46 protein-coding genes and 6 tRNA genes (2 of these 52 running past the window's edge) are annotated in these 57,671 nt (G+C 43.4%); 43 read left to right on the top strand and 9 right to left on the bottom strand.

Annotated elements, in window-relative coordinates; translation table 11 throughout:
* A protein-coding gene (locus H595_RS0104680; RefSeq protein ID WP_027670154.1) for a Bax inhibitor-1/YccA family protein crosses the window boundary here: on the bottom strand, window positions 1-246 show its 5' end (the start). It extends 423 nt beyond the left edge of the window; only the first 246 of its 669 coding nucleotides appear in the window; its start codon is at window positions 244-246; the stop codon falls past the left edge of the window.
* 162 nt (window positions 247-408) lie between these two features.
* Here H595_RS0104680 and H595_RS0104675 point away from each other — a divergent pair.
* The 9 genes from H595_RS0104675 to H595_RS0104635 all read left to right on the top strand — a co-directional run bounded on the left by H595_RS0104675 (window position 409) and on the right by H595_RS0104635 (window position 4,582).
* A tRNA-Ser gene (locus H595_RS0104675) sits at window positions 409-499 on the top strand.
* Window positions 500-683: 184 nt separating this feature from the next.
* Window positions 684-774, top strand: a tRNA-Ser gene (locus H595_RS0104670).
* Between the two features lie 208 nt (window positions 775-982).
* On the top strand, window positions 983-1,627 hold the full coding sequence (gene uvrY / locus H595_RS0104665; protein ID WP_027670153.1) for a UvrY/SirA/GacA family response regulator transcription factor: 645 nt from the start codon (window positions 983-985) through the stop codon (window positions 1,625-1,627).
* Window positions 1,627-3,444, top strand: a complete 1,818-nt coding sequence (gene uvrC, locus H595_RS0104660; RefSeq protein WP_027670152.1) for an excinuclease ABC subunit UvrC — start codon at window positions 1,627-1,629, stop codon at window positions 3,442-3,444. Before uvrY ends, uvrC begins: the two co-directional genes overlap by 1 nt.
* A 33-nt stretch (window positions 3,445-3,477) precedes the next feature.
* Window positions 3,478-4,032, top strand: coding sequence for a CDP-diacylglycerol--glycerol-3-phosphate 3-phosphatidyltransferase (gene pgsA, locus H595_RS0104655; RefSeq protein ID WP_027670151.1), 555 nt, complete (start codon window positions 3,478-3,480; stop codon window positions 4,030-4,032).
* A gap of 135 nt (window positions 4,033-4,167) precedes the next feature.
* Window positions 4,168-4,243, top strand: a tRNA-Gly gene (locus tag H595_RS0104650).
* 29 nt (window positions 4,244-4,272) lie between these two features.
* Window positions 4,273-4,346, top strand: a tRNA-Cys gene (locus tag H595_RS0104645).
* Between the two features lie 42 nt (window positions 4,347-4,388).
* Window positions 4,389-4,475 (top strand) — tRNA-Leu (locus H595_RS0104640).
* A gap of 31 nt (window positions 4,476-4,506) precedes the next feature.
* A tRNA-Gly gene (locus H595_RS0104635) sits at window positions 4,507-4,582 on the top strand.
* A 121-nt stretch (window positions 4,583-4,703) separates the two neighbouring features.
* Here H595_RS0104635 and H595_RS0104630 read toward each other — a convergent pair.
* The 3 genes from H595_RS0104630 to H595_RS0104620 all read right to left on the bottom strand — a co-directional run bounded on the left by H595_RS0104630 (window position 4,704) and on the right by H595_RS0104620 (window position 9,615).
* Window positions 4,704-5,462: a pseudouridine synthase gene (locus H595_RS0104630; RefSeq protein ID WP_027670150.1), complete on the bottom strand. Its 759-nt coding sequence runs from the start codon at window positions 5,460-5,462 to the stop codon at window positions 4,704-4,706.
* Between the two features lie 127 nt (window positions 5,463-5,589).
* On the bottom strand, window positions 5,590-7,641 hold the full coding sequence (locus H595_RS0104625; RefSeq protein WP_240474829.1) for a hypothetical protein: 2,052 nt from the start codon (window positions 7,639-7,641) through the stop codon (window positions 5,590-5,592).
* A 339-nt stretch (window positions 7,642-7,980) separates the two neighbouring features.
* Window positions 7,981-9,615, bottom strand: coding sequence for an electron transfer flavoprotein-ubiquinone oxidoreductase (locus H595_RS0104620; protein WP_205623170.1), 1,635 nt, complete (start codon window positions 9,613-9,615; stop codon window positions 7,981-7,983).
* Window positions 9,616-9,816: 201 nt separating this feature from the next.
* Between H595_RS0104620 and H595_RS0104615 the strand changes: the two genes are divergently transcribed.
* The 3 genes from H595_RS0104615 to H595_RS0104605 all read left to right on the top strand — a co-directional run bounded on the left by H595_RS0104615 (window position 9,817) and on the right by H595_RS0104605 (window position 12,106).
* Window positions 9,817-10,566 carry an electron transfer flavoprotein subunit beta/FixA family protein gene (locus H595_RS0104615; protein ID WP_027670147.1) on the top strand — a complete coding sequence of 250 codons (750 nt, stop codon included), beginning with the start codon at window positions 9,817-9,819 and terminating at the stop codon, window positions 10,564-10,566.
* On the top strand, window positions 10,566-11,495 hold the full coding sequence (locus tag H595_RS0104610) for an electron transfer flavoprotein subunit alpha/FixB family protein (RefSeq protein WP_027670146.1): 930 nt from the start codon (window positions 10,566-10,568) through the stop codon (window positions 11,493-11,495). The genes H595_RS0104615 and H595_RS0104610 overlap by 1 nt, the downstream gene beginning before the upstream one ends.
* A gap of 113 nt (window positions 11,496-11,608) precedes the next feature.
* Entirely contained in the window at window positions 11,609-12,106 is a 498-nt protein-coding gene (locus H595_RS0104605) for a GNAT family N-acetyltransferase (protein WP_027670145.1), read from the top strand.
* A gap of 46 nt (window positions 12,107-12,152) precedes the next feature.
* Here the strand turns inward: H595_RS0104605 and fur are convergent, their stop codons facing one another.
* Window positions 12,153-12,593, bottom strand: a complete 441-nt coding sequence (fur, locus tag H595_RS0104600) for a ferric iron uptake transcriptional regulator (RefSeq protein ID WP_027670144.1) — start codon at window positions 12,591-12,593, stop codon at window positions 12,153-12,155.
* Between the two features lie 154 nt (window positions 12,594-12,747).
* Between fur and H595_RS0104595 the strand changes: the two genes are divergently transcribed.
* Window positions 12,748-13,218, top strand: a complete 471-nt coding sequence (locus tag H595_RS0104595) for a DUF4442 domain-containing protein (RefSeq protein WP_027670143.1) — start codon at window positions 12,748-12,750, stop codon at window positions 13,216-13,218.
* 59 nt (window positions 13,219-13,277) lie between these two features.
* Here H595_RS0104595 and fldA read toward each other — a convergent pair whose 3' ends face one another.
* The 4 genes from fldA to H595_RS0104575 form a co-directional block, all read right to left on the bottom strand.
* The gene (fldA, locus tag H595_RS0104590; RefSeq protein WP_027670142.1) at window positions 13,278-13,808 is read right to left on the bottom strand and encodes a flavodoxin FldA; all 531 of its coding nucleotides are present in this window, start codon (window positions 13,806-13,808) and stop codon (window positions 13,278-13,280) included.
* Window positions 13,809-13,821: 13 nt separating this feature from the next.
* Window positions 13,822-14,094 carry a LexA regulated protein gene (ybfE, locus tag H595_RS0104585; RefSeq protein WP_027670141.1) on the bottom strand — a complete coding sequence of 91 codons (273 nt, stop codon included), beginning with the start codon at window positions 14,092-14,094 and terminating at the stop codon, window positions 13,822-13,824.
* Window positions 14,095-14,108: 14 nt separating this feature from the next.
* Complete coding sequence (locus H595_RS0104580; protein WP_027670140.1) at window positions 14,109-14,306, bottom strand: DUF2788 domain-containing protein; 198 nt, start codon at window positions 14,304-14,306, stop codon at window positions 14,109-14,111.
* A 65-nt stretch (window positions 14,307-14,371) separates the two neighbouring features.
* Complete coding sequence (locus H595_RS0104575) at window positions 14,372-15,184, bottom strand: alpha/beta fold hydrolase (protein ID WP_240474824.1); 813 nt, start codon at window positions 15,182-15,184, stop codon at window positions 14,372-14,374.
* A gap of 70 nt (window positions 15,185-15,254) precedes the next feature.
* On the opposite strand from H595_RS0104575, the gene seqA reads away from it, so the two are divergent.
* From seqA to H595_RS0104420, 30 genes are all read left to right on the top strand, one after another.
* Window positions 15,255-15,761, top strand: a complete 507-nt coding sequence (seqA, locus tag H595_RS0104570) for a replication initiation negative regulator SeqA (protein WP_027670138.1) — start codon at window positions 15,255-15,257, stop codon at window positions 15,759-15,761.
* Window positions 15,762-15,773: 12 nt separating this feature from the next.
* Entirely contained in the window at window positions 15,774-17,423 is a 1,650-nt protein-coding gene (gene pgm, locus H595_RS0104565; protein ID WP_027670137.1) for a phosphoglucomutase (alpha-D-glucose-1,6-bisphosphate-dependent), read from the top strand.
* A 153-nt stretch (window positions 17,424-17,576) separates the two neighbouring features.
* Entirely contained in the window at window positions 17,577-20,063 is a 2,487-nt protein-coding gene (locus H595_RS0104560; RefSeq protein ID WP_027670136.1) for a glycogen/starch/alpha-glucan phosphorylase, read from the top strand.
* A 103-nt stretch (window positions 20,064-20,166) separates the two neighbouring features.
* Entirely contained in the window at window positions 20,167-20,958 is a 792-nt protein-coding gene (locus H595_RS0104555; RefSeq protein ID WP_027670135.1) for an SAM-dependent methyltransferase, read from the top strand.
* Window positions 20,959-20,963: 5 nt separating this feature from the next.
* Complete coding sequence (locus H595_RS0104550) at window positions 20,964-21,488, top strand: GNAT family N-acetyltransferase (RefSeq protein WP_027670134.1); 525 nt, start codon at window positions 20,964-20,966, stop codon at window positions 21,486-21,488.
* A 126-nt stretch (window positions 21,489-21,614) separates the two neighbouring features.
* A complete protein-coding gene (locus tag H595_RS0104545) occupies window positions 21,615-21,887 on the top strand; it encodes a hypothetical protein (protein WP_156885921.1) in 273 nt (90 codons plus the stop codon).
* 290 nt (window positions 21,888-22,177) lie between these two features.
* Window positions 22,178-23,644 carry a GGDEF domain-containing protein gene (locus H595_RS23410; RefSeq protein ID WP_169338537.1) on the top strand — a complete coding sequence of 489 codons (1,467 nt, stop codon included), beginning with the start codon at window positions 22,178-22,180 and terminating at the stop codon, window positions 23,642-23,644.
* Window positions 23,645-23,708: 64 nt separating this feature from the next.
* The gene (gene astE / locus H595_RS0104535; protein ID WP_027670132.1) at window positions 23,709-24,770 is read left to right on the top strand and encodes a succinylglutamate desuccinylase; all 1,062 of its coding nucleotides are present in this window, start codon (window positions 23,709-23,711) and stop codon (window positions 24,768-24,770) included.
* Between the two features lie 280 nt (window positions 24,771-25,050).
* Window positions 25,051-26,235: a thiamine pyrophosphate-dependent dehydrogenase E1 component subunit alpha gene (locus H595_RS0104530; protein WP_027670131.1), complete on the top strand. Its 1,185-nt coding sequence runs from the start codon at window positions 25,051-25,053 to the stop codon at window positions 26,233-26,235.
* The gene (locus H595_RS0104525) at window positions 26,235-27,212 is read left to right on the top strand and encodes an alpha-ketoacid dehydrogenase subunit beta (RefSeq protein WP_027670130.1); all 978 of its coding nucleotides are present in this window, start codon (window positions 26,235-26,237) and stop codon (window positions 27,210-27,212) included. The genes H595_RS0104530 and H595_RS0104525 overlap by 1 nt, the downstream gene beginning before the upstream one ends.
* 11 nt (window positions 27,213-27,223) lie before the next feature.
* Window positions 27,224-28,819 carry a dihydrolipoyllysine-residue acetyltransferase gene (locus H595_RS0104520; protein ID WP_027670129.1) on the top strand — a complete coding sequence of 532 codons (1,596 nt, stop codon included), beginning with the start codon at window positions 27,224-27,226 and terminating at the stop codon, window positions 28,817-28,819.
* Window positions 28,820-28,903: 84 nt separating this feature from the next.
* Window positions 28,904-30,364 (top strand): AAA family ATPase, encoded by a 1,461-nt coding sequence (locus H595_RS0104515; RefSeq protein WP_027670128.1) that lies wholly within the window; start codon window positions 28,904-28,906, stop codon window positions 30,362-30,364.
* A gap of 15 nt (window positions 30,365-30,379) precedes the next feature.
* Window positions 30,380-32,206 (top strand): protein kinase domain-containing protein, encoded by a 1,827-nt coding sequence (locus H595_RS0104510; protein ID WP_027670127.1) that lies wholly within the window; start codon window positions 30,380-30,382, stop codon window positions 32,204-32,206.
* 145 nt (window positions 32,207-32,351) lie between these two features.
* Entirely contained in the window at window positions 32,352-32,825 is a 474-nt protein-coding gene (locus H595_RS0104505) for a GAF domain-containing protein (protein ID WP_027670126.1), read from the top strand.
* A complete protein-coding gene (locus tag H595_RS0104500; protein ID WP_027670125.1) occupies window positions 32,822-33,130 on the top strand; it encodes a hypothetical protein in 309 nt (102 codons plus the stop codon). The genes H595_RS0104505 and H595_RS0104500 overlap by 4 nt, the downstream gene beginning before the upstream one ends.
* Window positions 33,117-33,827 (top strand): RNA chaperone ProQ, encoded by a 711-nt coding sequence (gene proQ, locus H595_RS0104495; protein ID WP_240474823.1) that lies wholly within the window; start codon window positions 33,117-33,119, stop codon window positions 33,825-33,827. The genes H595_RS0104500 and proQ overlap by 14 nt, the downstream gene beginning before the upstream one ends.
* A gap of 17 nt (window positions 33,828-33,844) precedes the next feature.
* Window positions 33,845-35,869 (top strand): carboxy terminal-processing peptidase, encoded by a 2,025-nt coding sequence (gene prc, locus H595_RS0104490; protein WP_027670123.1) that lies wholly within the window; start codon window positions 33,845-33,847, stop codon window positions 35,867-35,869.
* Window positions 35,870-35,956: 87 nt separating this feature from the next.
* Window positions 35,957-37,288: a sodium-dependent transporter gene (locus tag H595_RS0104485; protein WP_027670122.1), complete on the top strand. Its 1,332-nt coding sequence runs from the start codon at window positions 35,957-35,959 to the stop codon at window positions 37,286-37,288.
* Between the two features lie 76 nt (window positions 37,289-37,364).
* Window positions 37,365-38,834: a Na+/H+ antiporter NhaC gene (gene nhaC / locus H595_RS0104480; RefSeq protein ID WP_027670121.1), complete on the top strand. Its 1,470-nt coding sequence runs from the start codon at window positions 37,365-37,367 to the stop codon at window positions 38,832-38,834.
* Between the two features lie 86 nt (window positions 38,835-38,920).
* Window positions 38,921-41,506 carry an aminopeptidase N gene (gene pepN / locus H595_RS0104475; protein WP_027670120.1) on the top strand — a complete coding sequence of 862 codons (2,586 nt, stop codon included), beginning with the start codon at window positions 38,921-38,923 and terminating at the stop codon, window positions 41,504-41,506.
* Window positions 41,506-41,727: a DUF2835 family protein gene (locus H595_RS0104470; protein WP_027670119.1), complete on the top strand. Its 222-nt coding sequence runs from the start codon at window positions 41,506-41,508 to the stop codon at window positions 41,725-41,727. The genes pepN and H595_RS0104470 overlap by 1 nt, the downstream gene beginning before the upstream one ends.
* A 320-nt stretch (window positions 41,728-42,047) precedes the next feature.
* A complete protein-coding gene (locus tag H595_RS0104465) occupies window positions 42,048-44,138 on the top strand; it encodes a DUF1302 domain-containing protein (protein ID WP_027670118.1) in 2,091 nt (696 codons plus the stop codon).
* 16 nt (window positions 44,139-44,154) lie between these two features.
* Window positions 44,155-45,516, top strand: coding sequence for a DUF1329 domain-containing protein (locus H595_RS0104460; protein ID WP_037053671.1), 1,362 nt, complete (start codon window positions 44,155-44,157; stop codon window positions 45,514-45,516).
* Window positions 45,517-45,595: 79 nt separating this feature from the next.
* A complete protein-coding gene (locus H595_RS0104455) occupies window positions 45,596-46,630 on the top strand; it encodes a WD40/YVTN/BNR-like repeat-containing protein (protein WP_027670116.1) in 1,035 nt (344 codons plus the stop codon).
* A gap of 1 nt (window position 46,631) precedes the next feature.
* Window positions 46,632-48,947, top strand: a complete 2,316-nt coding sequence (locus H595_RS0104450) for an efflux RND transporter permease subunit (protein ID WP_027670115.1) — start codon at window positions 46,632-46,634, stop codon at window positions 48,945-48,947.
* Between the two features lie 228 nt (window positions 48,948-49,175).
* Window positions 49,176-54,014: an NAD-glutamate dehydrogenase gene (locus tag H595_RS0104440; RefSeq protein WP_027670114.1), complete on the top strand. Its 4,839-nt coding sequence runs from the start codon at window positions 49,176-49,178 to the stop codon at window positions 54,012-54,014.
* A 64-nt stretch (window positions 54,015-54,078) separates the two neighbouring features.
* Window positions 54,079-55,089: a quinone-dependent dihydroorotate dehydrogenase gene (gene pyrD / locus H595_RS0104435; RefSeq protein ID WP_027670113.1), complete on the top strand. Its 1,011-nt coding sequence runs from the start codon at window positions 54,079-54,081 to the stop codon at window positions 55,087-55,089.
* A gap of 116 nt (window positions 55,090-55,205) precedes the next feature.
* Window positions 55,206-55,721, top strand: coding sequence for a cell division protein ZapC domain-containing protein (locus tag H595_RS0104430; RefSeq protein WP_027670112.1), 516 nt, complete (start codon window positions 55,206-55,208; stop codon window positions 55,719-55,721).
* 75 nt (window positions 55,722-55,796) lie between these two features.
* Window positions 55,797-56,999 carry a class I SAM-dependent methyltransferase gene (locus H595_RS0104425; protein ID WP_027670111.1) on the top strand — a complete coding sequence of 401 codons (1,203 nt, stop codon included), beginning with the start codon at window positions 55,797-55,799 and terminating at the stop codon, window positions 56,997-56,999.
* Between the two features lie 30 nt (window positions 57,000-57,029).
* Window positions 57,030-57,671 carry the 5' end (the start) of a mannose-1-phosphate guanylyltransferase/mannose-6-phosphate isomerase gene (locus H595_RS0104420; RefSeq protein WP_027670110.1) on the top strand. The gene runs 765 nt beyond the window's last position, so the window shows 642 of its 1,407 coding nt (coding positions 1-642); it begins with the start codon at window positions 57,030-57,032; its stop codon lies off the right edge, out of view.

Below are 57,671 nucleotides of genomic sequence, written 5' to 3'. Positions count from 1 at the left end.
GGCGAAAACCCAAAAAATACCACTGGCTGAATCCGCTTTTTTGTTAACAACAAAGAGCATGATAAAGCCTGCAACAAAAAAGACGATAGACATCATTGGCGACATATTTAGCGCCATTGCAACGCCGGCTGTAACTGCGCTGAAAGCCAATGTCATTGCCAATAAAAAATAGGTGTTACGAAGTACTTTATTAATTTCAACACTGCGTCCGGCAGTACTGATCGTTGTTGTTTCTCTGTATGACATTAATTGTTCTCCTAATACAAAGGTTTATTAATATAACTGACATTATAATACGCAGATAGTTCACACTAGACCAGTGGTTGAAGTAAGAATTTGGTGACGGTGAGATTTTTTTGCATTTAATGCTTTCTTTTCTCAACCTAAGTGATTAATATACGCGTCGCCGGAGGGATGGCAGAGCGGTTTAATGCACCGGTCTTGAAAACCGGCGTGGGTTAATAGCCCACCGAGAGTTCGAATCTCTCTCCCTCCGCCATTAAAGCCACCCTAGGGTGGTTTTTTTGTGCCTGTAAAAAATTGACTAGCTTATAGCCTGTTGGATCCATACTTTAATTGTTTAAATTATGGCTTTGTTGTTGATTTACTAAGCAAACACTCAAAAATAACAAAAAAGCGCTTTACAAAGCAGGCTGCAGTTTTTAATATGCGCCCTGTAACGCGGAGGGATGGCAGAGCGGTTTAATGCACCGGTCTTGAAAACCGGCGTGGGTTAATAGCCCACCGAGAGTTCGAATCTCTCTCCCTCCGCCACTTACACCTCACCTTCAAATAATTTACTTGTCATTTCCGAAGCAAAAAATAAATCCATTTGTTTAAAATTATTAACTTTTCTGGCACACTTTGCATGAACTGGTCAAAACCACTAGTTCCGACTCAAATTGTTTAGCAAAAGTGTTTCTGCTCAGCTATGCTAACCAATTATAATAATTCTAATATCCAGTGAAGCGGAGAGGCTAAATTGATTAACGTCTTGTTAGTTGATGATCATGAGCTTGTACGTACTGGGATCAGTCGCATTCTAATGGATGAGCGCGGTATCAAGGTGATTGGCGAAGCTGGCTCAGGTGAAGAAGCACTACAATTTTGCCGTCAACACGAACCTGATGTTGTGTTGATGGATATGAATATGCCAGGTATGGGAGGCATGACAGCGACGAAGCGTATACTGCATTATTGTCCAGACATTAAAGTTTTGGCTTTATCAGTGTCGTGTGAAGAGCCTGTGCCAACCAAAGTTATGCAGTTAGGCGCTGCAGGTTTTATTTCTAAAAACTCACCGCCACGTGAAATGGTGTCAGCCATTCGCAAAGTTTACACCGGTGTGAGACATATTTCTGACGAAGTTGCGCAAAAAATGGCCTTGAGTAAGGTAAATAACCTTAGTCAAAACCCTTTTGATGATTTATCTGACCGTGAACTGCAAATTATGATGATGATTACGCAGGGACAAAAAGTTACGGATATCGCGGATCAATTAAATGTTAGTGCGAAAACGGTTAATTCATATCGTTATCGTATGTTTGAGAAGCTTGCTATTAGTGGTGATGTCGAACTAACGCATTTGGCATTGCGACACGGTATGATTGACATCGCAAAAGCCTGATGTTCGATTCCAAAACCTTTTTAACCACTGTACCGCATCAGCCTGGTGTTTACCGCATGGTAAATGCCGCTGAGCAGGTTATTTATGTTGGCAAGGCTAAAGACCTACGCAACAGGTTAAGTAGTTATTTTCGTCGTACCGTCGACAGTGTTAAAACCCGATCCTTGGTTAGCCAGATAGCGCAAGTTGAATACACCTTGACTCACAGCGAAACAGAAGCACTTATCCTCGAAAATAACCTTATCAAACAATTTATGCCACGTTACAACGTGTTGCTTCGGGATGATAAATCCTATCCTTATATTTTAATAACTGATCATAAACATCCAAGAATTAGCTCACACCGTGGGCCACGTAAAGCAGCGGGGCAGTACTTTGGTCCCTATCCAAACGCTGGGGCTGTTTGGCAAAGTTTAAAAACGCTACAGAAGATTTTTCCAATCCGCCAGTGTGAAGACGGGTTTTATCGCGCCAGAACACGTCCTTGCCTGCAGTATCAATTGAAGCTGTGTTCGGCGCCCTGTGTTGGCAAAATTACTGATGAGGCCTATCAGCAGCAAGTAAAACTAGCAAGCTTATTTCTACTTGGGAAAGATCAGCAGGTGATAGATAACCTGGTGCAGGATATGAATCGGGCTAGTGAAGAATTGCAGTTTGAACAAGCAGCGCAATTACGGGATAAAATCATTGCGCTGCGAAAAGTTCAGGAGCAGCAAAGCGTCAGTGGCGATCATGACGAAATGGATGTTATAGGCTTTGTGTTTTCACATGGAGTCGCTGCGGTACATGCACTTTTTGTCCGTGATAAAAAAATCCTTGGCAGTAAGGCGTATTTTCCTAAAGTGCCTGCTGATACTGAAGAAGATGAAATTCTTACTGCGTTTATATTGCAGTTTTATCTAGATGGTTATGGTACTCAGCAAATGCCACGCGAAATTGTATTGTCGCATCCATTATCCGATGGAGATGTTGTTGCTGCAGCGATTAGCGAAATTGCTGGCCGTAAAGTTCGTATTACCTATGCCCAGCGAGGTGAAAAGGCAAAATATCTTAGCCTTGCACTGAAAAATGCCCAGCTATCTTGTGATAATAAGCAATCGCAGGCACAAAAAACAGCATTGCGGTATCAGCAATTGCAGCAGGTGCTACAGCTTGATCACGCTATTAATCGTATGGAATGCTTCGACATAAGCCATACCATGGGGCAGGCAACAATTGCTTCTTGTGTCGTGTTTGACGGCCAGGGACCGTTTAAAGCAGAATATCGGCGTTATAACGTTACCGGTATTACTGGAGGTGACGACTATGCAGCTATGGCGTTTGCCCTGAATAAACGCTACGGCAAAGTGCAGGATACCGACAAAATACCTGATATTATTTTTATTGATGGTGGACAAGGGCAGCTGAACATTGCCATTGAGCAATTTTTAGACTGGCCACACGAGAAACATCCCATTTTGGTTGGAGTCGCTAAAGGCACGAGCAGAAAGCCAGGTTTGGAGACGTTGATTTTAGCCAAAAGCGGACGCAGTATTCACTTAGCTGAAGATGCACCAGCACTACATTTAATTCAACAAATTCGTGACGAAGCACATCGCTTTGCGATAACCGGTCATCGAAACAAGCGTGGTAAGGCGTTCGTTATTAGCCCACTTGAGCAAGTGAAAGGTATTGGTGAAAAACGCCGGCAAGCATTATTACAATATTTGGGTGGGCTGCAAGGCGTAATGAGAGCATCCATTACAGAACTTAGCTCTGTACCGGGTATTTCAAAGGCTCAGGCGGAAAAGATTTACCAAGCCTGCCATAACAAGTAGCATAGCGACATGGATGCTGTAGAGAATAATAAGATGTGGAATATTCCCAATCTGTTAACCCTGTTCCGACTGTTTTTAATCCCGGTTTTTATAGTGTGTTTTTACTCAGGTGTTGAGAATGCACGATTTTGGGCCGCTTTTGTCTTCTGGCTTGCAGCAATTACAGATGCATTAGATGGTTATCTGGCGCGTAAGCTGCAGCAGTCTACGCCTTTTGGTGCTTTTTTAGATCCTGTGGCTGATAAAGTCATGGTGGCGGTAGCCCTAGTATTAATTGCCGTTGATAGTTTATCGTTATGGGTAACGGTACCTGCCATTATTATGATAAGTCGCGAAATTGTCATTTCGGCGCTGCGTGAATGGATGGCAGAGCTAGGGAAACGCGCGAATGTGGCAGTATCAAATCTGGGTAAATATAAGACTATTGCACAAATGCTGGCATTAATTGGACTAATTTGGCGGCCCGAACATTGGTTTGTAAGCTGGTTTACCCCTGCAGGTATGCTGTTGTTATACATTGCAACCGTGCTAACACTATGGTCAATGTACAGTTATTTGCGTGCCGCCTGGCGAGATTTGGTGCACTAGGCGATGTTTTTGTTGATTATTAGCGCAACTCAGTCAAATTTTAATCAGTCAGTCATAAAAGCAAAAATTTATTATTGACTGGCTGAATTAAAACAGTAGAATGCGTCACGTGTTAAGGCACATGGCCATAACAACGCGAGTATAGCTCAGCTGGTAGAGCGCGACCTTGCCAAGGTCGAGGTCACGAGTTCGAACCTCGTTACTCGCTCCAACTCTTTCAAAGAGTAAAATTGTTTGAATGGCGGGTTGGCAGAGTGGCCATGCAGCGGATTGCAAATCCGTCCACCTCGGTTCGACTCCGGGACCCGCCTCCATCACACAATGCGTTGTTAGGTTAAAGTAGTAAAAAGTTGTCTGCCCGGGTGGTGAAATCGGTAGACACAAGGGATTTAAAATCCCTCGCTCGAAAGGGCGTGCCGGTTCAAGTCCGGCCCCGGGCACCATTACTCTTAATGAGTAAATTACCAGATTTATGCGAGTATAGCTCAGCTGGTAGAGCGCGACCTTGCCAAGGTCGAGGTCACGAGTTCGAACCTCGTTACTCGCTCCAAATTAGAAAACTCAGCCTTATGGCTGCGTTTTTCGTTTAGCATTAGTGCGATTTATAATATTTAGCCCGACACAGTAACGGTATTCACCGCAGACTGTGTCGATTAGTCCTTTAAACCACGCTAGTCTTCAAAGCTGTTAATTTCATCTCCACTATCAGCGGTTTTAGTTGAAGTGAGTAATTGTTGCTCCAGCATGCGTATTTCAATTGGATCTAACAAACGCCAGCTACCAGGTTTCAACCCGGCTACACGAATATGCATAATGCGCGTACGTTTTAAGCTTTGTACTTCATACCCAAGATGCTCACACATCCGTCGGATTTGACGGTTAAGCCCTTGGGTTAGCGTAATCGTAAAACTTTGTTTAGAACGCTGCAGTACTGTGCAGGGCAGGGTGACAGTATCAAGAATAGGCACGCCACGGCTCATTTGTTGTATAAAACGCTCTGTAATGGGTTTATTTACCGTAACAACGTATTCTTTCTCATGTGCGTTGCCAGCACGCAAAATTTTATTGACGATATCGCCGTCGTTGGTTAGAAAAATCAAACCTTCTGAGGGCTTGTCTAACCGGCCAATGGGAAAAATCCGTTCAGGATAACGAACCGCATCAATAATGTTGCCATGAATATGGCGCTCTGTGGTGCAGGTAATACCGACTGGTTTGTTATAGGCCAAATATACCCGGGTGGGTTTAGCTTTTAACGGTTTTCCGTCAATTAATACCTGATCTTGTTCCGTCACTTTCAACCCAACCGGTGCAATAACACCGTTGACGGTTACTTGACCCTTCTCAATAAATTTGTCGGCCTCACGGCGCGAGCAAAAGCCTGTATCACTGATAAACTTATTTAACCGGTACAAGGTCGCATCAGACATAACGTGGATCTATTCCCTTCAGTGTCAATAATGGCGATAGTGTAGGGCTTCGAGGGCTTTTTCGCTACCAGATAAAGCAATTGGCTTAGAACAGCTAAGCCAATTGTGCTGTCAAAAATACATATATTTAGTCTTTTGATGAAGTGCTGGTGCTTCCTGCCGGATTCAGCGAAATGACTTTAGTTTTGCTGATTTTATGCCGGTATATTTCACGCAGATACTTAATGGCCTTTTTGACACTATCCCGGCTTAAACGAATATCGTTTATAGAGACAAACTTGTCTTTGTTATGGATAAGTTCACGGTATTTTTTTTCATACATGGGTTTGATAGCGTACCAGTTGGTATCGAGAATTTTCGCTGGATTTTCAAACTCATTTAACATGGTGTCTACAGCGGCTTCGTCAAAGTCGTCAGAGCGGATAAACTCTAACATAGCTTTATCTAGCTGCTCATCAAAGCGGTAGTTGTCTTTGGCAAAGCAGCGTTTAATAAAGGCGACAATGAGTGTTAGAAAATCATCGCTTAAACATGGGCTTTTAACAATTAACGTGGTTAAAGAAATATTCGCAGAAGCGCCAATTACCAAGGCATAACGTTTTAATGTCGTATTGGGAAACAGTGAATTAAGATGCGATTTTAGACGGTTTAAATCCATGTAAGACAATTTATAGTCTTTGGGCAGCGAAACAATAGACACGACGGAAGAACAGTTTTTAAAAAAATGCAGATCCTTTAATTCTGTTGCGTTATAGCCGTTCTTAACATAGCTGGCTAGGGTTTCACGATATCGCCCCGATTCTATCGGCAGTAAACTAATGCCTTCTATGGCTTGAGTAACCTTGTTAAAGTGAGGCAAATCTATTGAGCGAAAAAATAAATCATCAATATTTAATGATGTACCGGCTTTTTTATCTGCCAGACTACTATCCGCGGGAATCACCGATTCAGCGTACGCAACTGCAACCGGGCCTGCGAGGCTCATAAACAAGTCGTTAGCATCAAGCCTGATAGTCTCGCCAATATCAATACCTGCACGGCGAAAGTAGTTTTCGTCATAATCGGTGGTAACGGCTTGCGCAGTTAAAATATTAAATATTTGCTGTGAAATATACTGGTTAGCGTACTTCTCCATCGCATTGACATCAATATGCTGAATGCCACCGTCATCGGTTTCTTCTGCATAACGCATAATGTCGTTGGATATCAGCATCATGGCATTCCAGGGCCGGATGCGATGCATCACGCTGGATTCACTGCTATCTTCATTATCAAAGTTGTAAGAAAAGTCCCATTCTTCGGCCAGGTATTTGCACAGTAACCGTCCTGCGTTGATATGCAGCGCCTCGGACATCTCAACACCATGGTCGGATATATTAGGCAAAATACAAATACCACTGGTAAATATGGGTTCAAAAACAAAGGAATGACCGCGGTTTTCTTCATCTTCAGCCAGCATGCGAGTATCAAAAGTTTTACTCATATACGCATACTGTTGCGCTAAGCCAAACTCTGATGCCATGCCGGAGCCCGTGCCGCCACCGGCACTAAAAATGTAAAAGTATAGTCTGGACTGATTAGCTTTTATGCCACAGGAATCAATCAAATAAGAGTGTATAAATTTCCAATCGGGGTTAGCAAAGCGCTGTGTATCTTTGTTCAAAATGATTTTGGCCAGATATTGACCCAGAATCGGCGCATTACCGGCGCCACCTGCATGCACTTCAGATAAATCCATGATTTTCATTTTTGTGTAATCATGCAAAAAGCCACTTTTCTCACCCTTGTGTGAAAAACGAATGCGGCCCTCAATGTCTTTGTCCAGGTCGCCTAGCATAACTAATGGTTCAATCAAAAAAACAGGTTTTACAGCTTGTGAGTTCGACAAATGCAAACTGCGTTTTATCCATCGCATTGGACGATATTCTTGCTCACGGGTTTGTTTTTCTTCGTTATTAAATTCACTGAGATAAAAATTACGTGCGCTATAAACCAGCGATGCGACATCCAGTGCAATGTTAGACCCGCAGCGACCCAAACCAATTAGGCATACAGAGGGGAAGTTCTGTTGTTTACGACTTTGAATTTCATTATCGGGGTTCGACACAGGAAAGACACTTGCCCTTAGTGCGTCCAGATTCGTCAGTATTTTATTCAGATCTCGTTCGGTAAAATACATATAGCGATCACTGGCGAACAAGGGTGTTGTTGCTGAAGGTGTAGCTGTGCTTTTTTTTAACACCGCCTTTACGGAGACAACCTCATCTTGCGGGTTATGATCAGGTTTAATTCTATTATTCATTAGCTACTTCCTGTTTCAGACAACGCATTTTGGCAACGATTAAAAACAAACAGTCTGCGTTAAAGGTAGTAGTTGTTTATCATTAAGCCAAAAAAGAGTATGAAAAATAGCTGGAAAATTTTTAATAAAGTATTTTAGCAACGCAAGTAATAACAATAATCTATGATATAAACGTGCGTTAACGACATGGTAGCGTTAACGCACATAAGAGGAGGGTTACATATTGGGGTAGTTAGGGCCACCTGCACCTTCGGGGGTTACCCAGGTGATATTTTGTGCCGGATCTTTAATGTCGCATGTTTTACAATGAATACAGTTTTGTGCGTTTATTTGAAATTTGGGTGCATTGTTTTCATCTTGCACAATCTCATATACGCCAGCTGGGCAATAGCGCTGTGCTGGTTCGTTATATTTAGGCAAATTAATACTAATAGGAATACTGCTATCAGCCAGTTTTAAATGACAAGGTTGCTCTTCTTCATGATTAGTATTGGATAAATAAACAGACGTTAAGCGGTCAAAACTAACAATATTGTCAGGTTTAGGGTAATTAATTACCGGAGCCTCATTCGCTAATTTAAGCTGAGCATGGTCTAAGCTATTATCTTTTAATGTAAAAGGAAATTTACCACCAAACCAGTTTTGCTCCAGCGTATTAAATGCACCGCCCCAAAAGGTACCAAATTTATGCAAAGCAGGGCCAAAATTGCGAGAGCGATAGAGCTCGTCGTATAGCCAACTTTGCTCAATAGCATCAGCAAATGCGGTTAAGTCTTTACCGCCGTTATCATCTTGCGATAATGCGTTAAACAGGGTTTCGGCTGCCAACATACCTGATTTCATCGCTGTATGGTTGCCTTTAATTTTGGCAAAGTTCAACGTACCTGCATCACAGCCTACCAACAAACCGCCATTGAAACTCATTTTGGGCAGGCTATTCAGGCCACCTTTAGTAATGGCTCTTGCGCCATAACTTACCCTTTTTCCTTCTTTTAGGTACTGCTTAACCACAGGATGCTGTTTATACCGCTGGAACTCTTCAAACGGGCTTAAATGTGGGTTGCTGTAGTTAAGATCGACAATAAGCCCAACAACCACTTGCTGCGATTCGGCGTGATATAAATAACCACCACCAGAGGTATCATTGGTCAGCGGCCAACCTGCAGAGTGCATGACTAAACCCGGTTGGTGTTGCTCCGACGAAATATCCCAAATTTCTTTGAAACCTAAGGCGTAGTGTTGCGGTGATTTATCTTTATCCAGTTCAAAATGCGCAATAAGCTGTTTACCGAGGTGGCCACGGCAACCTTCAGCAAAAACGGTGTACTTGGCATGCAATTCCATGCCTGGCACGAAACTGTCTTTAGGTTGCCCATCTTTATCTAAGCCCATATCACCAATGACGATGCCTTTGACAACGTTATCGTCAATTAGAACTTCGCTAGCGGCAAAGCCTGGAAAAATTTCAACGCCAAGCTGTTCGGCTTGTTGAGCCAGCCAACGACACAAGTTGGCAATTGAGACAATATAGTTACCACTATTATGCATGGTCTTGGGGACGGCAAAACCGGGTAATTTGGTTGCGTCGTCGGCATTTTTAAACAGATAGATATCGTCATGCGTAACGGCAGTGGTGACAGGGGCACCTTGTTCTTGCCAGTTGGGTAGTAACTCATTTAAAGCGCGGGGCTCAAACACCGCACCAGACAAGATATGAGCGCCAACTTCTGAGCCTTTTTCTACCACACAAACCGTTAGCTCTTTGGCCGCGGCCTTCGCTTGTTGCATTAATCTTATCGCAGTTGACAAACCCGCTGGGCCAGCGCCTACAATTAATACATCGAATTCCATTGATTCTCTTTCCACGGCATGTACCTCTTGGAGTTTATTATTTACAGCTTACGCCGCTTTTATCATGTTGTTTAGGGTATTGCAGGTTGACGTTAACGTCAACAGTAAGTAGATTGTTGCAATCTAAATCAGAGCGGCTTTACCTTAACGTAAACCTGTAGCCAAATCGTATAATGTGGCGCAGGAAATAATGAGGAATATATGAAAATATTGGTGCCGGTAAAACGGGTAATAGATTATAACGTAAAAGTGCGGGTAAAAGCGGATCAATCAGGTGTCGATCTGGCCAACGTTAAAATGGCTTTAAACCCGTTTTGTGAAATTGCTATCGAAGAAGCGGTACGATTAAAAGAAGCCGGTAGTGCAACCGAAGTGGTTGCCGTATCTATCGGCCCGGTTGCTGTTCAGGAACAACTTCGTACTGCACTGGCGTTAGGCGCTGATCGCGCCGTTCACATTGAAACAACACTAAACCTAGATTCGTTGCAAGTAGCCAAATTACTGGCAAAAGTGGTTGGCGAAGAGCAACCAGGGTTGGTGATATTAGGTAAACAAGCGATAGATTCTGATAATAATCAGACCGGTCAAATGTTAGCTGCGCTAACTGGTATGGGGCAGGGCACTTTCGCATCTAAAGTTGCACTACAAGATGGTAAAGTTGCGGTAACCCGTGAAATAGATGGTGGCTTGCAAACCGTTGAACTTAGCCTGCCTGCTGTTGTGACCACAGATTTACGTTTAAATGAACCACGTTACGCTTCATTACCTAACATAATGAAAGCGAAGAAAAAACCATTAGATGTAAAAGCAGCAGATAGCTTTGGTGTTAGTCTTACATCTAACGTTACCGTGGTGAAAGTATCAGCACCTGCAGTACGTCAGGGTGGCGTTAAAGTGGAATCAGTCGCCGAGCTGGTAGACAAGTTAAAGCATGAAGCGAAGGTGATTTAATGGCTATTTTACTTATTGCAGAACATAACAATCAGCATCTTAAAGGTGAAACGCATAAAGTCGTACAGGCAGCGAGCGCTATTGGTGGTGACATTACTGTACTTGTTGCCGGTGCCAATTGTGCTGGTGTTGCTGCGGAAGCCGCAGGTATCGTAGGCGTGAGTAAAGTGTTAGTGGCCGATGATGCTATTTATCAACATCAATTAGCGGAAAATATTGCTGCACTGGTTACCGAGCTGGGTAAAAACTACAGTCATATTCTGGCTGCTGCGACCACCACAGGTAAAAACTTCCTACCTCGCGTGGCAGCATTGTTAGATGTGGCGCAAATATCTGATGTTATTGCCATTGACAGTGCCGACACCTTTGTCAGGCCGATTTATGCTGGCAATGCAATTGCGACGGTAACGTCAACAGATAGCATTAAAGTATTAACGGTTCGCCCAGCTGCGTTTCGTGCGGCTGAAACTGGCAATAACGCGGCGATAGAAAATATTGCAGCAGCAGCCGATGCTGGTATGTCTCGCTATGTTAGCGAAGAGCTTACTAAATCTGAACGCCCTGAGTTAACCGCTGCCCGTGTAGTTATTTCCGGCGGACGTGGTATGCAAAATGGTGAGAATTTCGCACTATTAAATGGTATCGCCGATAAGTTAGGCGCTGCTATTGGTGCTTCTCGAGCTGCAGTTGACGCTGGTTTTGTTCCAAATGACATGCAAGTGGGTCAAACGGGAAAAATTGTTGCCCCCGATTTATATATTGCGGTAGGGATCTCCGGCGCAATACAACACCTGGCCGGCATGAAAGACTCAAAAGTTATTGTGGCAATTAATAAAGATGCAGAAGCACCGATTTTTCAAATCGCAGATTATGGTTTAGTCGCTGATTTATTTACTGTGTTACCTGAGCTAGAACAGCAGTTAGGCTAGCGTTAACTGGGCCTAATAAAAGCCAGCAATTTTGCTGGCTTTTGTCATTTTAGAGCTTGTTGAAAATGGCATAAGCCTTCTATTATAGTAGCCAAATCTCTAAGGATACTATTATGCCAACAGTGATCCGCCATGCTGAACCCTCTGATATTGATGCGATTAAAGCGATTTATGACCAACCATCTGTCTATGCGAATACCTTGCAATTGCCTTATCAACCCGTGTCTAACTGGCAGCGACTTTATAGTGCCGGTTCTGGTTTTTATAATTTGGTTGCCGAGGTAGAAGGTAGTGTAATTGGTCAGCTTGGATTACAAGTATGCCAGAATACGCGTCGGCGTCATGTTGCAGAGTTGGGCATGGGCGTGTCGGAAGCGTTTCAGGGGCAAGGCGTAGGTTCGGCATTATTACGTGCAGCTTTAGATATGGCAGATAACTGGCTTAATATTCGTCGCGTGGAGCTTACCGTCTATAGCAGTAATGAAGCGGCGATAGCGTTATATGAGCGTTTTGGCTTTGAAGTCGAAGCGGAGTTAACTGATTATGCCTTTCAATATGGTAATTATGTCAACGCGTTGCTGATGGCACGTATTACAACTCGCGCGGTTTAGCGCGTAAAAAAGGCACCCTAAGGTGCCTAAATAATGAAACAACTGCTTAATTCATTTCACTGTTTTTCTTACATTGTACGGTGTCTTTACACTCACCGTATAAATACAGACTGTGATGCGTTAGCTTAATACCATTTTTCTCGGCAATTTCTAATTGTTTAGCCTCTATAACGTCATCTTCAAACTCGATAACCTTACCGCACTTTAAGCAAACCAAGTGATCATGATGACTGCCGCCGGTAAGTTCAAATACTGACTTGCCGCCTTCAAAATGGTGGCGGGTTAAAATGCCTGCATCGTCAAATTGGTTTAGTACCCGATACACCGTCGCCAGACCGATATCTTCGCCTATTTCTAATAGCAGCTTGTATACGTCTTCTGCACTAATGTGCTGGTGTTTTGGATCTTGCAGTATCTCTAAAATTTTTACCCGCGGTAGGGTTACCTTTAGGCCTGCTTTACGTAATTCGCTGTTATGATCTGACATAAAAAATCTAACTCTGGCTTATATATACAAAAGATTATAAAGACATTAGTGGCAGAATGAAATGGCAAAATGCCGTTGTTGTTGTAAAGCAAATCTTGTATTAACTCATTGGCAAAGTACAATAGCCTCCAAGAGGTCATACCAGGGGTGTTTTATGAAATGGGCATTTAACCCAGCAGTAATGCGACATTTACTCAACTTTTGGCCACCATTTTTCTTTCCAGGCATTAAGGTAGCTGAGCTACGTAACGACTACCGGTACTGCAGGGTAGAGCTTAAAGGTATGAGCTGGACGCAAAATATTAATAGTAGTCAGTTTGGCGGTTCTATTTTTGCGATGACAGATCCTATCTATCCCCTTATGTTAATGGGCGTTTTAGGCAAGGAATATTTGGTGTGGGATAAACAAGCTGATATTAATTTTATTACACCAGGTAAGGGCAAGTTGACCGCTGAATTTTGGTTATCCGATGACACGGTAGAATGCATTAGAACTGCTACGCAAGATGGCAACAAACATTTTCCACAGTTTATTGTCCACATTAAAGACAATGATAATCAGCTAGTTGCAGAAGTAAACCGTACTGTTTATGTACGAAAGAAAGCAAAGTATCGGGCGGGCTAACTTTCTAGATGTAAAAAAACCGGCGATACAAATGCCGGTTTTTCTCTTAAGCCTCTCTATTACAGGCCTTCAAACTCTTTTAAACTCATCTCGTCATAAACTTGCTTGCACCAGTTTTTAACGCGCTGCTCAGTGAGTTCTGGCTGTCGGTCTTCGTCGATACCCAAGCCGATAAAGTGGTTATCGTCTACTAAGGCTTTAGAGGCAACAAAATTGTAGCCGGAGGTGGACCAGTTACCTACAATAATGGCACCTTTGGGTTCAATAATGTCTCTTAACGTACCCATTGCGTCGAGGAAGTATTCCGCATAATCCTCCTGATCGCCACAACCAAATATAGCGACTAGCTTATTGTTAAAGTCGATATTTTCCAGCTCAGGGAAAAAGTCGTCCCAGTCACACTGTGCTTCACCGTAGTACCAGGTGGGAATACCTAGCAGCAGTAAATCATAGCCAGCAATATCTTCTTTGCTGCTTTTTGCTATATCGCGAATATCGAATAAATGTTTACCCAATTCTTTTTGGATCATCTTGGCGATATGTTCAGTGTTACCGGTATCACTACCGAAAAAAATGCCTACTGTTGCCATTAATCTAACCTTCTTACCTGGTTAAAACTTGTGTCAAAATATGTTCTATATACGCACTGCGTGTCATTTCGGCTTTGTCGGCCTGTTGGCTCAACTCAGCATAAAGGTGATCTGACACTTTAAACTCAATGCGCTTTAACCCTTTACTACGATCACGTTTAATTTGATTACGTTTGTTCAGTTTAAGTTGTTCTTCCCGTGGCAGCGGATTGGTTTTCGGCCTGCCGGGGCGCTTTTCCTGGGCAAACAAATCAATCGTGGTGTGATCAGTGGCAATCTTCGCCATTAATCCAAACCTTACTATTCTAAGAAAAAAGGTACTAAGCTTTTTATAATAAATACTGCTGGCGATAAAAATAGTACCAGCCAGACAAAAAACTGACCAAACTTTGGTGCATTGCTTTTTTTCAGCACGTCACGTATTGCCATGACAATAAACAAGTACAGGATACCCAGCCCAAGCCACAAGCCTAAAGACTCAAACTGCTCTATCGACATTGCACATTACCTAACCTGCAAAAAAGAGCGCGCACTATAGCATAACTTGGCAAGATTTTAGTGTTTTAGCTCAATAAAAACGCTTGTACCAGTCGGGTAAAAGCAGCTGGTTTTTCAGCATGCAGCCAGTGACCGGTACCTTGGATAATTTTTGCTTGTGCATTGGGGAATAGTTTAGCAATTATCGGCCGGTGTTCTGCCTGTATGTAGTCAGATTCGCCACCTTTTATAAATAACGTGGGGCCATCGTATTGGCCGTCAGTTTGTGGTCCATCAATCAGTGCCGAATAATTTTGCTTTAATGCGGTTAGGTTAAAGCGCCAATGAAATGCATTATCGTCTTTTATAAGGCTTTTTAACAAAAACTGCCTTACACCCGGTTCATTTATGTGCGGAGTTAACAGCTTATCAGCCTCTGCGCGGCTGGTTAACTTATTTAAGTCTACCGCCATTAAACCTTCGAAAATACTGGCATGTCTAGGGGGATAACTCACCGGTGCTATGTCAGCCAAAATTAGCTTTGTAACACGCTCAGGGTATTTAAGCGCAAAAGCCATTGCCAATTTACCGCCCATTGAATGGCCTAATAACACGGCTTGTGGTATTTCTAATGCATCCAAAGTTTGTGCTAAATCTGTTGCCATTAATGGATAGCTCATCTGGTCACTGTGGCCAGAGCGACCATGGTTACGTACATCAACGTTAATGACGTGATAATGCTCGCTTAAACTACGCTCAATGACACCAAGGTTTTCATAACTGCCAAACAGGCCGTGGATCAGTACTATTGGAGTGGCTCGGCTATCGAACTTGCCACTGCTATGGGTATGTAAAATCATAAACAACGTCTCATCAAGGTTAGAATAGTATTCTAACAAATCATGTTGCTGGCGTCAGTCGACAAGGCTTTATATAATGAGGCCACTTTTTAGCGCGCGGAATAAATATATGAAATCCATCGAAATAGATGACGAGCTTTATCAATACATCGCCGGCCAGACAAAGAAAATAGGTGAAAGTGCATCCGAGATTTTGCGCCGTTTACTATTAGGTGATGCAGAAGCACAGGTGCCAGAGGTATCTGAGGTTGCAGCGGTTGAAACCCCGGTAGCAGTAAACAGTAATATTTTTGACTTAATAAACAAGCAAGATTTACAGGCAGAGTCGAGTGTGGTGGGGCGGTTTTTATTTATTTTATCAACATTAGCCCGGGTGCATAAAAAGCAATTTAATAAGGTATTGGATATTAAAGGCCGTAATAGATTATATTTCGGCCGTAGCGCAGAAGAATTGTCCGAAGCGGGCAGCAGTACTAATCCTAAGCAAATCCCTAACACTGAGTTTTGGGTGATAACTAACTCCAATACCACTCGCAAGAAGATGATGTTAACCGAGACAGCAATAAAACTCGGCTATAGTGAGCAGGATGCTGAACGTATTCGCGATTTGTTATAACAAGGAAACTCTATGTCTTTACATCCGTTAGCCGGGCAACCGGTGCCTAATTCAATGGTGCCTAATATCAGTCGCTTAATGACAGCCTATTATGTGCTTGAACCTGATGTGCATACTCACCCTCAACACAAAGTGAGTTTTGGTACCTCTGGTCATCGTGGCAGTGCGCTACATTGCTCATTTAATGAGCCTCATGTGTTAGCTATTTGTCAGGCGATAGCGGATTATCGGAAAAAAAATACCATTACCGGACCATTATTCTTAGGTAAAGATACGCATGCATTGTCTGAAGCGGCATTTGCAACGGCATTAGAAGTACTTATTGCTAACAAAATTCAGGTCTGCATCCAAAAAGATTTGGGCTATACACCTACCCCTGTAATTTCGCACGCTATTTTAACGCAAAATGCCGGTGCTGAGGCACAATTGGCTGATGGTATCGTCATCACGCCATCGCATAACCCACCAGAGGATGGTGGTATTAAATATAATCCGCCACATGGCGGGCCTGCAGATACGGATGTGACTAACTGGATAGAACAGCGCGCTAATGAGTTACTAGCAAAAGATCTCGACGGTGTGAAAATGATGCCGTACGCTTTAGCGCTCCAATCGGGTTACTGTCAACATATTGATTATATTCAACACTATGTTGATGATTTAAAAAATGTAATTGATATGGATGCAATAGCTAAAGCTGGGATCCGCATTGGGGTAGACCCTATGGGCGGTTCAGGTTTAGCGTATTGGCCACGTATAGCCAAGCAGTATGGCCTTAATATTACGGTTGTTAACGACAAAGTTGATCCCGCTTTTGCTTTTATGCCGCTGGATAAAGACGGTCAAATCCGTATGGATTGTTCATCGGCTTATTCAATGGCAAATCTTATTCAGTTAAAAGATCAGTTCGACATTAGCATTGGCAACGATCCTGATTTTGACCGTCACGGAATCGTTACCCGCAGTGGTGGTTTAATGAATCCTAATCATTACCTTGCCGTTGCCATAAATTACTTGCTTGCCAATCGCCCCGATTGGGACCCTGAACTGGCTATTGGTAAAACACTGGTATCCAGTGCACTCATTGACAGGGTAGTCGCTGCTCGCGGGCGTAAATTACTTGAAGTGCCGGTTGGCTTTAAATGGTTTGTCGAGGGTTTACATCAAGGCACTATAGCCTTTGGTGGCGAAGAAAGTGCGGGTGCCAGTTTTTTACGCTTCGATGGCACTGTCTGGTCAACTGATAAAGATGGTTTTATCCTTGGTTTACTTGCTGCAGAGATGTTGGCTAAAACCGGTGTTGACCCATATCAACAATATCAAGCACTAACCAAAGAACTGGGTTCGCCTTTATACCGCCGCTTAGATGCTCCAGCCAGCAGTGAACAAAAAGCGGCTCTAAAAAAACTAGATGTAAGCAGTGTCAGCCAAACCACACTAGCCGGTGATGACATTTTAGCTGTATTAACTAAAGCGCCGGGAAATTCCGCAGATATTGGCGGTGTTAAGGTGGTAACGCGAAATGGTTGGTTCGCGGCAAGACCTTCAGGTACCGAAAACGCTTATAAAATATATTTAGAAAGCTTTGTTGATCAAGCTCATCTGCTACAGTTAGAAGCAGACGCCAAGACTTTCGTTGAATACGTATTCAGTAAAATCTAACATGTTGAAATGTATAAAAATATAAATGTAATCTACTTTCAGCAGTCGTTGTTTATTTTGCTATAACGCAGGACATAGGGTATTTTTTTGTAATAATTCTACAATTGCCGCTACATTGTTGAAAAAACAGGCATTAACTTATCGGGATTTGTAATGAAAAAACACTCAGCACCTGCCGCTACCGGTGCGGTACAAATTAGCACTGAGCAGCTTAAAGATCAGATTGTTCGTCATTTACATGCAACATTGGGTACAGATGTAAACAAGGCAAGCCCTAAAGCATGGTGGCGTGCGACATGCGCAGCGATTAATGAACAAGTCTACGACGGACTTCGCAATACTCAGCGAACCCATTATGAGAATAATACCCGGGCGTTGCATTATTTTAGCCTTGAGTATTTGATGGGGCGATTATTTAGCAACAATCTGCATAACCTGGGGTTATACGATCAAGCTAAGCAAGCGCTTGGCGAACTGGGAATGAACATTGCTGATCTGGAAGATCAAGAAGAAGACATGGCGCTGGGTAATGGCGGTCTTGGCCGACTGGCTGCCTGTTTTATTGACTCTTTGGCCACATTAAATTACCCAGCCATTGGTTATGGTATTCATTATGAGCATGGTTTGTTTCAACAAAGCTTTCAAGACGGTAAGCAAATAGAGCGTCCGGACAGTTGGCGTGAATATGGCAACCCATGGGAGATTTGCCGGCCTGAATCAGTTCAGGAAATTTCGGTGTATGGTTATGTAGAAACCGTTTATGACCTGCAAGGGCGGATGAAAAAAGTATGGCACCCTGGCCGTATTATTAAAGGCGTGCCTTGGGACATTCCTGTTGTTGGTTATAACGGCAGTTCAGTCAATGTTTTACGATTATGGGAAAGCCGTGCCAGTGACTTTTTTAACTGGGACGTATTTAATTCTGGTGGCTATATTGATGCTGCACGCGAAAATATAGAAGCAGAAACGATATCTAAGGTGTTGTATCCAAACGATGAGACCGATGCAGGTAAAGAACTACGGCTGATCCAGCAATACTTTTTTGTCTCGTGTTCGTTAAAAGATATTATTCGTCGTTATAAGCGCGCGCATGCTGATGACTGGAGTGAATTTGCCAAACAAGTGGTTATTCAGTTAAACGATACTCACCCAGCGGTTTCTATTCCTGAACTGATGCGTATTTTGGTTGACCGGGCAGAAATGCAATGGGACCAGGCCTGGAGCATTTGTCAGCAGGTATTTGCCTATACTAACCATACATTACTGCCTGAAGCATTAGAGAAATGGCCGGTGCGATTATTTGAAAAGGTATTGCCACGACACTTGGAAATCATTTACGAAATTAACCGTCGCTTTTTACTAGAGCAAGTTGATGTTTTATGGCCGGGAGACGATGAGAAAAAACGCAAATTGTCCATTATTGAAGAAAACCATGAGCCAATGGTTAGAATGGGCCATTTGTCTGTCGTTGGTTCATTTCGCGTCAATGGCGTTGCAGAAATTCACTCAAAATTGGTGAAATCTGATCTGTTCCCGGAAATGGTTGCGTTATGGCCAGATAAATTTACTAACGTTACTAACGGTGTTACACCACGACGTTGGTTAAAAGCCTGTAACCCTAAGCTATCGAAGCTGCTTGATAATCATATTGGAACAGCCTGGCCGACAGATTTAAAGCAATTGTCTAAGTTTGCAGCGTTTGCTGATGATGCTGCCGTGCAAGATGCTTTTATGGCCATAAAGCAGCAAAACAAAGCTGAATTGGCAACGGTGGTGAAAAAATTAACCAATATTGATATTGATCCGCACGCCATATTTGATATTCAAATTAAACGCTTACATGAATACAAGCGTCAGCATTTGAATTTGTTACATATTCTCGCTTTGTATCGTCGTATTTTACAAGATCCAAACTACGATATGGCGCCACGGGTATTCTTATTTGGTGCCAAAGCAGCGCCAGGCTATAAGCTGGCGAAAGACATTATTTATGCCATTAATAAAGTAGCAGAGAAAATCAACCACGATAAGCGAGTTAAAAACCGCCTTAAAGTGGTGTTTATGCCAAATTACCGTGTGACATTAGCGGAAAAGATGATCCCTGCAGCCGACGTGTCAGAGCAAATTTCTACTGCTGGTAAAGAGGCTTCTGGTACCGGAAATATGAAGCTAGCATTAAATGGCGCTATTACCGTTGGTACGCTAGATGGTGCAAATATTGAAATTGCCGAAGAAGTTGGTGATGAAAACATTGCTATTTTCGGCTTAACGGTTGATGAAGTAAAAGCTTTGCATGTTAAAGGCTATAATAGCGCCGATTATTACTACAATAATCCTGAAATTAAGGCGATTCTCGATTGGCTTGAAACTGATTATTTCACGCCGGGTAAACCCGGTGAGTTGGCAGCAATTAAACGCAGCTTACTAGAAGGTGGCGACCCTTATCTGGTGTTGGCTGACTTTGAAAGCTACAGCAAGGCTCATGAGAAAGTTGATCACTGGTATCGAGATAAAGCATTGTGGGCGAAAAAGGCTATTCTAAATACCGCGTCGGTGGGTAAATTTACTTCAGACAGGTCGATAGAAGATTACGTCAGCCGGGTATGGCATTTGGAAAAGTGCAAAATAACAAAGAATTAAAGCTAAAGGCCTGTGTAAAACAGGCCTTTTTTTTGCTTGTATTCTTTATTGCCTGTAATGTTCTTACCGCATTATAGTAAACAAAAAATTAAGGATAAACGGTTTGCAGATAGGAAGCTTAGTGTGTGTTGGCACGGGTATGACGTTGGGGGCACATATCAGCCCATTATCGCGCAGTTATATAGAACAGGCAGACGTGGTGTTTGTGTTAGTTGCCGACGGTATTACTGAAAAATGGATAGAGCAAATGAATGCTGATGTGCGTTCGTTGCAGCCGTATTATCTTGAAGGTAAATCACGGATGATCACTTACCGCGAAATGGTTGCGGCCATACTGGCTGAAGTAAAAGCCGGTAAAAAAGTCGTCGGCGCTTTTTATGGCCACCCCGGTGTTTTTGCTTGGGTGCCACACAATGCCATAAAACAAGCGCGTGAGTTGGGTTTCAACGCGCATATGGAGCCAGGTATTTCTGCAGAAGACTGTTTGTACGCCGATTTAGCCATAGACCCAGGTACATCGGGTTGTCAGCATTTTGAAACCAGCCAGTTTATGTTTTATAAACGTACTATAGATACCGCGGCTTTATTGGTGCTGTGGCAGGTAGGTGTAGCGGGGGATAGAAGCCTGGCCAAATTTACCACTGATAGCGAATACCGTAAGGTATTAGTAAAACTACTAACCGAATACTATTCGTTGGATCACAACGTGATTTTATACGAAGCGGCAACGTTGCCTATTCAGCCAACGCGCATTGAATATATACCCATAAGTGGTTTGCCTGATGCAAAGATGGATTTAAAAACAACGTTGGTTATTCCACCCAGCACTAAACCTCAGCTAAACGAGCAACTGATTGCAGAGTTAGAGCTGTTGGTTGAAAGCCGAGACAACTAAAAAGTATGACTGCATTGTTAATTGCTAGCGCATTTGAATTCAGCACTGAAGATTTGCATGTAAAGCCCCTTGGCGAAGAAGATGAAGAGTTATATCTGCATCTTTATACCAGTGAAAGGGTGATGCGATTCATTACCACACCATTAAGCCTGCAACAGGCTAAAGCCAGTTTTGAGCATGCTTTGGCGCAAAATAAACTATCTTGCGGCAATAGGTTATTTTTAACTACCCGACCTATTAACAGTGATAAAGCCGTAGCGCTGTGTTGTATTTCAGATTTTGATCGTAAAAACGAAATAGTAGAGATAGGAAACATGGTATCACCGCTAGCGCAAGGCAAGCAGTATGCGCAGCAGGCGACTGTTGCTCTGATGCACCACGTGCAACGCGTTCTGGACGTGCATCATTTTACAATGGAAATACATGAAAAAAATCTAGCTGCGTTACGTGCTGCAAGGTTACTTGGTTTTAGGCCATGCGAAGGACAAAATAATATGTTTTATTTACATAAACAAAAGTGTGCTTTTTAAAGCAAAGATATTTAATAAAATTATTCACTTGTTTGTTGTTAAACTAGCCAAAAGCGCTGTGTTAACGTATAAAAGTATTTTGCAAACGCAATTTAAAGAAAAATTTAGCCAAAGGAGAAATTTCACGTGTCTAACATTATACGTTTTATGGAAGAATTAGGTTCAACGGCAAGTTTAAAACTCATGGCAGAAGCCGAGTTAGTTACAATGCTTCGTGAGCAAGGTGTAAATGTAGACACTAAGCGTTCAATCGTGTCAGCAGTTGAATTTGCAATTGACGCCCGCAACAACGTTGTTTGTGGTGTTTTTCCAGCGGAAGAACCCGGCAAGGAGCAGCCAAATGATGACGAAGATGATGATAAAAAAGATACTGAAAGCCTCTTGGTCGTGAACGGCTGAGTAGGTTTAACGTGTTTAATTCCCTGCATTTAAGGAAAAGTCGCAGCATATTAGCTGCGGCTTTTTTACTAATATCTTGTCAGGTATCCGCAGATAATTGGGCTGCGCTAACCGAGTTGGATAAAATTAAAACTCAGAATTTTGAACAATTCTCTAGTTCGTTAGACGAATGGTTAGTAAAAGATACTGAGCTAAATGTAAAAGAACAACACTACGTCAAATTTTTAGACTTGTTTCGTAACGTCTATCTGAAAGGCTATACCAGCGTTATTGATGAAATTGAGCAAATGTTGCAACAAGATTTGCCTTTGACATTAAAATTCAGATTATCTGCGCTTGCGGTTAATGCCTATCAAATAAAGCGAGATTTTAGAAAAGCCTTTTTGTATGCCGAAGACATTTTGAGAACGGCTAACGAAATTGATGATGCATATACACTTAGACAAGTTCTGGCACCGATGGCGCATTTATATATTGATGCCCGGCAAAAAGACTTAGCTCAGTTTTATATCGAACGATTACGAGCAGTTACACAGCAAGAAGACAGGGCGTGTTTTGCTGATTATCTTGATTTCAGATTACATTTATATTTTTCATCAATAGATGAACTTTCAACACATGCACAAGCTGCTGTTAATAGCTGCAAAGATGTTGGCGAAACATTATGGCAAGATCTGGCCTATGCGCAGTGGGCAAAAGCGTACTTAGACAATAATCAAATTGACGATGCGATCACGTTAATGGATCAATTTAGGGCGTCGGCGTTAGCCAGTTCTTATCCAGTTCTTGTTGGAAGCGTATACAACGTCGATGCAAATATTGCCCTTGAGCGTAAGGATTATATAAGTGCAAAGCGCTATCTTAAGCTGGCATTCGAAAAATCTGCTTCAAATGAGTCTCAAGAACTCAGAATGTACTTAAATGAAACTGCCTATAAGATTGCTTTTAATGAAGGAAACTTTGAGCAAGCGTTAGAGTACTATAAAGTGTTTAAGCAGATTGCTAACTTATTAGATAAAGATCGTGCTGATAAACAGCTTTCTTATGAACTGGTGAAAAGCGAAATTGAAGTAAAAAATCAACGAATCGAGTTGTTAAATAAAGATAACGAATTACTCTACCTGCAAAAAAACGTTTTTGAGAGTGAAGCAAAGCAAAACCGTCTTCTTGTATTAGTGTTAGCCTCTGTTCTTGTACTTGCTATTGTAATGGCGTATCGCGGCATTACCGGCAGGCGTCGCTTTAAAAGAATTGCCGAGTATGATCACCTTACAGGCATTAGCAACCGTTATCATTTTAACAATCAGGCCCAGGTTGCTTTAGATTATTGCGAAAGTAACGCTAAACCTGTTGCGCTTATTCTGTTTGACCTGGATTTTTTTAAAAACATCAACGATACCTACGGTCATGCTATAGGTGACTGGACCTTACAACAAGTTGTAAATACCTGCCGGAATTTCATGCGAAACAACGATGTGTTTGGTCGTATTGGCGGTGAAGAATTCGTTGTTGTACTACCTGGGTGCCATACGGATAAAGCATTATTGTTAGCCGAAATTTGCCGAGACGCGATTGCTAATATCGATACAGCTGTTAGTGGAACGGAATTTGCGCTTACCGCCAGTTTTGGTGTTACCGGTGCTGATAGCTCTGGTTATCAGTTAAAGCAGTTGTTAGCTGATGCTGATAACGCAATGTACCGCGCAAAAGAGGCAGGGCGAAATCAAGTTGTATCTTTTGCTCCAGAACAAGAGTAAATCGTTTAGTCCATCCTCGTACTAAGGTAGAATTAGTGCCAGACTCACAACAGGGAGCTGGCGCATGTTACAACCAACATTATTAGAACAACTTCAACAAGATGGTGATTTTCTTAAGCTAACGCTATCTAATCCTCACGCCCTTGAACCGTTTAACTTTAGTTTACCTGATGACACAATAGTGTGCATTTGGGATACCGGTGTTATTTGTTTTGAACCGAAACAGCTAACCCATCAGGATATTGTATTGTCGTGCGGTGTTCATGGTAACGAAACTGCGCCAATAGAAATTAGCGCAGACATAGTACAGCAGGTGTTAACCGGTCAGATTACACTAAAACATCGCTTGCTGGTGTTGTTCGGCAACCCTCCAGCGATTAATGCGTCTAAGCGTGAAATCGAAGAAAACCTTAATCGTTTATTTTCAGGGCAGCATAACGATACTGCTGTGGCGCCTAGCGCTGAACGCGAAAGGGCGAAAAAACTAGAGGGTTATGTTGGACAGTTCTATAGCTCGTCACGCGTAACTGATTTAGTGCCGCGTAACCGTTATTTGTATGATTTACACACGGCTATTCGTGGCTCCCGTTTTGAAAAGTTTGCTGTATATCCCTTTTTACACGAAAAGCCGTGGCGAAAAGCCCAATTTGAATTTCTACAGGCTTGCGATGTTACGACGGTATTGTTGATGCAAACCCCAGCGACAACGTTTAGTTATTTTGCGTCTAATACACATGGCGCAGATGCCTTCACTATTGAGCTTGGCAAAGTAAAACCGTTTGGGCAAAACGATATGACTCGCTTTACTAAAGTCTGCACGGCGCTACGCCAGTTAATTAGTCACGATACGGTACAAACTGTCGCCTTTGATGAGCATCAGTTTCAGTTATATCAGGTGTATCGCGCGATTAATAAGCAAACCGAAGCGTTTAAACTGCACTTTGCGGATGATGTAGAAAACTTTACGAGTTATCCGGTTGGCACACTATTAGCGTCAGATGGCGAATTGGAATACCGGGTAGAGCAGCCAGGTGAAGCCCTGATTTTTCCTAATGCAAAAGTAGCTAAAGGTCAGCGGGCAATGTTAATGGTGGTGCCAACAACGGTTGCTGGTAATGTCGTTTAAGAAACCAATTGTGACCTGTTATTTATCTTAAATAGTAAATTTAAGCTGACAGTCTTAACTGGTCGCAATGAGCACGTTACCGACACTTGGTTGCAATGCAGTTTACGTAAAGGTAAAGTTGCCGCCGACAATAAATAGAATAAACCGGCGTATCCATAGTGCTACGTAAAACGGGGAAAGCGGTAAACGCCGCTATAATAAAGTCAGTCAGAACAGCGCCAAGGCTGTTTTGGCGTGGCTAACCACATGTCTATCACGTATAACAAACAAGAGACATTCTATGACAAACCCTAATAACGCCACCATTACCTCGGTGCACACTGCAGAATTTACTGCCGGTGATGCGTTAAAAATTCCAACACTTCGTATTCTGCGGGATGACGGTAGCCTGTATGAGGGCGCTTCGGCCCCCGAGCTGGACAAAGTTACTGCGCTTAAAATGTATGACACCATGGTATTTACCCGTGTGTTAGATGAGCGCATGTTGGCGGCACAGCGCCAAGGTCGTATCAGCTTTTATATGCAATGTTTAGGTGAAGAAGCGGCTACTGTCGGAAGTGCTGCTGCTTTGGATGATAAAGACATGATCATGGCGCAGTATCGTGAACAGGGGGCGTTGCGTTATCGTGGTTTTACATTAGAACAATTTATGAACCAGCTGTTCTCGAATGAAAAAGATTTAGGCAAAGGTCGGCAGATGCCGGTGCACTACGGCAGTAAAGATATTTACTACATGACCATTTCTTCGCCGCTGGGAACACAGATCCCTCAGGCAAGTGGCTATGCCTATGCGCAAAAGCTGCGTGGTTTAAAAAACACTACCATTTGTTACTTTGGTGAGGGGGCCGCGTCTGAAGGTGACTTTCATGCCGGTTTAAATATGGCTGCTGTGCACAAAACGCCTGTTATTTTCTTTTGTCGTAATAATGGCTATGCCATCTCAACGCCGGCGAATGAGCAGTTTGTTGGCGATGGTATTGCTTGTCGTGCCGTGGGTTATGGTATGAAATCATTGCGAGTTGATGGTGCGGACATATTGGCCGTATACAAAGCTACACAGATGGCTCGTCAGCACGCGATTGAGCACAATGAACCAGTGCTCATTGAGTCTATGGCCTACCGCTTAGGTGCACATTCATCTTCTGATGATCCAAGTGGTTATCGTTCAAAAGAAGAAGAAGAAAAATGGCGGCAAAACGATCCAATTTCCCGCTATCGTCTTTGGTTAATTGAAAAAGGCTGGCTTAACGATAGTGATGATAAAGCCACTATTGAAGCACTGCGTACAGAAATTTTAGATGCATTAAAAGTAGCAGAAAAGGTTGCCAAACCGGGCATTGAACATTTGATATCAGATGTTTATGCCGAGCCAATTCCAGCATTACAACAACAATTAGATGAATTAAAAGCGCATATTCGTAAGTATCCAGATGCGTATCCGGTGACTGCGGGGAGACTAGACTAATGGCAAAAATGAATATGTTGCAGGCCATTAATAATGCGCTTGATTTGGCAATGGCCAAAGACGACAGTGTAGTGTGTTTTGGTGAAGACGTGGGCCATTTTGGTGGCGTGTTTCGGGCTACAAGTAAATTGCAGGAAAAATACGGTAAGGCGCGCTGCTTTAATACGCCACTCACTGAGCAAGGCATTGCCGGTTTTGCCAATGGTATGGCAGCACAGGGCATGAAACCGGTGGCTGAAATTCAGTTCGCCGATTATATCTTCCCAGCGTTTGACCAAATTGTGAATGAAACGGCGAAGTTTCGCTATCGCTCAGGCAACGAGTTTAATGTAGGTGGCTTGGTTTTCAGAACTCCTTACGGCGGCGGTATTGCCGGTGGTCATTATCACAGTCAGTCGCCAGAAGCCTATTTTGCTCACACCCCAGGTTTGAAAGTCGTTATTCCGCGTGACCCGTATCAGGCAAAAGGCTTGTTATTGGCTTCTATCGCCAGCCAGGATCCGGTTATTTTCTTTGAACCGAAAAAGCTGTACCGCGCATCGACTGGCGAAGTGCCAGAAGAGTATTACGAGATTGAACTTGGCAAAGCTGAGGTAACACAGCAGGGTAAAGATGTTACTGTACTTGCCTGGGGTGCGCAGATGGAAATTGTACAAAAAGCAGTGGAAATGGCAGAGAAAGACGGTATTTCTTGTGAGGTGATTGACCTTCGCAGCATACTGCCTTGGGATGCTGATACCGTAGCCGCCTCGGTTAAGAAAACCGGCCGTTTAGTGATAAACCATGAAGCACCGTTAACCGGTGGCTTTGCCGGTGAAATTGCAGCCACCATTCAGCAAACTTGCTTCTTGTATCTGGAAAGCCCAATTGAGCGTGTATGTGGTATGGATACACCATACCCGCTGGCGCTGGAAAAAGAGTACGTGGCAGATCATTTAAAAACCTACGAAGCCATTAAGCGCTCGGTCAATTTCTAACGGAGGCAGCAATGAAAAAAGATTTTATTCTGCCGGATATCGGTGAAGGTATTGTTGAATGTGAAATTGTCGACTGGTTAGTAGCAGAAGGCGATACCATTGTCGAGGACCAGCCGGTTTGCGACGTAATGACCGACAAAGCGTTGGTACAAATACCCGCTGTGCACGACGGTGTGGTGTCCAAGCTATATTACGCCAAAGGCGAAATTGCCAAAGTGCATGCGCCGTTGTTTGAAATGCAGCTGACTGGCGATAGCAACGCGGCATCGGAGCCCGCTGCGGTTACAAAGACGCAGCCAGCAGCCGTTAACACCGCATCTGCAGCGACAGCGAACAACGAAACTGAAGACTTTATTTTACCGGACATTGGTGAAGGTATTGTTGAATGCGAAATTGTTGACTGGCTTGTGGCCGAAGGCGACGAGATTGTTGAAGATCAGCCGGTATGCGATGTCATGACTGACAAAGCGCTGGTACAAATTCCAGCTAAGTATTCCGGTAAAGTCACCAAGCTTTATTATGCTAAAGGCGAAATTGCCAAAGTGCATCAACCATTATTTGCCATGTCGCATGCGGGTACAACAAAACAGGCAACCGCGGCACTGGCGCCAGTAATCCAAGCCAGTTCACAACAGACTAGTTCGGGTTCAGCGCAGCAAACGGCAACGCAATCTGCAACTCACAGCACTGCGGCGGCGCAGGGTAAGGCATTAGCCAGCCCAGCGGTAAGGCGTTTAGCACGTGAGCTGAATATCGATTTAGCCAAAGTGCCTGGCAGTGGCGATAAAGGCCGGGTGTATAAATACGATGTAAAAGCCTTTGCACAAGGCGGTAGTGTGAAAAGTAATGTGCCAGCTGGTTCTGTCGCATCTCCAGCTGTTAAAGCTACAGCGGTAGCTGGTGGCCGCCGTGTTGAGCCTATTAAGGGCATTAAAGCGGTAATGGCACGGCAGATGATGGAGTCGGTATCAACCATTCCGCATTTTACCTATTGTGAAGAGATTGATTTAACTGACTTAATTTCACTGCGCGCCAGTTTAAAAGATCAGTATGCCAAGCAGGGTGTTAAGCTCACCATGATGCCGTTTTTTATTAAGGCATTGTCACTGGCGATTAATCAATTCCCTATTATGAATACGCAAGTGAATGCAGACTGTACTGAGCTGACTTATTTTGACGATCACAATATTGGCATCGCTGTCGATTCAAAAGTAGGCTTGCTGGTACCCAACATTAAAGGCTGTCAGCATCAGTCTGTTATTGATATTGCGCAGGCGCTGACACGCTTAACCGATCTTGCTCGTGAAGGCCGTGTTAGCCCAGCCGATTTAAAAGGCGGTACCATCAGTATTTCAAATATTGGTGCGCTGGGCGGCACGGTAGCAACGCCGATTATTAACAAGCCAGAAGTAGCGATAGTCGCGCTGGGTAAAGTACAAACGCTGCCACGTTTTAATGCCAAAGGTGAAGTTGAAGCTCGTCAGCTGATGCAAGTAAGCTGGTCTGGCGATCACCGAGTAATTGATGGTGGCACCATTGCGCGTTTCACCAATTTGTGGAAACAATATTTGGAGCAGCCAGCCACGATGCTAATGGCAATGCGCTAAACGCGTTACGCTTGGCAGGCTGCTGGCTTTCTGATAAAACCCACTGTAACAAAGTGGGTTTTTTTATTGCGTTAAGGACAATAGATGCACGAATTAGAAGATTTACGCGTACTGGTGCAGGCGCACAGCCCGCTTATTGTAATTGAGAGTTACGAAGAGCCACGGGCGCTGCTACTGATAAAGCGGTTGGCAATAAATTTAATGCGGCCTGTGTTCAAGTGGAGCATTACCGAGGGCTTACATCGGCTAGATGGCGACCATACTGCGCAGGCGTTTAATGCCGATGCGACTAATTTATTAGCGCAAATAAAAGCTACGCGTAATCCGGGTATTTTCGTTTTGTGCGATTTCCACCCGTTTTTAGCCGAACCCAAGCATGTGCGTTATATAAAAGAGATAGCACAAACGCATGAACAGCTAGGCCATACCCTTATTTTACTTAGTCATGCTATTGAGGTGCCACCCGAGCTAGCACGGCTGTGTTACCGTTTTGAACTTAGCCTGCCATCAGATCAACAAATTCGGCAGTTAGTGCATGAAATGGCTGATAGCTATGCAAGTAAACAAGGTCATCTTGTAGATTTGCCACCGGAGCAGGTTAGCTTACTGGTACAAAATTTACGCGGTCTAACTTTTGCTGAGGTAAAACGATTGGCTTACAAAGCCATTGCTGATGATGGCGCGATAACGGCTGATGATATTCCGCGCATTAACCGTGCTAAGTTCAGCCTGTTGCAAACCGATGGTGTATTGTCGCAGGTGTTTGATAGCGGCAATTTTAGCAATGTTATTGGTCTGGCTAACCTTAAACACTGGATAGCTCAGCGGCAGCGGGCGTTTATCGAGCAACAGGCCGATACCCCCAAAGGTTTGTTGTTAACCGGTGTACAGGGTACGGGAAAAAGTTTGGCGGCCAAGGCGATCGCCGGCAGCTGGAGTTTGCCGCTGCTTCGCCTTGATATGGCTGCGCTTTACAACAAGTATATAGGCGAGACTGAGAAAAATCTCAGTCAGGCGTTAGCGCTGGCCGATGCGATGTCGCCGTGTGTACTGTGGATTGACGAGATTGAAAAAGGGCTGGCGGCAGGTGATAACGACGGTGGTGTGTCGCGGCGCTTACTGGGTAGCTTTTTAACCTGGTTGTCCGAGCGTAAGTCTCAGGTGTTTTTAGTGGCAACAGCAAATAATATTCATGAACTGGCACCGGAACTGCTTAGGAAAGGTCGCTTTGATGAGATATTTTTCGTTGATTTGCCGACAGAAACTGAGTGCTTACAACTGCTAAACCTACATTTATCAAAACGTAATTTATTGCTGGCTGAGAATGACCTAAACACTGCATTGGCGCTGTGTCGAGGTTTTTCTGGTGCAGAGCTGGAGCAAGCTGTTGTCGGTGCCAGTTTTCGTGCCAGAGCTGAACAGGTGTCATTTGCGCTTAGCCATTTAACGGCGGAGCTGACCGCTACGCAACCCTTGTCTGTGGTTATGGCGGAACAGGTTAATGCACTTCGTCACTGGGCGCTTGAACGCTGTGTTAAAGCGTAAATTAAGGCATGGGTAATGCAATATAAAAACCAGCTACGTAATTTTTATATCCCGGAAGAGCAGTCTATTTATCTGCTTAACGCCAATGATGCAAAAAAACTTAAAGACTGGGTGGCATTGTGTATTTCAGAGCTGGAAAAGTTAGGTTACAAAGATATTTCCCTTATTGGCAAGGGGGCTTATGGCTTTGCTTTTGCCGGGCTTGATAACAGCGCTCAAGCCTGTGTATTTAAATTTTCCCGTATTAATTTGCCTCAGCATATTCAGGAACGGTTGGCTGAAGAAGCCTATATGCTATCACAGGTTCACCACCCTAATGTGCCGCGCTATATCACCTATCAGGTGGTGAAAAAGCAAGGCATTTTAATGATGCAGCGCGGTAAAGGCATTGATTTAGAGCGCTATAGCTTGCAGCATGGCCGCCTGAGCGCGCGGCTGGTTGTTGATATTGCTGGCCAGCTGGCCGATGTACTACTGGCACTGCGTAGTTACTATAAAGATGGTGCGCTTCAGCCCATCGTCCATGGTGATATTAAGCCGTCAAATCTGGTGTTTGATGAGCAAACCGGACGCATCAGTCTTATTGATTGGGGCTCATCGGTATTTGCGCAGGTGGATGCCCAGGGGCAATATTTGTCAAATAATGTGATGCAGCTAATGTCAGCCGACTTACAAAGTTCAAACGCCCGTATGGGCGATGTTTACTTTATCGGCGCCGATCAGCGTGCCGGGGCGCTATCCAGCCCGCGTTTTGACGAACAGGGCGTGGCAAGTACTTTATATGCTTTGGCATCTGGACAGTCGTGCCGCTTTGGCTTTAAAGCCATTCCGGCACGTAGTTTGGGCTTGCCGGTAGAGTTTGCCACGTTGCTGGACAGCATGTTATCAGACGACGCTCAGCTTCGTAGCCAAGCGGGCGATTTCTTTATGCAGCAGATGCCAAGGCTAACGCATTTAGTGCTACCGGAACGCCAGCTGTTTGATGATGAGGCGTTATTGCCGGTATGGGTGAGCCCGCAAGCAAGAGAACTGGATACCGTAGTGTACTCTTCACGTAAGTCGTTTTTGCGTGAGCACAGCGAGCAGGACGGTATAGCCTATGTCGATGATGTTCAGCTGGAGCGTTACTATAAAAATTATCTCGAGGGCATGGGGGAAACAGAAAAAGCCTTTGTTGCTGCAGTTAGCCGCCTGGCACGTTATCCGGTTGTTGGTGGGTTAGCTATTCATTGGCAAGCGAGTGGGGTCTATATTGATTCAAGTTTAAATTTATATGATGCGAGTTTAGCGTCATCTTTCGCGCTTAGCGTCAATAATGTCGTGACGTTGGCTCGAGCCATTGCAAAGGTCGGTATTTTCAAAGCGTGTTTATTCAATGCACGTAATACCATCCATATTAGTCGAACCACCACTTCAACTCCATTTTTAGCGCCACCAGACGCTATGATCCCTTATCAACTGGCCCCGGTACTTAGTGGTGAGGATGCCAGTAAACAACACTCTTATTTTGAAGATGGCAAAGATCCGGACGAACAGTTAGTGTTACCTGATGCCATTATGGATGACATAGCCCGATTAAATTTAATTCGGCATACCGGCTGTATTATTTTTGAAGTTACCAATCTTTATATGAAAATTCATAGTTACTATCGTTTGTTAGATCCCAAAGCAGAGGCAGAGTTTAACAGGCTGTTGCAAAGTATTTTATCAAAGGTATCTTTGATAAGTGGTGAAGGTGTGGGGGGCTTTATGAAGTTACCTTATAAAGACACGCGCTTTTTTAGTCATCAGGCCCAGCAACCGGTATGTTACTATCCGGCTAACCCATACAGAAATGAGTGAGCCTGTTGTACAAAACTCACGCGATTAAGCCCGCAATACAGTGAAAATCGGGTAGCTAGAGAAATCTTTGGCGTGAAGAGGTTTAAATTGTCAGGTAAAACGAGTAATGTACGGGTTTTGAGTGCTAACCAGAATTCCTTATTTCATGCCAAATGAAAAAACTGCTGAATACCGTCTGCTAAATCTACAGGCACAGGCTTTAATAGAGCAAGAAACCGATCTTATCGCTAACATGGCAAATTTAAGTGCGCTATTGTTTAATCAACTGCCAGATTTAAATTGGGCGGGGTTTTACCTGATGCGTGATGGTGAGCTTGTGCTGGGACCATTTCAGGGCCAAGTTGCCTGTGTTCGTATTGCTGTTGGAAAAGGCGTTTGCGGTACTGCTGTTGCAACAGGCGAAACACAGTTGGTCAAGGACGTACATGAGTTTCCCGGACATATTGCTTGTGATGCGGCCAGTAACTCCGAAATTGTACTGCCACTGCGCCATAAAGGTGAAATAATCGCGGTGCTGGACATTGATAGCCCATCTATTGCAAGGTTTGATCAGGATGACAAAGATGGGTTAGAGCAGCTAATCATGATGTTTGAACAACATTTGGCTGCAATACCATGAAAGATTCAATTTCGTTGCACGACTATTTGTTTGATATGGCAGATATTGGTGACTGGGAGGGCGACGAGGAACTGGTTACAGACAAGATAAATGCCATTTACCATACGGTGTGGCAAGCTTTGCCGGAAGATATCAGTTCAGCACAGGTCGACGTTCTGTTACCTGGAATATGGGATCAGCTTCGCGGTGGTACTGTGCTGCTAGAGGCAGATGAAGACGAATTAATTGATTGGGCGTTGGCATATGTTCGCCAACAGCTGGAAGAAGGTATTCCGCTAACGGATACTGCAGATGAAGAAGAGTGAAGCGTTAATGACCACCCCAACAGAACAAAGTGTTAAAGTAAGCAATGTAAAAGATATACTGACGTACTTAGCGGCGCAGTTCCCAGCATGCTTTAGTTTAACAGGCGAACCCAAACCACTGAAAATTGGCATTTTTCAGGATTTAGCACACCGATTACAAGATGATGCAACCGTCAGTAAGACTCAGTTGCGTCAGGCTCTGCGGGTTTATACCTCTAGCTGGCGTTATTTAGAATCGACGAAAGAAGGGGTTGCCCGCGTCGATTTGGATGGCGCCCCCGGTGACGTGATTGATGCGTCTCAAGCAGAACACGCCAATAAAGTATTGGATGAAAGTAAAGCCAAAGCTGCTGAAAAACGTAAAGCTAAGATAGCTGAAGCCAAGGCAAAACAAGCTAACGTAGCGGCTGACAAACCTGCTTACAAAAAAATGCCGAACAAAAAGGCACCGTCCCCGTCTAAAAGCACTAAAGTACATCAGAAACCAGCCAGTGCAGTCGAAACTGTTACTCAGCCGGCGCCATCGTTACAGAAAGCATCAGCTGAGCATGTTGTTGTTGGTGGTAAAGTACTGTTAAAGTTAGGGCAAAGCCCAATGTTGGCAACGGTACTTGAAATACATAAAGACGATGTGACTGTGCAGCTTGGGTCTGGTATGGTTATTAAAACCCGTCAGGACAGCTTGTATTTGGCCTGATCTATTCAGAGTAGCTTATGAAAAAATTATCAGTAGTTGCAGCAGCTCTTATCGTCGCCTTTAGCATAAACGCCTCTCCTGAGTCTAAAACAGAGCCTTTGGTATTACCAACAATGGCACAGGACGCCCAACATGCTACGGCAAGTAAGCGCATTACGGCATTATTTAAGCGCGGGCATTACAGCGCCGTTCAACTGGATGACGAATTGTCATCCAAAATGTTTGATAGTTATCTGAAAAATTTAGATTATTATCGCAACGTACTGTTAAAAAAAGATATTGCTAGCTTTGAACAGTATCGTGACAAATTTGACGATGCGTTAGATAAAGGTAATTTGAACTTTGCCTATGATATGTACAATCTTACGCTAAAGCGTCGTTTTGAACGTTTTGACTATGCATTAGCACTATTAGACAAAGGTTTTGATTTTTTTGGCGATGATCAATACGTTTACGATAGAGAAAATGCCAGCTGGCCAGAAAGTGAAGCTGAACTTGATGAAATCTGGCGGCAACGCGTTAAATTTGATGCCCTAAATTTAAAATTGGCTGGAAAAACTCACGAAGAAATATCCACCATTTTGGCTAAGCGTTATCGTTATAGCCAGAAACGTTTGACACAATCTGAAAGTGAAGACGTTTTTCAATTAGTAATGAATTCTTTCGCTCGCAGTATTGAAGCGCATACGTCTTATTTATCACCAAGAAATGCCGATCGTTTCCAACAAGAAATGAATTTATCATTAGAAGGTATTGGTGCAGTTTTACGTGCTGACGAAGATTACACCGTAATTCAGAGTTTGGTACCGGGTGGTCCGGCAGACACTACGCAAAAATTAAAACCTAAAGATAAAATTATTGGTGTTGCGCAGGACAAAGCTGACTTTGTCGATGTCATAGGTTGGCGTTTGGATGATGTGGTCGACCTAATTAAGGGACCAAAAGGCAGTACCGTGCGCTTGCAAGTGTTAGGTGCAAACGATATTGGTACCAATCAAGCGCAAGTTATCAGTATTGTGCGTGACAAAATTCGGTTGGAAGATCGCGCCGCTAAAGCAGAAGTATTTAAACCACAGTTGTCTGAATTAGATCAAAAAATCGGTGTAATAAACATACCTGGTTTTTATAATAATTTATCTGAGGACGTTAAAAAGCTGCTTGTTGAGTTAAAAGAGCAGAATGTTGACGGTATTATTGTCGACTTACGTGGTAACGGTGGTGGTTCTTTACAAGAAGCGACTTTATTAACGGGCTTGTTCATTGAGCGTGGCCCAGTTGTACAAATTCGTGAAGGTGATGGCAAGGTATCAGTATCACAAGATACTGATGATGTTAGCTTCTACGATGGTCCATTAACGGTAATGGTTGACCGTTACAGTGCGTCTGCATCAGAAATTTTTGCAGCCGCTATGCAGGATTATGGTCGGGCTCTTATTGTTGGTGAACAAACCTTTGGCAAAGGCACTGTGCAGCAGCATCGTAGCTTGAAGCGTGTTTATGACATGTTTGAAAATGATATAGGCAGCGTACAATATACCATTGCAAAATTTTATCGTATCAATGGTGGTAGTACACAACACAAAGGTGTTATCCCTGATATCCAATTTCCTACAGCTATTGACCCGGCTGAATGGGGCGAGAGTAAAGAAGAATATGCTTTACCCTGGGATTCTATTAATGCTGCACGTTATGACAGTCTGCACGATATTAGTAGTGTAGTCCCTATATTGCGTGAAAAGCATCATGCCCGTATTCAACGAGAAGCTGAGTTTCAATATCTGTTAGATGACATTGCTGAATACAAGCAAAAAGCAGACGACAAAACGTTGTCTCTTAAAGAAGCAGAGCGGATTGCAGAGCGCGATAAAAATAAAGCTGAGCAATTAGTACGCTTAAATACCCGGCTTAAGCGATTTGGTATGCCAGCGGTTACATCATTAGATGATGTACCAGAAAAGCTGGAAAAGCTGGATCCTTTTTTAGAGGAAGCGGCGAATATCACAGCAGATTACAAGATGGTAAGTCGATTAGCCAAAAAATAAGGGCTAGTTCGTTACCCTCCAAGCAAGGCGGCTTAGTTAGCGCCTTGTTTAATATTAGAAATATCATAATAATTATAAAGGTTTACTATGGCTATACGTGGTGAATTCTCATCGAGAATTGGCTTCATTCTTGCTGCTTCGGGATCAGCAGTTGGCTTGGGGAATATTTGGGGGTTTCCGGCGCAGGTTGCCAGTAATGGTGGTGCTGCATTTGTTTTAATGTATCTTATCCTTGCCTTTGTACTGGCTTATCCGGTGCTAATGGCAGAGTTTCTTATTGGTCGGTCCACCAAGTCTAACGTGGTAGATGCATTAGGAACCGTTGCTAAGGGCGGAGTAGGCCGATTAGTGGGGATGTGGGGCATTGCTACCGTATCTTTAATACTCGCGTTTTACGGTATTGTTGGTGGCTGGATGCTGGCCTACGCTTTTGAAGCGTTAGCAAGCTTGTTTGGTTTAGAAGATGTTGCCCAATGGCTAGTGTCATCGTCTTTAAGTCGTAATATCCTGTTTTGCGCGTTGTTTATGTTGCTGACGGTGGGGATTGTTAGTGGTGGAGTCGTAAAAGGCATTGAACGCTGGTCAGTTCGTTTAATGCCAACGTTGTTTGCCATCATGCTACTGCTTTTCGGTTATGTGATGACCCAAGATGGCGCAATGGATGGCTTGAAAGTTTATTTACTGCCAGATTTCTCTCAAGTATTAAATCCAAATTTATTAGTAAGTGCCATGGGACAAGCATTTTTCTCAATGTCCTTAGGCGTCGGTACTATGCTGATCTACGGCTCTTATGTTAGTCACAATGAAAACCTGCCTAAACTTGGTGCTGCAGTATCGCTTATAGATATTGGCGTTGCTGTTTTGGCAGGGTTGCTAATCATTCCCGCGATGTATGTTGCGCTGCATAATGGTGTGCAAATTTTTGGAGAAAACGGCAAGTTACTTGCTGAAGACACCTTAATTTTTGCAGTATTACCATCATTATTCGACACCATGGGTTTAGTTGGTATTTTTGTTGCCCTGGCGTTCTTTCTACTTATGTCTATTGCATCTTTAACGTCCTCTATCTCTATGCTGGAAGTCCCTGTGTCGTATGTGGTTGAAAAACGCAATGTCACAAGACAAAAAGCAGTTTGGATAATTGCAGCAATTATTTTTAGCCTCAGTGTGCTGATTATTATAAATTTCAATACGTTGTTTGGTTTTGTTATCACGCTGACTACACGTTATAGCCAGCCACTGCTTGGGCTTATGCTATGTATTTTCGCCGGTTGGGTTTGGCGACGGAATGACATCTTACAGGAACTTAAAAAAGGCGATGAACATGCCGAGCAAAGCTTGTTCTGGCGAATTTGGCCGTGGTATGTGAAATTTGTCTGCCCGGTAGTTATCGTATTTATGTTCTATAGGTCGCTGTAAGCGTTTGTCGCATTTCTCTATAACAATAAGAAACTAAAAGGCGTTGGCAGCGCCTTTTATCAATTGGAGCAATACCATGTCTGCTAAGCAACCCAGTTTTCTGGATGCATCTATACCCCTTTTGGTACTGGTAATACTGTTATCAGCATCGGTTTATTTATTTGGTGATAATTCATCATACGGCCCTAACCAAATTGCCTTGTTTATGGCCACTGCAGTAGCTGTGGTTGTTGGTTTGAAAAATGGTTATAGCTGGTCTGTTATTGAAAAAGCGATGGTTAACGGCATTTCCTTATCTTTAGGTGCTGTGCTTATTTTGTTATCAGTTGGTGCTTTAATCGGTACTTGGATGCTCTCAGGTACGGTGCCAACACTAATTTATTATGGCTTGCAGTTATTAAGCCCTAGTTGGTTCTATGCGGCGAGCTGTTTATTGTGTGGCATAGTCGCGATGAGTATCGGCAGTTCATGGACCACTGCCGCAACAATTGGTGTTGCCTTAATTGGTGTGGCTCAGGGCTTGGGGTTGTCACCGGCCATTACTGCGGGAGCCATTGTGTCAGGTGCTTATTTTGGTGACAAAATTTCTCCGTTAAGTGAAACGACAAATTTAGCCCCTGCAGTTGCTGGTGCCGATTTATTTGACCACATACGCCATATGTTATGGACCACGGTACCCAGTTTTATCTTAGCTTTGTTATTATTTACTGTAATTGGATTTAACTCTGACGTGAGTGCAGATTTTGCACGTATTAATGAAATTAGTCAGGTGTTGACTGAGAATTTTTCTATTAGTGCTATTTCCCTTGTTCCTTTATTTATTTTACTGACTATGGCAGTGAAAAAAGTTCCGGCATTTCCAACCGTGTTTATCGGTGCTTTATTAGGTGCAGTGTGGGCAGTATTTTTTCAGCAAGATCTGATGTCTCGTTTGGTAGAACAAGATGTGGGTTATACACTAGCGTCTATTAAGCTTATTTGGCATATTTTTCATGCTGGGTTTGTTATTGAAACTGGTAATGCCAGTTTAAATGACCTGCTAAGTGGTGGGGGCATGTCAAGCATGCTCAATACTATTTGGTTGGTATTTTGTGCCATGATGTTTGGCGCCACCATTGAAAAAATCGGTTTGTTGCGTAAATTTGTTGAATCAATTTTGTTTTTTGCAAAAAGCACCGGGTCGTTAATTACCAGTACTATTGCTACGTGCTTTGTTACTAATGTACTAACGGCAGATCAGTATATGTCTATTGTTATGCCTGGACGGATGTTTAAAGAAGAATATGAGCGGCGCAACCTGGCGCCGGTAAACTTATCTCGCACGCTGGAAGATGGCGGCACTATTACTAGCCCGCTAATCCCTTGGAATACATGTGGTGCTTATATGCATAGTGTGTTACAGGTTAGCCCGCTGGATTATGCTATGTATGCATTTTTTAATCTAATTAATCCTGTGTTGGCGATTATTTATGCCTACTGTGGCATTAAAATTTTAAAACTTACCCCACCAGACTCAGTGGTTCAGGAAGTAGTGGCAAAAGCCTGACACCGTTTACAGAAAAAAGCCTGATTCGTTCAGGCTTTTTTGTCTGTACAGTGAGTAAATTTTTTTAACAGCTTCAGGATAGTATTATGGTTCAACTTAATAACAGAAAGGCTGTAAACAGGCACGACTATAAGTGCCCTGAGTTTCTTGTCTCGCATATCAACTTATTTTTTGAATTAGATACAAAAGCGACTAAGGTAACTTCTGTCATGCAGGTACACCGCCAGCTTACTGGCGCCGCACTGGTATTAGATGGACAGCAGCTAGAATTGCTTCGTGTTGCTGTAGATGGCAAAGATTTGCAGTGCAGTGAGTATCACCAAGATAACGAGACTTTGACGATTGCTAATTTGCCTGACAGATGTGAATTGACAGTTGTTACACAAATTTCACCGTTAGACAATACCGCCCTTGAAGGCTTGTATCTGGCTGAAGACACCTTCTGCACTCAATGTGAAGCGCAAGGTTTTCGGCGTATTAGTTATGCGTTAGACCGGCCAGATGTGTTGGCTGAATATCATGTCACGATTAAAGCTGACGCACAGCGTTACCCTTACTTACTCTCAAACGGCAATAAAGTAGCAGAACACATAGATAGTGACGGCAACAGAATTGTACAGTGGCATGATCCCTTTCCAAAACCCTGTTACCTGTTTGCACTGGTAGCTGGCGATTTTGATTTACTTACTGAGCAATTTGTTACGCAAAGTGGCCGAAATGTCGCGCTACAGCTGTTTGTAGATAAAGGACAGGCTGCTAAAGGGCATTTTGCGCTACAAGCGCTTAAACGTGCAATGCGTTGGGATGAACAGCGCTTTAATCTGGAATATGACCTTGACATCTATATGATAGTCGCCGTTGACTTTTTTAACATGGGCGCAATGGAAAACAAGGGTCTTAATGTTTTTAACAGTAAATACGTATTGGCCGACAACAATACTGCCACTGACCGGGACTATTTTAATATTGAATCAATTATTGGCCACGAGTATTTTCATAACTGGACGGGAAATCGGGTAACGTGCCGGGACTGGTTTCAACTTAGCTTGAAAGAGGGCCTAACCGTATTCCGTGATCAGGAATTCAGTGCCGATATGGGATCAGCAACCTTATGTCGAATTGATGCAGTAAAGTTGATAAGAACCGCGCAATTTGCAGAAGATGCCAGTCCGATGGCGCATCCTATTCGTCCTGAATCAGTGTTGGAAATGAATAACTTCTATACTGTTACTGTGTACGATAAAGGTGCGGAAGTGATCCGTATGCTTCAAACCATCCTGGGTCGTGATAAGTTTAATCAAGGCTTAGCGCTATATTTACAGCGACATGACGGGCAAGCAGCAACCTGCGATGACTTTGTTCAAGCAATGCAAGACGCGAGCGGTAAAGAACTATCACTGTTTTCGCGTTGGTATAGCCAGTCGGGTACACCAGAACTTACTGTGCAGCAAAAATTTAACGTACTAACTGGCCAGCTGTGTTTAACGTTACAGCAACACACGCCGGTGACAGCCGATCAGGCAAATAAACACTCTCTCTGTATTCCGGTACAGATTGAGTTGTTGTTGCAAGACGGCAGTAAACAAACCCATTTACTGCTATTGGAACAGGAAACTCAGCAATTTGTATTTGACGATTTGAGTACAGAACCTGTCATAGTCTGGTTAGCACATTTTTCGGCACCCGTTAAACTACATCAGCAAAATGACGACTCTACTTTATTAAACATTGCGGCGCATGCTACAGATGGTGTTGCTCGCTGGGATGCGATGCAGCAGTTTTGGAACAGTAAGGTTCAGCAACTCGTCGCTGGAGCCGATGCATTTGCGATTTTGCCAGAGCAGCTTTTTAGCTTAATGGGCCAGTGGTTAGCTACACCATCGCCAGATTTAGCACTTACCGCTGAACTGCTAACATTACCTGATTTCGACACGCTTGCAGAGCAATACACGGAGATCCCGGTGGAGGCTATTCTGTCAGCTCTACACCAGTGCAATTTGCTTCTCGCAACGAGATTACAACGTGATGTGGTCAGTTGTTATCAGCAACTGTCACCTCAACCCTATCGTTATGACGATGAGTCCGCGGGGCGGCGTAAATTAGCAGCGGTATGTCTTAAATATATCGCACTGTTGCCTGAGCAGAACAGTGATGTCGTCATAAAGCACTATGAACAGTCTGACAATATGACCGACACCATTTCAGCTTTACAGGTGTCCCAGCAATATTTGACGAATACGTTTTCTGTATTGATTGAAGATTTTATCTCGAAATGGCAAGACAATGTGTTGGCTATGGATAAAGCATTTTCGTTGATAGCTACCGATCGATCAGAGCACGTTTTTGACGGTATTGAAAAAATGCTTTCGCATCCGCTGTTTAGTTGGAAAAATCCAAACCGGGTACGAGCACTATTTTCAGCATTTAGCTTACGGAATCCTGACCAATTTCATCGTATTGATGGCAAAGGGTATAATTTGTTGCAACAGACAGTTGCAACAATGGACTCTATTAATCCTCAGGTTGCCGCAAGGCTGGTCACGCCCTTACTTAGTTGGCGTCGTTTTGACAGTGAGCGTCAGCAGCTGATGCGTAACGCCTTGCAGATACTTGCTTCACATGACAGCTTGAGCAATGATTTATTCGAAAAGGTGAATCGAAGTCTTAACTAATGCAACGCTATTTTTTTAATGCCATGCTCACTACAGACCAGTGCTATGGTTATTATCGTGGTGAAATATCTTACGTTGTTGTTACTACGGACAACGGTACACGTGTGCAGCTGGCATTTCGTCATTTTCAGCCATTTGTTGACAGTAACGGAATAAGAGGGCGTTTTCGTTTAACCATTAGTGAGCAGGGGGCTTTTATCAGTCTTGAAAAAATTAATTAGAGTTTATACTTTAAACGCTTGGTTGAAAGCTCACCTTGCATAAAGGTGAGCTTTGGCCTTTAATTTCATTGAGTTATAAATGCTTGTTTAGCTGTAAAGTCTTAAGATTAAACCTGAAAACAGTGAACTCGTGTGAAAGTTAATCAAAAAAAACAAAAACTGAATACAAATCAACAGATTTACGTAACAACGGCCCTTGCCTGTAGCTTGAAATGATGTAATTATTTTAGCTAAGTAGGCTGAGATCGGATCAGTTGGCTTAGTATTATAACTAAAAGAACATTTACATATCCTGCAGGGACAGGGGGGGAGATAACAAGATGAATAAAAGGTCATTAACCTTTGCTAAGAAGCCCTTAGCCGCAGGTGTTGCCTCAGCGCTGTTAGCCTTGTCAATGGCTCCGGCACAAGCAGCATCCTGGGACTTTGGTGATGTTAATATTACTTTCGACTCTACTTTTTCATACGGCGGCAGCTGGCGGATGGAAGATCGTAACTTAAATACCATCAGTAAAGCTAACCAACCTCGTTTTGATTGGACAGGTTATAACGCTGCAACCAACAACATTTATTCGCCGTCACAAATTTGGAATACGCCAGGCCCAGGCTCGTATTCTAGTAATGGTGATGCAGGTAATTTAAATTACGATAGGGGCGACATGTTTAGCAGCCTTGCTAAAGGTTTGCATGAATTGTCTATCTCTAAAGATAATATCGGTTTGTTTACCCGTTTTATGTATTTCTACGATTTCGCTCTAATGGACGGTGATCGTGCTTATACCAACCCTGTATCGGGTAATTATGTTGACCCTTGTGCAGATGATGATGCACGTGATTTAACCTGTCGTGATATTCGTTTGTTGGATGCTTATGTATACGGCAACTTCAGTTTTAACGACGGTATGAATCCGGTTACGGTTAAAGTTGGCCAACAAGTACTAAGCTGGGGTGAAAGTACGTTAATACAGCATGGTATTAATATTACGCCAATAGACGTTGGTGTTGCTCGTGCACCTGGCGCAGAGTTGAAAGAAGCTTATATTCCAGTGGGGATGGCAACAATTAACATCGGTTTGACTGAAAACTTGTCAACTGAACTATTTTATCAGTATCAGTGGGTAAATAGTTATTTACCGGTACCTGGTACTTATTTCTCTACCAATGATTTTGCTGGTGAAGGTGGTTATTTGCAAAACGTACAGCTGGGTTTTGCGGGTAATCCAGATATCGATTTAGATCACGTGTTGCTAAACCTGAATATGTTAGGTGCAGGCGTAGCCTCTGGTGCTATTCCGGCCACTTTAGCCGGTCAAGCCTATTTGGCGTATCCGACAAAAGTAACTTTACGTCCTTATGGCAGTGCAGGTGAAATTGAACCAGAAGATGGTGGCCAGTACGGTATTAAGTTTGACTACTTTGCCTCAGAACTTAATGATACAGAATTCGCTTTGTATTACATGAATTACCATAGCCGGGTGCCCGTAATTTCAGGTATTGCTTCTGATTTTTCTCAAGCCGGTGCTGATATTGGCAGATTGGTATCAATGGTAGCCAATGGTGGTGTTACTAAAGAAAATATCTCTGATTTAGCGGCATTTTCAAAAGCATTAATTGAATACCCTGAAGACATTAAACTTTATGGTTTTAGTTTTAACACAACGGTAGGTGAAACCTCTGTTGCTGCTGAACTAGCGTATCGTCAAGATGAACCATTACAAATCGATGATGTTGAGATTTTGTATGCCGGTATGCCAGAGCAATTGGCAAATGCAGGTTTACGCCCAGATTTAGCCGGTATTTCTCAGATTGGCCGTGATACACGTTATGGTGAAAAGGTGTTACCAGGTCAGAAAGCCAATGGCTTTATTTTGGCTGATACCTTACAGGCACAAATGACGTTCACCCATTTATTCGGACCTACATTAGGTGCTGACAACCTAACTATGCTGGCAGAAGTGGGTGGTATTCGCATCCAGGATATGCCAGATCAAGACGTATTGCGGTTAAATGGTCCTAATACCGACCGTAGTGGTGCGCCTCTGTTAAATGGCAATGGCGTAGCAATTCCGGGCTTGCATACCGGTTTGTCAGATGGTGCCGAAACTAACCCGTTCCCAACGGCGTCTGCTTGGGGTTACCGCTTATTAGCAAAAGCGGATTATAACAACGTGTTCGCTGGTGTGAACTTATCTCAGCGCATGGTGTTTTCACACGATGTCAACGGCATAACACCTGATCCGCTGTTTATGTTTGTTGAAGATCGTAAATCACTAGCATATGCCGTAAGTTTTGATTACCTGAGCAAATGGTCAGGTGAAGTGTCTTACAATGTATTCTGGGGTGGTCAGGGCACTACAAATAACGTAGCAGACCGTGATTTTATCTCTTTCAATATCAAGTACTCTATTTAAGGGACGAGCACAAATTATGAAAAAACTCACCCTAATTTCTTCCGCTGTTGCGTTAGTTTTAAGCTGTTCTGTAACAGCAAAAATTACGCCTGAACAGGCTGCAAGACTAGGCAATGATTTAACGCCTCTCGGTGCTGAAAAAGCCGCTAATGCTGATGGTTCAATTCCAGCCTGGTCTGGCGGTATTACGTCAGCACCAGCAGGCTACACTGTTGGCATGCACCATCCAGATCCTTTTTCAGACGATAAGGTTTTGATGGCAATTGATAAATCCAACTTTGCTGAGTATAAAACCTTCCTAAGTCCGGGACAGATAAAACTGTTTGAAATTTATCCTGATACCTACAAGATGAATATTTATCAGTCACGGCGTACTGCTTCTTACCCGCAGTATGTTTATGATGCGACCAAAACTATTGCCACTAAAGCTGAGTTAGTTGAAGGTGGTAACGGCATAGTTAATGCCGCTATTGGTATACCGTTTCCTATCCCGCAAAATGGTTTAGAAGCGATTTGGAACCATCTATTACGTTTTCGCGGTGTTGCAGCCAGCCGAAATGGTGGGCAGGCAGCGCCAACAGCGACAGGTGCATTTACGATTATCGGTTTTGATGAACAAATTATGTTCAAATATTCTGATCCTAAAGCCACACCTGAAGCCTTAACCGAAGAAAACATTCTGTTTAGGTTTAAGCAGGCTGTTACAGCACCTGCACGTTTAGCTGGTACGGCATTGTTAGTGCATGAAACAATGGACCAGATTAAAACACCGCGCCAGGCGTGGACATACAATACGGGGCAGCGTCGGGTTCGTCGGGCACCAAACGTAGCCTATGATGCGCCAGGTACGGCGTCTGACGGTCTGCGTACTACAGATGACTTTGATATGTTTAACGGCTCACCAGACCGTTATAATTGGACACTGGTTGGTAAACAAGAACTGTATATCCCGTATAACAGTTATAAGTTACATAGCAGTGATGTTAAGTACGATGATTTATTAATGGCAGGACATGTAAATCCTGAATATGTACGTTGGGAAAAACATCGAGTTTGGGTTGTTGAAGCGAAACTTAAAGATGATACCCGTCATGTTTATGGCAAACGCGTGTTTTATATTGATGAAGATAGCTGGCAAATTCACATAGCAGACTTATATGACAACCGCGATGAGTTATATCGTGTTGCAGTTGCACATGGTTTGAATTACTTTGAAGTGCCTACGCATTGGAGTACGCTTGAGGTGTACCACGACTTAAATTCACGTCGCTATATTGCTATTGGTTTAGACAACGAAGATAAAATGTATAATTTTGGCGTTGATCTTACCGATGCGGACTTCACTCCTGCAGCACTGCGTCGTGAAGGGACGCGGTAGCACATCGCAGCTATAATGACGGTTGGCCAAGTGCCAACCGTTTTTATTTTTAACCTTTTACCGAGTAAATAATTTAAGTATGCGTAGAACAATTATTTGTCTGACAGCCATACACGCTATGTTTTTTGCTACAACAGTCGCCGCTGAGACTGTTGATAACCAGCCGCAAACATCAGATATCGCTATTTTGGCTGAAAAAGCGTTGCTAACGGATATTACGGCGATTGGCGATCAAATTTTAGTAGCAGTTGGCGAGCGTGGTCACATTTTGCGTAGTCAGGATGCAAAAAATTGGGTGCAGGCTACGGTGCCTGTCCAGGCTAATTTAAACAGCGTCTATTTTGTTAACAAGCAGCAGGGGTGGGCGGTAGGACATGATGCCAGTATTTTAGCTACTCAGGATGGCGGTGTCAGTTGGCAGCTACAACACTTCGCACCGCAGGTCGATAAACCCCTGTTTGATGTTTATTTTTTTGATAGTCAGCATGGTATTGCTGTTGGCGCATATGGCTTGTTTTATCGAACGACTGATAGTGGCAAAAACTGGCAAAAAGAGTTTCATCCAGAAGTATTGTCTGAAGACGATCAAGATTATTTGCAGCAGCTGCAAGAGTCAGATGAACAAATGTATGAAACTGAGCTTGGCGCAATTTTACCTCATTTTAATCGCCTGTATGCTGACGGCAACGTGTTATACATGGCTGGTGAGGCCGGCTTTGTTGCTAAAAGTATTGATAACGGCTTAAGTTGGCTGCGATTAGATGAATTTTATAACGGTTCGTTGTTTGATATTACCCGCACCACACAAATGAGTTTATTAACTGTGGGATTGCGCGGCCACGCGTTTATCAGTGATGACCAAGGCATGAATTGGCAACAAGTTGCATTAACGGAGTCGGCAACATTTAATAGCGCATTTTCAGATGCTTCGGGTCGGCAATATTTGGTAGGAAATGCAGGCGTGTTATTGGTTAGCGACAAAACAGGCAAAACCTATACTGATTATTCCCAGCCAGATGGTAAAGCCATAGTAAACGGCCTGATTTGGCAAGGTCAGCTGATACTGGTTACCAAAGTGGGTATTAAAACGATTAATCTGAGTGAATTAAATTAAAATGAGTGTTAATAGACTGGTTAATAAATTTGAGTACGCTTTGTTCCGGCATCGTACTTTGGTCATTATTGCGTTTGTGGCGGCAACGATTTTTCTGTTAATGAAAGCCACCACCATTAAACTTGATGCCGCGTTCACTAAAAATATTCCCCTGCAACATCAATATATGCAAACCTATCTGCGCCATGCACAGGATTTCGGTGGGGCAAATAACATTCTGGTGTCTTTGTGTGACCAAAACGGTGATATTTTTAACGAAGGATTTTTTGATACCTTCCGTAAAGCACATGACGAGTTGTTGTATACCTCAGGTGTTAACCGTGTGCTGGTTAAATCACTGTTTAGTCCTAGTACGCGTTTTGTTGAAGTGGTTGAAGATGGTTTTGCTGGAGGCCCTGTAATACCTGCCGACTTTGTTGCTAATGCAGCAGGTCTGGCCAAGGTGAAAGAAAATACCGAAAAGGCTGGTATTGTTGGCCGAATGGTAGCTGATGACTACAGCTGTGCAATGATTTCAGCTCAACTACTTGATGTTGACCCTGAAACAGGTAAACAAATCGACACGATTGGCTTTGCCAACACGCTAGAGCAGAACGTTCGTGGCAAATATCAATCCGACACCATCAGTGTGCACATTATTGGCTTTGCCAAGATGGTAGGCGATGTTGCTGAGGGTGCCAAAGGCGTGCTGGTATTTTTTGCCATCGCCATTGCAGTGACGTCAATAATGGTATTTTTCTTTTGCCGCTCGTTAATGTTAACGGTACTGCCTATTGCATGCTCGCTCATTGCGGTGATCTGGCAAATGGGTTTGTTGTCTGTAATGGGCTTTGGTATTGATCCAATGTCAATTTTGGTACCGTTTTTGGTATTTGCTATCGGTGTAAGCCATGGCGTGCAGATGATTAACTCAACCGGAAAGCGTGTTGCTGCGGGCATGGATGCTAAAACGGCTGCCCAGGCTAGTTTCCGTAAACTGCTGGTACCGGGTGGCGTTGCTTTACTGTCTGATACCGTTGGTTTTTTAACACTACTTATTATTGAAATTGGGGTTATTCGTGAATTGGCGATTACCGCAAGTTTAGGAGTGGCCGTTATCATTTTGACCAACCTTATTCTGTTACCTGTACTGATGTCTTTTGTGCGTTTTAGTAAAAGTTATAAAGAACGTGCCAGCGCACCTTCACCTAAAATAGACAAGGTCTGGTATGGCTTATCCGCATTTGCCACACGTAAATATGCTGCAGTCATATTGATAATTACAGCTGCATTGTTCGCCTTTGGTTATATGCAAAGCCAACAGTTAAAAATTGGTGACTTGCATGCCGGTGCACCTGCACTGCATGAAAATTCGCGTTATAACCAAGATACCTTTTTAATAACCGACCGCTACGCCATCTCTGTTGATTACTTAAATGTGATGGTGGAAACCATTCCTAGCGCCTGTACTGAACACAGTATCATGGCAAAGGTTGATCGCTTTCAATGGTTAATGGAAAACGTCGAAGGGGTACAATCAACTGTTTCGTTGGCTTCGGTATCGAAATCAATTAATGCAGCATTTAACGAAGGTAATGTGAAATGGCGTGTTTTGCCTCGCAATACGCAGAGCTTGGTGCAGGCATCTTCTCGTGTTGAAACCAGTACGGGCTTGTTAAATGCAGATTGCTCTGTCATGCCGGTCATTCTGTTTTTACAAGACCATAAAGCACAAACGATAGAACGTGTAGTTGCTGCTGCGAAGAAATATGGTAGTGAATTGGGAGATGAGCAGACACAGTTTATGCTGGCATCAGGGCCTGTTGGCGTAATGGCGGCTACCAATGAAGCGGTTGCAGAAGCGCAGCAGCCAATGATGTGGTATGTATACGGTGCTGTTATTATTCTTTGCCTACTTAGCTTCCGTTCAATGCGAGCTACCATTTCCGTTATTTTGCCGCTGTATGTAGTGTCGGTATTAGCAACAGCCTTAATGACCTGGTTGCAGATAGGCCTTACTGTATCAACCTTGCCCGTTATTGCGCTTGGCGTGGGTATTGGTGTTGATTACGGTATCTATATATTATCGAATATGTCTCAGATGCTGCGTGACGGTACCGGCGCTCGTCAGGCTTATTATGAAGCGCTGAAAGAACGTGGCAGTGCTGTGTTGTTTACGGGTATTACGTTAGCCATTGGAGTAAGTACCTGGGTGTTTTCAGCACTGAAGTTTCAGGTTGATATGGGCATTCTGCTGACATTTATGTTTATCGTAAATATGTTAGGTGCCATTGTCGTGTTGCCTGCGTTGGCTGCTTTTTTATGGCGTAAAGATTAATTTATTTTTTGCATGAATAAACACGAAAATGGCCGAAAGGCCATTTTCTATTTACGGCAGATGAATAAGTTGTCATAGCCTTTAGAAATCACTGGTTTAACCAGCACAAAAGCCAAAAATAGTGCTCGAAAAGCGCTACAATAGACACTACACTGCGCACCTGACACGCTCTGGTTTTGTTCGGTAGCGCCTGCTGTAATAAGCAGTGACTGCAAAAAGGATACAATAATGGCACTGATAGACGGTCAACCTTCTGTACTACTACAAAATGTTAATAAACTTATAAAACAAAAAGTAAAAGATCAGGTTCCGCTGATCGAGAAATTTGCTAATACCCTTTACGGCAATATGTCTAATGAAGACTTAGTCGGACGCAATGACAGTGATCTGTATGGCGCAGCCCTTAGCTTGTGGCAAACGTTTAATAGTCACGGTGAGCCTGGCGCTAAAATACGCGTATTTAATCCTGAAATTGCAAAATATGGCTGGGAATCCAAACATACTATTGTTGAAATAGTTGTACAGGATATGCCATTTTTGGTTGACTCAGTGCGTATGGCATTAAGCCGTCAAAGTATTACGGCACACTTATTACTGCATTACCCACTGCAGACAGAGCGTGATAAAAAGCATCAAATTATCGACTTCTTTAAACTGGGTAGTAAAGCTAAAGCCAGCATCCAGCAAACTGTATTTCACATTGAGATTGACCGTTTAAGTAGCGAAGCCGCAATACAGGCGTTGACGGATGAGTTGCACTCAGTAATGGAAGATGTGTCACTTGCCGTGCAAGACTGGCAGCCAGCACGAGACAAACTGCAGCAAGTTGTTAAAGACTTAGCTAAGCAGGCTGGCAAGGCGGCGGCTGAGGAAGTAGAGCAAGCCAAAGAATTTTTAAACTGGTTGGCGAAAGATAACTTTACGCTATTGGGCTATCGCGAGTATACGATAAGCCCGGTTGAAGGTGATTATAAAATCAGTGGCATCGATAGCAGCTCACTGGGTTTAATGCGACGTTCTGCTGCTCGTGATTTATTGTTATCTGAACTGCCAGAGTCAGGCCGTATTCAGGCGATAAACAATGCTTTATTAATCTTGACTAAAACGAACAACAAATCACGAGTTCACCGGCCGGCATACATCGACTATGTCGGCGTTAAGAAATTCGGTAAAGATGGCAAGGTGATAGGCGAAGATCGCTTTATCGGTCTTTACTCCTCATCGCTATATAACAACAGTGCCGGTGATATTCCCTTACTGAAAAGTAAGCTCGCCAGTGTTATGCACATGTCTGAGTTTGCAACGGGCACCCATGCTTATAAAGCGTTATTGAATATTCTGGAAACGTATCCACGTGATGAATTAATTCAGTCAACTGCGGATGAGTTACTGCATGTAGCAATGGGTGTACTGCAAATGCAGGAACGAGATATGACCCGACTGTTTATGCGTAAAGACAGCTTCGGTCGCTTTGTTACTGCCATGGTTTATGTTCCGCGTGAGCGCTATAACACTCAGCTTCGCAAAGACACTCAGGCCATCTTACAACGTGCATTGGGTAGTAATGAGCCGGTAGAATTTACTACTTATTTTTCTGAATCTGTGTTGGCTCGTACCCATTATTTAGTACGGATCAGCGATAGCCATGTTGAGTATAAAGTGAAAGATATTGAACGTAATTTGGTAGAAGCGGCCCGTACCTGGGAAGATAAATTAGAAAGTGCGTTACTTGGAGTTTATGGTGAAGCCCGTGGCCGAGAGTTAATTAGCAAGTACGTAAATGCATTTCCACGCAGCTATAAAGAAGAGATGCTGCCAAATGACGCCCTGGTTGATATTGGCAAGCTGGAATCGCTGAACGACGATCACAAGCTCGAAATGCTTTTTTACCGGCCTCAAGAAGAAAAACCTGACAGCAAAGCCGTGCGGTTGAACTTATTCCATAAAGATCATCCTATTCATTTATCAGACGTGCTGCCAATGTTGGAAAACTTTGGACTACGGGTAATCGGTGAAACCCCTTATGCTATTAAGTGTGCTGACGGCTCAATAAGCTGGGTACTAAATTTTGCCATGGAGCTTAACTTTGCTGTGCCGGCAGATTTTGAAGCGGCGCAACAATCGTTTCAGGACTCGTTTGCAAAAGTATGGAATGGTCAACTCGAAGACGATGGGTTTAACCGACTGATATTAAGCGCGGGTTTAACTGGGCGTGAAGCGTCTCTGTTACGCGCGTTTGCAAAATACAAACGTCAGATAGGCGGAACTTTTAGCCAAACTTATGTTGAAAATACTTTTTCACGCTACGCCGATTTAGCCAATTTATTGGTGCAATTGTTTAACAGCAAATTTGACCCTAAATCTAAAGCGACAGCAAAAAGTATTGAGAAACTGGAAGAGCAAATTAGTTCTTCATTAGAAAATGTTGCTAACCTGGATGATGACCGTATTGTTCGTCGTTTTGTCGACATGATTAATGCGACGTTACGGACTAACTATTTCCAGAAGTCAGCCACCGGTGCGGATAAGCCGTATATCTCTTTCAAGATTAAGTCAGACTTAATCCCGGATATGCCGCTACCTATACCTATGTTCGAAATTTTCGTTTACTCACCACGAGTTGAAGGCGTGCATCTACGCTTTGGTAAAGTTGCCCGTGGTGGTTTGCGTTGGTCAGATCGTCGCGAAGACTTCCGTACAGAAGTACTGGGTTTAGTTAAAGCTCAAACGGTTAAAAATACGGTTATTGTTCCGACAGGCTCTAAAGGCGGCTTTGTCTGTAAAAAATTACCAGAAACGGGTGGTAGAGACGCTTTCGTTAATGAAGGTAAAGAGTGTTACCGTACTTTTATACGCGGCTTACTTGATGTTACCGACAATATTGTTCAGGGGGCTGTAGTTCCACCTCAAGATGTTGTTCGTCACGATGAAGATGACCCTTATTTGGTGGTTGCTGCCGACAAAGGTACAGCGACTTTCTCTGATATATCTAACGGTATATCAGAAGAATATGGTTTCTGGATGGGCGATGCATTTGCTTCAGGCGGTTCAAACGGCTACGACCATAAAAAAATGGGTATTACTGCCCGTGGTGGTTGGGAGTCAGTAAAACGCCACTTCCGTGAAGTGGGTATTAACTGCCAGACAACAGACTTTACTTGTGTTGGTATTGGTGACATGGCTGGCGATGTTTTTGGTAACGGTATGCTGCTATCCAAGCATATTCGCCTGCAGGTGGCATTTAACCACATGCATATTTTTATTGACCCTAATCCAGATTCAGCCAGTAGTTGGGATGAACGTAACCGTTTATTTAATCTGCCGACATCAACCTGGGATGATTACAATAAGGCGTTAATTTCTGATGGCGGCGGTATTTTCTTACGCAGTGCCAAAGCGATTAAGCTATCACCTCAAATGAAAGAAATGTTAGGTTCTACTAAAGCCAGCATGACACCAAACGAGCTGATACGTGAAGCCTTGATGATGCAGGTTGATTTGATTTGGAATGGCGGTATTGGTACCTATGTTAAAGCAACCAATGAAAGCCATGCCGAAGTCGGCGATAGGGGTTCAGAGCCACTGCGCGTTAACGGTAGAGATCTTAAAGCTAAAGTTATTGGTGAAGGTGGTAACTTAGGTGCCACACAACGTGGTCGTATTGAATTTGCCATGAACGGTGGTTTGGTTAATACCGACTTTGTCGATAACGTTGGCGGTGTTACCTGTTCAGATAACGAAGTTAACATTAAGATTTTGCTGAATACATTAGTTGCAGCAGGCGACTTAACGCTGAAACAGCGTAATAAGTTATTGCTCGATATGACAGATGATGTCACGGCGATCGTATTAAAAGACTGTTATCGTCAAACACAGAGCATTAGTATTTCATCATTGCTAGGTGGTGAGCAGTTAAAAGAATATACCCGCTTTATTCATACATTGGAAAAAGAAGGCAAGCTGAATCGTGAGCTGGAGTTTTTACCAACGGATGATGAACTGGCCGAACGTATGGCAAAGGGGCAGGGACTAACACGCCCAGAGCTGTCGATCCTAACTGCCTATGGCAAAATGGTATTGAAAGAGCGATTGGTATTACCAGAAATATTCGAAAATGAGTATTTTAAGCGTCAGCTTTTTGCCAACTTCCCGCAAATGTTGCAAGACAAATATGCAGCAGAGATGGAAAACCATCCGTTAAAAGCGGAAATTATTGCCACTAAACTAGCCAATATGTTGGTAAATGAAATGGGGCCTAATTTTACGCAACGTATGCAGGAAGAGACCGGTGCCGGTGTCGGTGAAGTGACATTATGCTATGCCATCGCACGTGATTTGTTCGACTTATCGGCTATGTGGCGAAAATTAGAGCAGTTGGATAATGTTATTCCTGCTGCTTTACAAACCAAATTGTTGCATCAATTGCGTCGGACAATGCGCCGTGCGACCCGTTGGTTCTTGCGTCATCGTAACAAGGCATTAGATATCCAACAGACGGTTGATTTCTTCAAACCGGCTTATCAGCAGTTATCTGAGTCGTTAGGTAGCTACTTAGCTCCTTCAGAAGCAGAACAGTTGCAGCAAAAACAAGCGGCACTGGTTGAGCAAGAGGTTCCGGAAGATATTGCTCAGTACTTAGCCCAATTAAGTACCGTGTTCTCAGTGATGGATATTGCTCAGGTAGCAGATACTGAAAAAATGGCATTGCCCATTGTGTCTGAAATCTACTTTAAATTGGGTGATAAGCTGGATCTGCATTGGTTCCTTGAGCAAATTACCAACCAACCGGTAGCAAATCACTGGCAAGCACTGGCCCGGGCGTCGTATCGTGAAGAGCTTGATTGGCAACAACGCGCCTTATCTGCGGTTGTTGTTCGTAGCTGCGATAAGAAATGTGCCGCAGACGAAGCTGTTACCAGTTGGGTAAATGCTAATGACGCGTTATTAGAGCGCTGGCGTTTGATGTTGTCTGAGTTTAAAACAACGAAGAGCCATGAATTTGCTAAGTTCTCTGTTGCACTGCGTGAATTAATGCTGCTAAGTCACCACTGCGACCCTGTAAAATAATGTTCTAAGTGGCTACAATACCCCGGCAACACCGGGGTATTTTTTTGTTTATAAAAGGCACGCTATGTTTTATCCAATTGCACAAAAATTAATGTTCGCCTGTGATGCTGAGTGGTCACATAATTTTGCTCTGGGCAGTCTAAAACATCTGGCACATACGCCTTTGGCTGGCTTGTGGCGTCAACATGTTCCCGCTAAACCTTTGACCGTTGCAGGGATCCGGTTTAACAATCCACTGGGCTTAGCGGCCGGGCTGGACAAAAATGCCGAGTGTATCGACGCCTTTAGCCAAATGGGTTTCGGCTTTATTGAGGTGGGAACAGTGACACCAAAACCACAGCTAGGCAACGATAAGCCACGTATTTTTCGTTTGCCACAGTCTGAGGCCATTATTAACCGTATGGGGTTTAATAACAAAGGTGTCGATTATCTGGTTAATAACGTAAAAAATGCCCGCTATAAAGGTGTTTTAGGTATCAATATTGGTAAAAATAAAGATACGCCAAATGAGCAGGGCAAGGATGATTACATCCACTGCATGCGTAAAGTGTATGCCCACGCCAGCTACATTACTGTAAATATCTCCTCACCAAACACTCCGGGTTTGCGTGATCTACAGTTTGGCGATGCACTGCTTGATTTACTGCAAAGTGTGAAAAATGAACAACTCGATTTGCAGGCGCAGCAGGATAAATATGTTCCTGTTTTTGTTAAAATAGCTCCTGATATGGATTTGGTAGCCGTTAATCAGGTCGCCGAAACCTTAATTAAAAGCCAAATGGACGGCGTTATTGCGACCAACACCACATTAGATCGCCAAGATGTACAAGGCCAACGTTATGCGGGTGAAGCGGGTGGTTTAAGTGGTTTACCGGTACGTGCAAAAAGCACCGAAGTGTTACGTCAATTGCGCGCAGCGGTTGGCAGTGCAATGCCTATTATTGGTGTCGGCGGTATTAATGATGCGGACTCAGCAAAAGAGAAACTTGCAGCTGGTGCCAATTTATTACAAGTGTATACTGGCTTTATTTATCGTGGACCCGAAATGGTTAAGCAGATCATTACTAGCTTATAATGATCAATAGCTGATCTGGGTATTTTAGAACAAAACAATCTTTAACATTTTGATCAGCTTAGTGTAATTATTAAAACGTCTAATAAATAAACAACATATTTCAAGCAGGGATTTGCATGCTTAGGCCATCGGAGCACTGGAACTGGATTTACTGTAGTACTAAAGACCGTTTGTTACTGGATATCAGTGATGAGGCTCAGTTTTGCTCACCTTTTACCAGTTCACAATTAGCTTGTAAGCCTACCCAACAGCCGTTATCTATGGCTGAAGCTCAGGCATTTTGGCAAATTGATGACAGTTTGCAGCAGCTTGAAATGCCAGCGGCAGTTCGTTTAGAGTTATGTTTAACAGCACTTTGTGCCCCCTATTTACAACAGCAAGCTCATAAAAGTTGGTATTTCCAGCAAGGAGCGGATTGTTCGGCTAAACCCTTTGAATTGGTGATGTTGAGAGGCCTAAGCGGCCAATATGCTTTGGTATTATCTTCAGAGACAGATTGCGTAACTTGTTTGCTATTAGGTGATATCAGTACGCTTTCAGGTAAGCAGTTAAAACGGCTTCAGGTTATTCGTGTCTTACGCAATAGGATCAGCCCGCTTAAATTAGATATTCCCTTTAGGCATACTGCCTGAAATTCACAATGCTTTATTTCACTTCGTTACAGATCCGACTACACTAGCGACAATTTTTTGTAGTGGAACCGTGCAATGTCTGCCATCGATAATTTATCTGCTCAGTGCGAGCCATTTTTTCAGTTACTGCAATCGGCTATACATGAGCAGCAGTTGGTTAAGTTGGTATTGAGTAAATACCATGGCGATGAAGCGATAAAACAGTTACAGGTACGGCCTGTCGAGTTAAAACAACAATGGCAACTGTGCTTTACCTACAAATACCAAACGCAGGACATAACGCACAACTTTGACGCTAACGCGGCTATCAGTGAAATCAGACAGCTTCTAGGCCATAAGTACAGTGCAGCCAATCTGTTTGCCCTCCAGAATGAAGCGCAATTAACCTTCAGTAAAAAAGGCAAGGTGTTGTTCCAGCAAAAAAAGCTATCACAACCCGTTAGCCTATCTGCGATGGAACACAACCGGGAAAAGCAGCGCTATCTCACACTGCAACGGCCCTTTTTACAAGCGCTGGGGGTAACCGATGCCGGGCAGCAATTAGTCCCTTCCATGTCAAGAAAATGGAAACAAATTAATAAATTTATTGAGATTTTTTCCACTGCAGTAAAAGACACCGGTTTAAGTCAGCGCCAGCAATTGCATGTCGCTGATTTTGGCTCAGGAAAGGCCTATTTAACCTTTGCAATGCACGATTACCTTTGTAACACCTTGGGTTTAGAGGCAAAAGTAACCGGTGTGGAGCTAAGGCAGAACCTGGTAGATTTATGCAATAACACCGCAACGCAACTTGGCCTTAACGGAATTGATTTTGAGCAAGGTGACGTAAAGCACTTTAAAGCACGTGGTATTAACGTGATGATTGCACTACATGCCTGTGATATTGCGACTGACTATGCCATCCATATGGGTATTGCTACCGGTGCAGAAATTATTATGTGCTCGCCGTGCTGCCATAAACAAATTCGACCACAGATGAAAATGCCTGATGTACTGGCGCCGATGTTAGCGCATGGTATTCACCTGGGGCAAGAAGCAGAAATGGTCACCGATAGCCTTAGAGCATTGCTGCTGGAAGCATTTGGTTATCACACCAAAGTATTTGAATTTGTGTCACTTGAGCATACCAGTAAAAACAAGATGATCTTAGCGACAAAGGCTAAGAACAAACCGGATAAAGCTAAAATTTTAAAACAAGTTGATGAGATTAAAAATTTTTACGGGATTAAGCAGCACTTTCTCGAAGGCCTGCTCGATGCTGAAAATTCAATATTGTAAGCTTTGTTATCCAATACGACAGGATCAAATATGTTTACGCCGGTAATATTGGCGGGAGGTACGGGAAGCCGGTTATGGCCGTTATCACGTAGTCATTTTCCCAAACAGTTTCTGCAACTCGACGACAAGCACACCCTGTTGCAGCAGACGATATTAAGATTAGGCGGCTTAGCGCACGCCAAGCCATTGTTTATTTGTCATGAAGAGCACCGGTTCGTTGCCGCCGAGCAAATAAGACAACTTAATTTAAAACAGGTTGATATCTTGTTAGAACCAGCAGGGCGCAACACCGCACCAGCTATAGCATTAGCTGCCATGCGTGTCGCGGCCCAAGGTAACGCAAATGCGTTACTGCTGGTGCAACCGGCAGATCATGTTATTGCGGATGTTAAGAATTTTCAGCAGGTAATACGCCAGGCATGCTCTTATGCTGAAGAAGGCTATTTAGTCACCTTCGGTATCGTGCCTACGTCAGCAGAAACAGGTTACGGCTATATCAGGCGAGCGGCTGCTGTTGCAAATGCTTTTAGTGTTTGCCAGTTTGTTGAAAAGCCGGATTTTAATACCGCTAAACACTATGTTCAAACGGGTGAGTATTATTGGAATAGCGGCATTTTCATGTTTCGTGCTGATGTTTATTTAGATCAACTTAAACAGTTTAGACCTGACATC

The organism is Rheinheimera baltica DSM 14885 (assembly GCF_000425345.1).
Taxonomy (GTDB): domain Bacteria; phylum Pseudomonadota; class Gammaproteobacteria; order Enterobacterales; family Alteromonadaceae; genus Alishewanella; species Alishewanella baltica.
Note: the sequence above shows the minus strand (reverse complement) of the source record. Positions and strands in the feature narration are given on the sequence as shown.

Bases quoted from the DNA above. Each gene is read 5' to 3' on its own strand.
- seqA (WP_027670138.1), top strand. From the start codon at position 15,255: ATGAAATCCATCGAAATAGATGACGAGCTTTATCAATACATCGCCGGC.
- H595_RS0104560 (WP_027670136.1), top strand. From the start codon at position 17,577: ATGAAAAAACACTCAGCACCTGCCGCTACCGGTGCGGTACAAATTAGC.
- H595_RS0104425 (WP_027670111.1), top strand. From the start codon at position 55,797: ATGTCTGCCATCGATAATTTATCTGCTCAGTGCGAGCCATTTTTTCAG.
- H595_RS0104430 (WP_027670112.1), top strand. From the start codon at position 55,206: ATGCTTAGGCCATCGGAGCACTGGAACTGGATTTACTGTAGTACTAAA.
- H595_RS0104460 (WP_037053671.1), top strand. From the start codon at position 44,155: ATGAAAAAACTCACCCTAATTTCTTCCGCTGTTGCGTTAGTTTTAAGC.
- pyrD (WP_027670113.1), top strand. From the start codon at position 54,079: ATGTTTTATCCAATTGCACAAAAATTAATGTTCGCCTGTGATGCTGAG.
- H595_RS0104470 (WP_027670119.1), top strand. From the start codon at position 41,506: ATGCAACGCTATTTTTTTAATGCCATGCTCACTACAGACCAGTGCTAT.
- H595_RS0104510 (WP_027670127.1), top strand. From the start codon at position 30,380: ATGCAATATAAAAACCAGCTACGTAATTTTTATATCCCGGAAGAGCAG.
- astE (WP_027670132.1), top strand. From the start codon at position 23,709: ATGTTACAACCAACATTATTAGAACAACTTCAACAAGATGGTGATTTT.
- H595_RS0104465 (WP_027670118.1), top strand. From the start codon at position 42,048: ATGAATAAAAGGTCATTAACCTTTGCTAAGAAGCCCTTAGCCGCAGGT.
- H595_RS0104525 (WP_027670130.1), top strand. From the start codon at position 26,235: ATGGCAAAAATGAATATGTTGCAGGCCATTAATAATGCGCTTGATTTG.
- H595_RS0104485 (WP_027670122.1), top strand. From the start codon at position 35,957: ATGGCTATACGTGGTGAATTCTCATCGAGAATTGGCTTCATTCTTGCT.
- H595_RS0104605 (WP_027670145.1), top strand. From the start codon at position 11,609: ATGCCAACAGTGATCCGCCATGCTGAACCCTCTGATATTGATGCGATT.
- fldA (WP_027670142.1), bottom strand. From the start codon at position 13,808: ATGGCAACAGTAGGCATTTTTTTCGGTAGTGATACCGGTAACACTGAA.
- ybfE (WP_027670141.1), bottom strand. From the start codon at position 14,094: ATGGCGAAGATTGCCACTGATCACACCACGATTGATTTGTTTGCCCAG.
- H595_RS0104620 (WP_205623170.1), bottom strand. From the start codon at position 9,615: ATGGAATTCGATGTATTAATTGTAGGCGCTGGCCCAGCGGGTTTGTCA.
- uvrC (WP_027670152.1), top strand. From the start codon at position 1,627: ATGTTCGATTCCAAAACCTTTTTAACCACTGTACCGCATCAGCCTGGT.
- H595_RS0104580 (WP_027670140.1), bottom strand. From the start codon at position 14,306: ATGTCGATAGAGCAGTTTGAGTCTTTAGGCTTGTGGCTTGGGCTGGGT.
- H595_RS0104550 (WP_027670134.1), top strand. From the start codon at position 20,964: ATGACTGCATTGTTAATTGCTAGCGCATTTGAATTCAGCACTGAAGAT.
- H595_RS0104450 (WP_027670115.1), top strand. From the start codon at position 46,632: ATGAGTGTTAATAGACTGGTTAATAAATTTGAGTACGCTTTGTTCCGG.
- H595_RS0104520 (WP_027670129.1), top strand. From the start codon at position 27,224: ATGAAAAAAGATTTTATTCTGCCGGATATCGGTGAAGGTATTGTTGAA.
- H595_RS0104455 (WP_027670116.1), top strand. From the start codon at position 45,596: ATGCGTAGAACAATTATTTGTCTGACAGCCATACACGCTATGTTTTTT.
- pgsA (WP_027670151.1), top strand. From the start codon at position 3,478: ATGTGGAATATTCCCAATCTGTTAACCCTGTTCCGACTGTTTTTAATC.
- fur (WP_027670144.1), bottom strand. From the start codon at position 12,593: ATGTCAGATCATAACAGCGAATTACGTAAAGCAGGCCTAAAGGTAACC.
- H595_RS0104595 (WP_027670143.1), top strand. From the start codon at position 12,748: ATGAAATGGGCATTTAACCCAGCAGTAATGCGACATTTACTCAACTTT.
- H595_RS0104610 (WP_027670146.1), top strand. From the start codon at position 10,566: ATGGCTATTTTACTTATTGCAGAACATAACAATCAGCATCTTAAAGGT.
- H595_RS0104615 (WP_027670147.1), top strand. From the start codon at position 9,817: ATGAAAATATTGGTGCCGGTAAAACGGGTAATAGATTATAACGTAAAA.
- H595_RS0104530 (WP_027670131.1), top strand. From the start codon at position 25,051: ATGACAAACCCTAATAACGCCACCATTACCTCGGTGCACACTGCAGAA.
- proQ (WP_240474823.1), top strand. From the start codon at position 33,117: ATGAAGAAGAGTGAAGCGTTAATGACCACCCCAACAGAACAAAGTGTT.
- H595_RS0104515 (WP_027670128.1), top strand. From the start codon at position 28,904: ATGCACGAATTAGAAGATTTACGCGTACTGGTGCAGGCGCACAGCCCG.
- H595_RS0104440 (WP_027670114.1), top strand. From the start codon at position 49,176: ATGGCACTGATAGACGGTCAACCTTCTGTACTACTACAAAATGTTAAT.
- H595_RS0104625 (WP_240474829.1), bottom strand. From the start codon at position 7,641: ATGTATTTTACCGAACGAGATCTGAATAAAATACTGACGAATCTGGAC.
- H595_RS0104500 (WP_027670125.1), top strand. From the start codon at position 32,822: ATGAAAGATTCAATTTCGTTGCACGACTATTTGTTTGATATGGCAGAT.
- pepN (WP_027670120.1), top strand. From the start codon at position 38,921: ATGGTTCAACTTAATAACAGAAAGGCTGTAAACAGGCACGACTATAAG.
- H595_RS0104630 (WP_027670150.1), bottom strand. From the start codon at position 5,462: ATGTCTGATGCGACCTTGTACCGGTTAAATAAGTTTATCAGTGATACA.
- nhaC (WP_027670121.1), top strand. From the start codon at position 37,365: ATGTCTGCTAAGCAACCCAGTTTTCTGGATGCATCTATACCCCTTTTG.
- pgm (WP_027670137.1), top strand. From the start codon at position 15,774: ATGTCTTTACATCCGTTAGCCGGGCAACCGGTGCCTAATTCAATGGTG.
- H595_RS0104505 (WP_027670126.1), top strand. From the start codon at position 32,352: ATGCCAAATGAAAAAACTGCTGAATACCGTCTGCTAAATCTACAGGCA.
- prc (WP_027670123.1), top strand. From the start codon at position 33,845: ATGAAAAAATTATCAGTAGTTGCAGCAGCTCTTATCGTCGCCTTTAGC.